Source organism: Streptomyces sp. NPDC050617 (assembly GCF_040654795.1).
Classification (GTDB): domain Bacteria; phylum Actinomycetota; class Actinomycetes; order Streptomycetales; family Streptomycetaceae; genus Streptomyces.
In genome coordinates, this window is the sequence record NZ_JBFAIS010000003.1 from 339328 (window position 1) to 388963 (window position 49636).

Genomic DNA, 49636 nt, shown 5'->3' on the forward strand with positions numbered 1-49636 from the left:
CCGGCCTCACCCAGGCCGCGTACCGCCAGATCGGCATCGACCTGCCGCGCGTCTCCCAGGACCAGTCGACCGCCGGCACCGCCGTCTCCCTCGACAACCTCCAGCCCGGCGACCTCCTCTACTGGGGCGGCGCGGGCAGCGCGTACCACGTGGCCGTCTACGTCGGCGGCGGCAAGTTCATCGGCGCCCAGAACCCCAGCACGGGCATCGTCGAACGCTCCCTCAGCTACGACCCGCCGACGGGCGCCGTCCGCGTCATGTGACGTCAGCCCCTCCCGCACCACGCCAAGACCCCTGGTCCCGCCGCTCGGGACCGGGGGTCCTCGCGTGTGTGGGCCACGTCATCGGGGCGCGGGATTGAGTGCCGGGCCCGCTCCGGGGCAAGATCATCACATGATGGCTTTCGGCAAACGCCAGGAACCGGCGGTGATCGTCCTGCGCGACGCGGACACGATCACCACAGCCCTCCGCCAGGCCCTCGGCGCCGCCGCCCCGGAGGAACGCCCCGGCCTCGAACGGGCCCTGGCCCTCGCCACCGAGGCCGCGAGCGCCCCGGAATCGGAGCTCCGCGCCCGCTGGGTACGGGACCGCCTCGCGGCGACCGGCTTCGACGGCCCCGTCGACGACTCCGTCACGGCCGTCAAAGCCCTGCGCCAGGCCGAACCGGGCCTGAGCCTCCTGCAAGCGGCGACCCTGACAAAGGAGGCCGCCGCCACGCAGCACTGACGCGGCCCGCGCCGACGGCTTCCGCTTCATCGGAGTTCGGATACGGCTGCGGGGGCGCCATCTCCAGTGCGGCTACGTGGCCCCCGGCCGCTCGGACTTTCCCGCGCGCTGAGGCTCGGGGCTCGGCCTCACGTCCCGGGCGCACGGTACGGCCCTGCATGATCCGGCTCTATCCGCGCCGCCGTTCGATGCTCGTCCAACGTGAACCACACCCGTTTACGCGCCCGACCCGGCTCGACGGGCCATGTGACGCCCCACCGGGTGGCCATCTCCTGGACCAGCAGCAGGCCACGCCCACGCTCTTCGCCGGCGCGCGGATCACGCGCGTCGCGTACGTGAAGCCGAGGGCATGGGGCGTCATCCCATACGGCCACGTAGACACGGCCCGGTCCAACGGTCACGTCCACGTGCACGACGGGAGTCGAGGTGTGCACATGGACGTTCGTGACGATCTCGCTCACGAGCAGCTTGGCCACGTCGGCGACGCTCGCGTGACGCGTCAGACTCAGCAGCAGCGCCACCTGCTCGCGGGCGATCTTCGGAGTTATGGCGTCGTTCGGCGCGCTGACGCGGAACGACTGGCGTCGTGGGGGTACGGCGAGTCCTGCGTTGCTCATGCGCATCTCCCGGTGGAGTCGGTGCTCCCGCGCTGCTGCGCCCGTCCGTGGCCTGGCCCCCGGCTCCCCCTCAACGGGCATGCCGGTGGCTGCACTTCGGCTGTTCCTGGCGTGCCGCGTGGTGCTGCACCGCAGAGTAGGGCACAACAGTGGGACGTAACAACAGTGGGACGGGTGTCACGTCCTGGCGGGTGGACCCGTGACACAGTTGCGCGGCAGACTCGAAGCCACCGCAGAGGGGGTGCCATGCCGCCGAGGAGTTATCCGACGGCCCGTCAGAAGCGCTTGGGCGCGGAGCTGCGCAAGATGCGCGAGCGCGCCGGGCTGTCCGGGAGCCAAGTGGGCGCGTTCCTGGGCGGGGAGCGCGCGCAGGTCAGCCACTTGGAATCGGGGCGATACGGCGTAAGCGCCGAACGCGTACGCCGACTCGCCGCCCACTACTCCGCGACGGACAAGCGCCTCGTCGACGCGCTGGCCGACATGGCCGAGGAACGCGGCAAAGGCTGGTGGGAAGAGTACCGGGGCATCCTCTCGCCGGGATTCCTGGACCTGGCCGAACTGGAACACCACGCAACACGTATGCGTGCGATTCAAATGCTGCACATACCCGGCATTCTCCAGACGGAGTCGTACGCGCGCCAGTTGTTCCACAGCAGCGTTTCCCGGCCGCCGACCACAGAGCTCGACACACAGGTGGAATACCGCATAAGGCGCCGCGCGATCTTCGACCGCCCGCAGCCGCCGAAATTCGACGTACTCATTCACGAAGCCGCACTCCGCATGAGGTACTGCACGCCGGACACCATGCGTGCACAGCTGGATTTCCTCCTCGAAGCTTCCCAGTGGCCGACCGTGACGGTCCGCGTCATCCCGTTCGACACCCAGGTCACGGGCTCGGCCCACTCCGTGCTCTACGCCGGCGCATCGGTTCCTGCCCTGGACACCGTCCATATCGACAGCGCCTTCGACGGTGGATTCCTGGACGCGGAAGCCCAACTGGCGAAATACCGCACCCTGCTGGACGCAGTCGAAGGAATCACGCTCGGGTTGGACGCATCCAGAAAGTTCATCCACCGCACCGCACAGGAATTGTGAGCCGACGACATGACCGACACCACCGCATGGCAGAAGTCCTCGTTCTCAGGGGCCGACAACAATCAGAACTGTGTCGAACTGGCCGAATGCAGCGGCGTAATAAAGGTGCGCGAGAGCGACACCCCGGACACCGTCCTCTCGACGACCCCCGAAAAGCTGCGGGGACTCATCCTGAGCGTCAAGGCAGATGCCTTCGGCCGCCTGACCTGACTTCCGCAACCGGCGGCCTCATCACGGCCGTGAGGGAGCGGACTGCCTCGATTTCATCCACCAGATCGCAGTACGACTGCGGGAGGCGTGACATGCCAGGGAACGATTGGCAGAAGTCTTCCTACTGCCAGGCAGGAAACTCGTGCGTGGGCATACGCCGAAACGGCGGAATGGTCCAGATTCGCGAGAGCTCACAACCCGACACGAGCATCACCACAACCCCCGCGAAGCTGCGCGGGCTCATCCTCAGCGTCAAGGCGAATAGGTTCACCCACCTGATCTAGCGATCACGCGAGCCGCGTCGGTCCCGTGCTGCTCGACGACTGGACCGGGACGTTCGTCGCGCAGCTCGCCGCCCCTTCCTGCCGTACGGCTCGGCGGGGGCTCCGCACAGACCCTGCTCGGTGACGCCACCGGCTTCCAGGCCCGTACCGAACCCCGCGCCGACAGCGGCAGGTGGGCCGCCACCCAGCGCGGCCCCCTGTCTCCGGGCTCGGCCCCGGTCAGACCGCCGGCGCGCCGACAGCCAGTTGACCCGCCCAGTGCCGCTGGTGCGGGTTCAGGTTCAGCGGTGTGCAGCCCCACAGGTCGAGGTACAGCTCCTCGGCGGTGGCGGCGATCCGGGTGTCGTTCGGTTCGCTCGGTTCGCCCGGGGCCGCCGCCCTGGTGTGGACGGTCGCCGCGGTGAGCTCCACCAGCCAGCGGTGGCCCGCGTCCGTGCAGTGCACTTCGATCCGGCTGGCGCGGGTGAAGCGCCTGCCGTCGCGGACCCCGGCGGGCAGATGGACCGCGAGGATTTCGTCCACGCCGTCGGCCGCGACGCCCGCGGGGACCGCCAGCGATTCCCCCGCGGCATCCGCGATGTCCCAACTGTGGACGAACACCTCGTGGGTGAGGCACCGCGGCCAGAACGAGACGACGTGCGGCTCAGCGGACCAGTTCCACGCGGGCGCGCGCTGGTCGGCCGCGGTGAGGCGGTCCAGGGTCCGGTCCCACTCATCGGCCGCCCACTGGATCACCCGCTCGTCCGGGGGCATCTCGGCGTCGGTGAACTCGGGTTGGCCGGGCCCGTGTTCGACGCAGGCGTGGACGTAGGAAGCGACGTTGCCCAGATGGTGGACGACGTCGCGGACCCGCCATTCGGGGCAGGCGGGCACGGGGTCGCCGAGTCGGCCCGCGGCCATGCGCCAGGCTTGCGCGCCCATCGCCCGGCTCGCCTCGACATGGCGCGCGGTGTCCAGCGGGTTCATCGGGTCGAGCCTTTCGGGAGCGGGTGTTCGGCGGATGGCCGGGGCGGGTCCTTCGGGAGCCGGCGTTCGGAGGCGGCCGGTTGGGCCGAACCCTCCGGTGACGTGGACTCGGCCGCCGGGGAGGGGGAGCCCTCCCGCAGCGAGGACTCGGCCGCCTGGCGGGGCGGGTTATCCGGCAGCGGCGACCGGCGGCTGATGCGCCGTGCCATGACCCTGCCGCCGACGATGAGCACCACCGCGCTGACGATGACGGCCCCGCCGAGCAGCAGGTTCGGGCTGAGCTCGTCCTGCCCGAGCAGGGCGCCCAGCATGACCGCGACCACCGGGTTCACGTAGGCGTAGGTGGCCATCGTGTCGTTGGGCAGGGTGGTGTTGGCGTAGCCGTACGCCGTGAAGGCGATCATGGAGCCGCCGACGATCAGCCACAGGAGCCCGGCGATCGAGCCGCCGGCGACCGCCGCGGGGTCGAAGCGGCCGAACTCGCCTGTCACGGCGGCGGCGATGATCAGCAGCAGCCCTCCGGCGATCATCTCCAGCGACGTCACGACGAGGGGGTGCGAGGGCAGTGGGGCGCGGCGGGCGTAGACCGAACCGGTCGCCCAGCAGAGCGACCCGATCAGCACGACGGCCGCGCCGCCGACGTCGACGCGGGCGCCGGGTCCGCCCACGAGCACGCCGACTCCGACCGTTCCGAGGGCGAGTGCCGTCATCATCGTTGCCGTGACGCGCGTCCTCGTCACCGCCGCGTTGATCAGGACCATCCAGACCGGCACGGTCGCCACGATGAGGGCGGCCAGTCCGGAGTCGATGCTCGTCTCGCCGACGCTGAGCAGGCCGTTGCCGCCGACCAGCAGCAGGGCGGCGATGATCAGCACGGAGCGCAGGTGCCGCATGGTCGGGCGCCGGGCCCCGCGGGCATGGCGCGGTCCGACGATCGCGAACATCAGCGTGCCGGCCGTGAGGAACCGGACACCGGCCATGAGCAGCGGCGGGATCGTGTCGACCGCCAGTTGGATGCCCAGGTACGTAGATCCCCAGAAGATCCATACGGTGACCAGCGCCAGCCAGGGAAGCGGTAAGCGACGAGTGAGCGACTGTTTAGGTTCGATTGGCATCTTGCCTCATTTAGAGAGGTGAATCAGGTAGGATGCTTCCCAGAGATTAGGATGATCCGCCATGAAGGGCAAGTACTCGCCGTGACGCGACAGCTGGACGACATCGACCGGACGATCCTGCGGTCGGTGACGGCCGACGGCCGGCAGACCGTTCGGGCGCTCGCCCGGGCCGTCGGGCTGTCCGAACCCTCGGTACGGGATCGCCTGCAGCGGCTGGAGCGCGACGGGGTGATCACCGGCTACCACGCGAATCTCGACCCCGCGAGCGTGGACGCGGGGACGGCGGCGTTCATCGCGCTCCGCTTCGACCCCGGCGCGGCCGCCAGGGCGGTGGTCAACGAGCGGCTGAAGCAAGAGACTTGCGTGCTCGAAGTGCACGAAGTGGCGGGAGAGGACTGCTACTGGCTGAAGGTGCGGGTGGCCAGTACGGACGCGCTCGCCGACGCGCTCGACCGCATCCGAGCGATCCCGCCGGTGCACGGCACGAGCACGACCATCGTGCTGCGCACCGTTTTCGAACGACCGCTGAGCGCGGACGCCACACCTTCTCCGTGACGCCCTTGACGCCCGGCCGCGCAGGGCACCCTCGACAGCACAGGACTTTGAAACTAATGTAAAAGTCATGACGACGCAGCAGCTGGAAGTGAACTTCTCCGAGCTGATCAACAAGCCGAAGGCGACCTTGGCCGGGCTGGCCGGGGCGAAGCGGATACTGCTGCGGCGGCGGGACGCGGAAGATCTGGTGATCACCACGGCCGCCCGGGTCGAGCAGGACGCCCAGGTCATGTCCGCCGGAACGCGAATGTTCGTGGCGCTGGTGCGGCACGACACGGCCGCGCGGTCGCTCCTCCTGGAGATCATTCCCGAGGCGTTCCCCTGGGTCCGCTTTCTCTCCGAGGAAAGCGTCCGGGCCTTCGCGGCCGAGCTGGCCGAGGTGCTGCCCGCCGCGGAGAGCCTGGGCAATATGTCGGCCGTGGCCACGACGATCGCCGCGTGGCAGCACACGGCCGAGGTCCACTCGGACCCGGAGCTGCTGGCCGCACTGACCACGGACAGGGGCGAGGACTACGGCCCCGTGCCGGAACCGGGCGTGACCGGTTGACCCCCAAGCGCGGCGACCATGTGGCGCCGCCCGCCGTCGAGGACCAATGGCACATCCGTTTCGCCGACGCGGCGGCCGTCAAGGGCTGGGAGGAGCTGTGCCGTCAGGCCCCCGGCAACACGAACCGGGCTTGGCACATCATGCGCGACCGCCCGTCGCCCGATACGCAGGACCCGCGCCACCACCGGCTGCGCCCGCCCCTGCACTCGGGGACATTTCAGGGCGTACGGCTGGACCGCTGGCAGTTGGAGGTCACAGGCGGCGGGCGCGTTTGGTACCTGCTGGGCCGCGATCGCCACACGGTGTGGATCGACTACGCGGGCACCGGCCACCCTCGCGAGACCGCCTGACCGCCTGACCGTCTGACCGTCTGACCGCATCCGCCCCGCCTCACCCCACCGCCCCACGCGGATCGACCACGCCGACGGTCGCCTATCACCGAAGGCACGGTGATAGGCATTCAGGCGGTCCGGCGGCCCGGGGCCGCTGCCGGGTCGCCGGCCGAGCGGCAATGGGGATATCGACGAAATGGCCTTCCTCGTCCGAACGTTGGCCGCCTGTCAGGGGGCTGACTGTCAGAGTGTCAGCCGTCGTCGGCGAGGTCCTTCCCGGAGACCTTCTGGGCGAGCGCCTCGAACCGCGGCCACGTCGCATTGCCGTCGCGGTGGTCGTGGGTCCACTGCTTCAGCGTCGCGAAGAACGCCTTGTCGCCGACGGTGCGGCGCAGCGCGTGCACCATCAGCGCCCCCTTGTCGTACAGGGCCCTCGCGAATCTCGCCCGCGACCGGTCCAGGACGCAGAAGACCGCCGGCCACCGCAAGGGGGCCGGCGGTCCGTGCCGCGTAAGTCCGTACGCCCGTACGGACATACGCCCGTACGCCCGCTACGACCTCGGCGCGACCTTCGACAACCCGTTGATGATCCGGTCCATGGCGTCGCCGCCCGTCGGGTCCGTCAGGTTCGCCAGCATCTTGAGGGTGAACCGCATCAGCACCGGGTGCGTGAGGCCCCGTTCCGTGGCCAGCTTCATGATCTTGGGGTTGCCGATGAGCTTCACGAAGGCGCGGCCGAGGGTGTAGTAGCCGCCGTAGGTCTCCTTGAGGACCTTCGGGTAGTTCTGCAGGGCCAGTTCGCGCTGCGCGTACGTGGCGCGGGCGTGGGCCTGGACGATGACGTCGGCGGCGATCTGGCCGGACTCCATGGCGTAGGCGATGCCCTCGCCGTTGAAGGGGTTGACCAGGCCGCCCGCGTCGCCGACCAGCAGCAGGCCGCGCGTGTAGTGCGGCTGACGGTTGAAGGCCATCGGGAGGGCGGCGCCGCGGATCGGGCCCGTCATGTTCTCGGGGGTGTAGCCCCAGTCCTCCGGCATCGAGGCGCACCACGCCTTGAGGACCTCGCGCCAGTCCAGTTCCCGGAAGGCCGAGCTGCTGTTGAGGATGCCGAGGCCGACGTTGCTCGTACCGTCGCCCATGCCGAAGACCCAGCCGTAACCCGGCAGCAGCCGGTCCTGCGGACCCCGGCGGTCCCACAGCTCCAGCCAGGACTCCAGGTAGTCGTCGTCGTGGCGGGGCGAGGTGAAGTACGTGCGCACGGCCACGCCCATCGGGCGGTCGTCGCGCCGGTGCAGGCCCATGGCCAGCGACAGCCGCGTGGAGTTGCCGTCCGCCGCGACCACCAGCGGCGCGTGGAAGGTGACCGGCGTCTTCTCCTCGCCGAGCTTGGCGTGCACGCCCGTGACCCGGCCCGTACGGTCGTCGATGACCGGAGCGCCCACGTTGCACCGCTCGTACAGCCGCGCCCCCGCCTTCTCCGCCTGGCGCGCCAGCTGCTCGTCGAAGTCGTCGCGCTTGCGGACCAGACCGTAGTTCGGGTACGCGGCGAGGTCCGGCCAGTCGAGCTGGAGGCGGTGGCCGCCGGCGATGATGCGCAGGCCCTTGTTGCGCAGCCAGCCCGCCTCCTCGGAGATGTCGATCCCCATGGACACGAGCTGCTTGGTGGCGCGCGGGGTCAGGCCGTCGCCGCAGACCTTCTCTCGCGGGAACGCCGTCTTCTCCAGCAGCAGTACGTCCAGGCCCGACCTGGCCAGGTGGTATGCGGTGGCGGAACCGGCCGGGCCGGCCCCGACCACGATCACGTCTGCGCTGTGCTCGGCAGGGGACTCGGTCACGGCGGGGTCTCCCCAAAGGCTCGGAACATGCGTGCCGGACGACGGACGGGTCACGCACTGGACAAGAGCAGTCTATGGGGGCGCAATCCGGCGCAGGATAAGGGTCGGCCTCCCGCGCTCCGTCCCCTGTCGGAGCGGGCGCGGAGCGGAGGCGGGGAGTGGACGAGCAGGGGGACGGGCCGATGGCGGAGCGGAGGCGGGGAGTGGACGAGCAGGGGGCGGGCCGATGGCGGAGCGGAGGCGGACCGATACGGGCCGGAGGCCGCGCCCGCCCGCCACGCCCCTCAGTCCTCGCTCTTCCGCCCCCGGTGCAGCGCCACGATGCCCCCCGTCAGATTCCGCCACGCCACCTTCGACCAGCCCGCCCCCTGCATCCGGGCCGCCAGCGCCGGCTGGTCGGGCCAGTCGCGGATCGACTCGGCGAGGTAGACGTACGCGTCCGGGTTGCTGCTGACCGCCGTCGCGACCGGCGGCAGCGCGCGCATCAGGTACTCCGTGTAGACCGTGCGGAACGGCGCCCACGTGGGGTGGCTGAACTCGCAGATCACGACCCGGCCGCCGGGCTTCGTCACCCGCAGCAGTTCGCGCAGCGCGGCGTCGGTCTCCTGCACGTTGCGCAGCCCGAAGGAGATCGTGACGGCGTCGAACACCGCGTCCGCGAAGGGCAGCCGCGTCGCGTCCCCGGCCGTGAGCGGCAGGTGCGGGTGGCGCTTCTTGCCCTCGCGCAGCATGCCGATCGAGAAGTCGCACGGGACGACGTACGCGCCGGTGGCCGCGAACGGCAGCGACGACGTGCCCGTGCCCGCCGCCAGGTCCAGCACCTTCTCCCCCGGCCGCGCGGCCACCGCCTGCGCCACCGCCTTGCGCCAGAGCCGGGCCTGGCCCAGCGACAGCACGTCGTTGGTCAGGTCGTACTTCGCCGCCACGCCGTCGAACATCGCGGCGACTTCGTGCGGCTGCTTCTCCAGGGATGCTCGGGTCACGCCGCCATTCTTCCCCTCCCGCGCCCTCACCCGGCGCACGGGGGTGCGTTTCGGACCCCGGAATGGGGGCCGACGACGGTCAGCGGCGGCGGTCAGCGGCAGTCAGCGGCGGCGGTGGACCAACCGCCCGCCCAGGACCGTGGCCAGCGCGCTCCCGTCCTCCGCGAAGACCGCGAAGTCGGCCGGGCCGCCCACCGACAGCCCGCCGGACGCGGGCGGCGGCGCGGACAGCACCCGGAGGCCGGAGCGTTCGACCGCCTTACGGACCGGGGCGCGCTCGAACGGGCCGGTCAGCGCGGTCGTGCCCGCCGCCAGCAGCCGCTGGAGCCCACGCCGGGCGCTGCCGCCCCAGCGGACGTCGGTCATGGCGAGCGCCGCGAGGGCCTCGCCGGTGACCGGCTCCGTGCCCAGCTCGCCGGCCTCGCGCGGGTCGGGGTGGTAGGCGGCCTCCAGGAAGGCCGCCGCGTCCGGTTCGTACCGGCCGGGGGCCAGCACGCCGTCCCACTCCCGCACCCGGGCGCGCTCACCGTGCTCGGCGCGCAGCCGCTCGTACGGGCCGATGTCCGCGATGCGGTCCCCGGACACCAGGACGGCGTCCGCCTCGGCGCCCGGTCCGGGGTCGCCGCCCTCGGCGCCCCGCACCCGGCGCGCCCGATGGATCGTCAGCACACCCGTCACCGCCTCTACGTTCCGGCCCGCCGCATCACCGACCGCCTACCGGGCCGCCGCAGCGGACGGCCTCCCTCGACCGGGCCGCCGCAGCGGCCGGGCTCCGCGACGCGCCGCCCGCGCGGACCGACCGTCGCCCACCGGCCCGCAGCGCGCGGACCGCCTCTCGCGCTCAAGTCCTCGCTCGACCGCGCCGCCCGTCCACCGACCGGCCGCGTCCGGGGCGTCCTCACGCCCCAAGCCCCCGCGCAGCGCACGGACCGTGCGCGGCAGCCGGCCCCGCGCTGCGAGCGCACGTCCAACCGGTACGGAGCGCCCCCGCCGCCCCCGGCCGACCGCAGGTCAGCTGGTCAGCTGGTCAACTGCTCAGCTGGACTCCACGAGCTTCAGCTCCGGGTGTGCCGTGCCGCCCTCGATCGCCGTCGACGACAGGTGCGAGACGACCTTGTCGTCGACCGGGTCGTTCGCCGGGTCGTCGTGCACGACCAGGTGCTCGTACGTCGTGGCGCGCTGCGCCGGTACGCGGCCGGCCTTGCGGATGAGGTCGATGATCTCCATCCGGTTCGAACGGTGCTTCGCGCCGGCGGAGGAGACCACGTTCTCCTCCAGCATGATCGAGCCGAGGTCGTCCGCGCCGTAGTGCAGGGAGAGCTGGCCGACCTCCTTGCCCGTGGTCAGCCAGGAGCCCTGGATGTGGGCGACGTTGTCGAGGAAGAGCCGCGCGATGGCGATCATGCGCAGGTACTCGAAGAGGGTGGCCTGCGTCTGGCCCTTCAGGTGGTTGTTCTCGGGCTGGTAGGTGTACGGGATGAAGGCGCGGAAGCCGCCCGTACGGTCCTGCACGTCGCGGATCATCCGCAGGTGCTCGATGCGCTCGGCGTTGGTCTCGCCGGTGCCCATCAGCATCGTGGACGTCGACTCGACGCCCAGCCCGTGCGCGATCTCCATGATCTCCAGCCAGCGCTCGCCGGACTCCTTGAGCGGCGCGATGGCGGTGCGCGGCCGGGCCGGGAGCAGCTCCGCGCCCGCGCCCGCGAAGGAGTCGAGGCCGGCGGCGTGGATGCGGCTGATGGCCTCCTCGGCGGTGACGCCGGAGATACGGGCCATGTGCTCGATCTCGGAGGCGCCGAGGGAGTGGATGACGAGCTCGGGGTACGCCTTCTTGATGGCGGCGAAGTGCTCTTCGTAGTACTCGACGCCGTAGTCCGGGTGGTGGCCGCCCTGGAACATGATCTGCGTGCCGCCGAGCTGCACGGTCTCCTCGCAGCGGCGCAGGATGTCGTCGAGGTCGCGGGTCCAGACCTTGTCGCTCTTCGGCGGCGCGTAGAAGGCGCAGAACTTGCACGCGGTGACGCACGAGTTCGTGTAGTTGATGTTGCGCTCGATGATGTACGTGGCGATGTGCTCGGTGCCCGCGTACCGCTTGCGGCGCGCGGCGTCGGCCGCCGCGCCGAGCGCGTGCAGCGGCGCCGACCGGTACAGGTCGAGCGCCTCCTCCGGGGTGATCCGACCGCCGGTCGCGGCGCGGTCGAGGACGGACGAGAGGTCGGCGTTCTCGGTCACCGGGACGTCCCTTCGGAGGGTGCTGACAAGACTGATCCAGCCTACGCCAGGGGTCCGACAGAACCGGTGGGGGCCGGTGGGCGGGCCCGGATGGCGGGGCCGACGGGACCCGCCCGGCTACCCCCGCGCCCACATTGCCTGCCCATGAGAATCAGCTGATCGGCTTATGACTCAATTCACCGGACGAAAGGGAACCCGCCGCCCGGATTCCCCCATCAAACAGGCCGGAACAACCCGTCATGTCCCTCGGGGCAGCAGGATCATCCGGAGCGCCACGAATGAGTCATTCTTCCAGGGGGACCTACCGTTCCCAGGGTCATCGCCGGGCCTCCAAGGCAAAGGTGTGGTTCCTGGGGATCGTGGCCGTGCTGGTGCTCGGCGGGATCGCGTATCCGGTCATGGACTACCTCGGGGTCTTCTCGGACCAGGGCGATCCGGTCAGCTTCGGACAGCCGGAGCCGGGTGAGGGCGGCGGTCAGGCGGGCGGCGACAGCGGCAAGCAGAAAAAGGACTCCAAGGTCTCGTTCCCGACCGGGCCGAAGGCGGACTTCCGGGTGCAGAGCCACCTGAGCGACGGCACCACCATCGGCGTCGTAAAGCTGCACGGCAAGAAGTCGGGCTTCACCGGCAAGGTGTGGGTCTGGGCGCCGAAGCAGTACGGGGAGGCGAAGTACGCGAAGAGCGGCTTCCCCGTGATGATCGCGCTGCCGGGCGGCAACGGGTACCCGAACAACTACTGGATGGGCACCGACCTCAAGCTCCAGTCGACCATCGCCAAGGAGTCGCTGGAGGGCAAGAGCCTGCCCTTCGTGCTCGCCATGCCGGTGCTGAACCCGGACGCGAAGAATTACTACGACGGCAGCGACATACCCGGCCAGCCCAAAATGGGCACCTGGCTGACCGAGGACGTCCCCGATCTGATGAAGGCGAACTTCCGGACGCTGAAATCGCGTGACGGCTGGGCCTTCATGGGCTCGTCCTCGGGCGGATTCTCGGGGCTGAAGGCCGTGCTGAAGGACCCGGACAAGTTCAAGGCCGTCATCGCCTCCGGCCCGGACATCGTGCCGGACTCCCCCCTGTGGGCCGGCCACGCGGCCGAGAAAGCGGCCAACAACCCGGAGAAGCTGGCCGAGAAGCTGATCGCCGCCAAGCATCCGGACGTCTATCTGGCCTTCCAGGTCGGCACCAAGGAACACACGGTGATGCCGAAGGTGCAGAAATTCATCGCCCAGTACGGCAATAAGGGCCCGGTCAAAACGCATCTTCAGACGATCCAGGGCGGCGAGCACAACGCCAAGACCTATGTGCAGGGCATGACCAACGGAAGCCTCCAGTGGATCAGCGAACACATGGAGGGCCCGACACCGGCCTCTTGACCGACACCGGCCTCTTGACCGACACCGGCCTCTTGACCGGTACCGGCCACCTGACCGACACCGGCCCCCTGACCGGCACCCGCCTCCCGAGAGGTCTCGCTGAAAAGACCGGCGCGGCCCCCGGAACTCCGCCCCCACGGAGTCCCGGGGGCCGCGCTGTCACCCCCCAGGTCAGCCCTCCAGCAGGTTCACCTTCACGTCGGCCGGGAACCCGGTCGTCGGGCCCGTACGCTTCGCGAACTCGGCGACGCCCGCCAGCTGCTCCGCCCCGAAGCGGAAGTCCAGGGTCGTGAAGTAGCGCTCCAGCAGCGGCGCGTCGAACTGCTCCCAGCGCGCCGCCTGCTCGGCGACCTTGCCGACCTCTTCCAGGGACACGTCGCGGGAGGCGAGGAACGCCTCGTGCACCTTGCGCACGATCCGCGGCTCGCGCTCCAGGTAGTCGCGGCGCACGGCCCACACGGCGAAGACGAACGGCAGCCCCGTCCAGTCCTTCCACATCTGCCCGAGGTCGTGGACGTCGAGGCCGAGCTTGGGCCCGTAATGCATCTTGGCCCGCAGCGCGGCGTCCCCGATCAGTACGGCGGCGTCCGCTTCCTGCATCATCTGGCCGAGGTCCGGCGGGCAGGTGTAGTAGTCGGGCGTCACCTCGTACTGCTCCGAGAGCAGCAGTTGGGCCAGGCGTACGGACGTCCGCGAGGTCGAGCCGAGCGCGACGCGGCCGCGGTCCAGCTGCTCCAGCGGCACCTGCGAGGCGATCACGCAGGACATCACCGGACCGTCGCAGCCGACGGCGATGTCGGGCAGCGCGACGAGGTCGTCGGCGTTCTTCAGGAACTCGACGAGCGTGATCGGGCCGATGTCGAGTTCCCCGCTGACCAGCTGCTCGCTGAGCTTCTCCGGGGTGTCCTTGGTGAGCTCCAGGTCGAGCAGCGTGCCCGTGCGGGCGAGGCCCCAGTAAAGGGGGAGGCAGTTGAGGAACTGGATGTGGCCGACCCGCGGCCGGCTCCGACGGTGGTCGGGGAGGGCGGCGGCGGCAGAGGCTGAATTGTCCACATCCGGAGGCTAGACCCGGCTCGTACACGCGAGCGGAGCGGGGTCCGGCGATCCGCGCTCGACCTGCGATCTTTTCCGTCCGGGAACGGCTGAAAACCCCGCCAACAGGTGATCTTCGACTCTTTCCCAGCCCGCACGGAGCGTGCTAGGCTCGCCGCAAGTTGCAGTTTGGTTTCCCTTGCAGTACAGAGCCTGCGGAGCATGTGACCCCGCAGGCTTTTGTAGTTTTCAGACTTCTCGCAGGTTCTGGAGCAGGGCAACCCTTTGGCCCAAGGAGGGCTTATGGCTACCGGAACCGTGAAGTGGTTCAACGCTGAAAAGGGCTTCGGCTTCATCGCCCAGGACGGCGGCGGCCCGGATGTCTTCGTTCACTACTCCGCGATCAACGCCTCTGGCTTCCGTTCCCTGGAAGAGAACCAGCAGGTGAACTTCGACGTCACGCAGGGTCCGAAGGGCCCGCAGGCGGAGAACGTCACCCCCGTCTAGTCCGCACGGACCGGTAGGGGTCGGCCGATCGCGGTCGACGTGCAACACCCAAGGAGCCCCGCTCCTCCGCCTCGGCGGAGAGCGGGGCTCCTGCCTTTGCGCCCGATGCCGCCGCCCCGCACCGGTTGCCCGGCCCCCGCCCGGCGCGCCGTCCGCCGCATCGGCCCCCGCCCTCGGCAGAGTTGATCTTCCCGGTCCGCTCCCAGCACCGCCGGACCGTCGGGAGATGGGAGCCGCATGCACGTGCGTACCGCAGCCCTCACCGCCGTCGCCGCGCTCACCCTGTCGCTCGGGCCGAACGGCCCCGGCCAGGGCGGCGCCGCTCGTACGGCCGGCCGGCCCGGCGATCTCGTCGGGGTTGCGCCGACCGCCTTCCGCCCGCTGCCCCGGGCGCCCACCGCCACCAGGGCCTGGCACATCGAGTACCGCTCCACCACCGCCAAGGGCGCGCCCAACACCGTCTCCGGCACCGTGATCGTCCCCGCCGACGGCCGTACGGGCCCGCGCCCGCTGATCACGTACGCCGTCGGGACGGTCGGCCTCGCCGACGGCTGCGCGCCGTCGGCCGGGTTCCCGCGCGGCACGACCGCGGAGGCCAACCTCATCCACCTGCTCACGCTGCGCGGCTGGGCCGTGGTCGTCACCGACTACGAGGGCCTCGGGACGCCCGGCGTCCACACCTACACGGTCGGCCCCGCCGAGGGCCGGGCCGTGCTCGACGCGGCGCGGGCCGCCGAGCGGCTGCCCGGCGCGGGCCTGACCCGGCGCACGCCCGTCGGCATCATGGGCTACTCGCAGGGCGGCCAGGCCGCCGGCTGGGCGGCCGAACTGCACCGCGACTACGCGCCCGAACTGAACGTCAAGGGCACCGCGGCCGGGGGCGTCCCGGCCGACCTGCTCAAGGTCGCCGCCCACAACCACGGCCGTACGGGCGCGGGCCTCGTCCTGATGTCCGCGATCGGCCAGAACGCGGCCTACCCGGAGCTGCGGCTCGACGCGTACCTCAACGAACGCGGCCGCCGCTACGTGGACTTCATGAAGCACAACTGCGTGGCCATCGACACCGTCGCCGGCCTCTTCCACGAGATGTCCGAGGTGACGGTGCGCGACCCGCTGCGCCGACCGGACTGGCGACGCGCCCTGCACGCCTCCGACCTGGGCACCCGCGCCCCCGACCGGCCCGTGTACCTCTACCACGGGACGGCGGACCGGCTGATTCCGTACGCGGTCGGGGCCCGGCTGCGCGCCGACTGGTGCGCGCGGCGGGCCGCGGTCTCCTGGCGGCCGGTCCCGCTCGGCGAACACGTCATCGGCGCCATCGCGGGCGCGGTCCCGGCCGCGGACTGGCTCGCCGACCGCTTCGACGGCAAGCGGGTGCGCGGCGACTGCTGACGGCGGGGGCGGGAGCCCCGTGCCACCTTCCCCCACAGAAGGCGGCACGGGGCCGTTCATGGCGGCGCCGACGGCATCCCGTACGCGGGGCCCGTGCGAGCGGCGACGCCGGGGAGACCTGCCCGCCCCGGCGGGTCCCGTCGGCGGCGTGGTGGGCGGCGGTTGAGCGACGGACCGGCGCGGTGCGGGCGCGAGCGGGTGCGCGTCGTCGGCCGCCTGCCGGATCGCTGTGAGCAGCTTCTCATCCCCGGCCGGGCGCCGGTGCGGCACCTCCCTGTTCCCTTGCCGCCGGGGCCCGTTCGGGTCCCCGGCCTTTGCGTACGTACCCGCCCATACGCGCGTACGGCCCCCGGCGCCTGGGGCGCGGAGGGCCGTACGGGGAGCGGAGCGGTCTCACCATGCGGTCAGACGGCGGCGGGCTCCGGCTTCTTCGACGGCGACACGGACGGCGCCGGGGCCGGGACCTCGTCGTCCAGCGGGGAGGAGCCGGCGGCGTCGTACATCGCGCGGTCCAGGACCTTCTCCCGTGCCGAGACGACGATCGGGACGACGACCTGGCCGGCGACGTTGGTCGCGGTGCGCATCATGTCGAGGATCGGGTCGATGGCCAGCAGCAGGCCGACGCCCGCCAGCGGCAGGCCCAGCGTGGAGAGGGTCAGCGTCAGCATCACGGTCGCGCCGGTCAGTCCGGCCGTGGCGGCCGAGCCGATGACGGAGACGAAGGCGATCAGCAGGTAGTCGGTGACGCCGAGGTGCATGTGGAAGATCTCGGCGACGAAGATCGCGGCGATGGCCGGGTAGATCGAGGCGCAGCCGTCCATCTTGGTGGTGGAGCCGAAGGGCACCGCGAAGGACGCGTACTCCTTCGGGACGCCGAGCCGCTCGGTGACCTTCTGCGTCAGCGGCATGGTGCCGACCGAGGAGCGGGAGACGAAGGCCAGCTGGATGGCGGGCCAGGCGCCCTTGAAGAACTGGACCGGGTTGGCCTTGGCGACCAGGCCGAGCAGCAGCGGGTAGACGCCGAAGAGGACGAGGGCGCAGCCGACGTAGATGTCGACGGTGAACGTCGCGTACTGGCCGAGCAGGTCCCATCCGTACTGGTAGATGGCCTTGCCGATGAGGCCGACGGTGCCGAGGGGGGCGAGCCGGATGACCCACCACAGGGCCTTCTGGAGGAGCTCCAGGACCGAGCGGCTGAGGGTGAGGATCGGCTCGGCCCGGTCGCCGAGCTTGAGGGCGGCGATGCCCGCGACGGCGGCCATGAAGACGATCTGCATGACCTGGAGTTCGGTGAACGGCGTGACGACGTCCTTCGGGATGATCCCGGTGAGGAAGTCCAGCCAGGAGCCCGAGTGCTGGGGGTTGGCGCCGTCGGCGGCGGTCAGGCCGGTGCCGGAGCCGGGGCTGGTGAGCAGGCCGATGGCGAGGCCGATGACGACCGCGATCAGCGAGGTCACCATGAACCAGAGCAGGGTCCGGGTGGCGAGGCGGGCGGCGTTGTTCACGTTCCGCAGGTTGGTGATGGACACCAGGATCGCGAAGAAGACGAGCGGGGCGACGGCCAGCTTCAGCAGCTGGATGAAGATGCCGCCGATCTTGTCCAGGGTCGTCTGGAGCCAGGCGATGTCGCCGCTCTTCGCGGCCCAGCCGAGGAGGGCGCCGAGGACCAGGCCCAGCAGGATCTGGGCCCAGAACGGCACCTTGGGTATGCGCCGGCTCGACGATGACGTGTTCGTTGACGATGACAACGGAATCTCCGGGGACAGACGGGTGTCAGAGAAAGGGCGTGAACGCGCCAGGAGGTCCGTACGGGATCTCCGGCCGCTGCGGCGATGTCGGGCGGGGCCCGGTCAGCGGCGGCGACAGGCCGCGGACATGCGGCGGCAAAGATCGATGTGCAGGCGCGCCACGAGCACGAGGCTCATGGGGGATCGGTGCGCGGCTGCTGTCTTCATGACAAGTACGTTAACACTCGAACTTTGAGGTTCCCAAAGAATATCTTTGGTATCTCGCGTTACGGACGCCATCAGCCAGGGGCAAGAAGGGGCATCGGGGGTCACAAGGGGGCGAAAACGACAGCGCCCCGCAGGGGAGCGGCTGCTCCCCCGCGGGGCGTGCGTGGGTGTGAGTGCGGCGGCTACACGACGTGATCCTCCTGCGCGGCGTTGGCCGCCAGCGCTTCCTTGGCGCGGTCCACGCGGCCGACGATCTGCTCGGACATGGCGTCACGCTGCTTGCGCAGCAGCACATAGCTCAGCGGCGCGGAGATGATGAGCGCGACCAGCACCATCCAGACCAGGTTGGAGCCGCGCACCGCGAGCGGAATGACGTGCACGGCGCAGAGCACCCAGACGACCGCGAAGCAGACGATGAGGAGGCCGATTCGCATACCGGTGTAGCGGAGCGAGGCGAACTTCTGGCTACTCACGGAGAGACCTTCTTCTCAACGACATCCGAAAGGGGCACCCTCCAGTCAAGCACGCCCCCGATTCGGCCGGAGAAGGGGGAGCCGCATCGAGCCGCATCGAGCCGCGATCGCCGGCCTGAACCGCGAAGACCCCGGCCGTGGCCGGGGTCTCGACGGGTGCGCGCGGTACGCGGCGGAGGGGCGGAGTCAGACGCGCATCGGCTGCGGGGACTCGCGCCGCGCCGGGTCCGGGCCGTCGTACTCGCGGATGATCTCGTAGCGCGTGTTGCGCTCGACGGGGCGGAAGCCCGCGTCCCGGATCAGGTCCAGCAGATCGTCGCGGGTCAGCTTGTTCGGCGTCCCGTAGTTGTCCGCGTCGTGCGTGATCTTGTACTCGACGACCGAGCCGTCCATGTCGTCCGCGCCGTGCTGGAGCGCGAGCTGGGTGGTCTGCACGCCGTGCATCACCCAGAAGCACTTGACGTGCGGCACGTTGTCGAAGAGCAGCCGGGAGACCGCGAAGGTCTTCAGCGCCTCGGCGCCGGTCGCCATCGTCGTACGGGCCTGGAGCCGGTTGCGTACCTTGCCGTCCTTCATGTCCACGAAGTCGTGCTGGTAGCGCAGCGGGATGAAGACCTGGAAGCCGTTCGTCTCGTCCTGGAGCTCGCGCAGCCGCAGCACGTGGTCCACCCGGTGCCGGGGCTCCTCGATGTGCCCGTACAGCATCGTCGCCGGGGTCTTGAGCCCCTTCTCGTGGGCGAGCCGGTGGATGCGCGACCAGTCCTCCCAGTGGGTGGCGTGGTCGACGATGTGCTGCCGGACCTCCCAGTCGAAGATCTCCGCGCCGCCGCCGGTCAGCGACTCCAGGCCGGCGTCGATCAGCTCGTCGAGGATCTCGCTCGCGCTCAGCCCGGAGATCGTCTCGAAGTGGTGGATCTCGGTGGCCGTGAACGCCTTCAGCGCGACGTTCGGCAGCGCCTCCTTGAGGGCCTTCAGCGACCTCGGGTAGTAGCGCCAGGGCAGCGTGGGGTGCAGGCCGTTGACGATGTGCAGCTCAGTGAGGTTCTCGTTCTCCATGGCCTTGGCCAGGCGGACGGCTTCCTCGATGCGCATCGTGTACGCGTCCTTCTCCCCCGGCTTGCGCTGGAAGGAGCAGTACGCGCACGACGCGGTGCACACGTTGGTCATGTTGAGGTGGCGGTTGACGTTGAAGTGCACGACGTCGCCGTTCTTGCGGGTGCGCACCTCGTGGGCCAGGCCGCCGAGCCAGGCCAGGTCGTCGCTCTCGTAGAGCGCGATGCCGTCCTCGCGGGTCAGCCGCTCCCCGGACCGGACCTTGTCCTCCAGCTCGCGCTTGAGTCCCACATCCAGTTTCGATGCAGTCATCCGGTCGCCTCCACTACATGTCCATGTGTCTGCTGTCGCCTTCGGGCCTCTGTCCGTTATCGCCGTACGGGCCTCGTCGAGCCTACGCCTACGGCTCCTCGGGGAGCTCCCCGACCCGGTTCTCCCACTTCGTGGAGAGCACGATGGTGGTGCGCGTCCGCGAGACGCCGCGGGTGCCGGAGAGCCTGCGGATGGTCCGTTCCAGCCCGTCCACGTCGCCGACCCGCGCCTTGAGCATGTACGAGTCGTCGCCCGCGATGAACCAGCAGTCCTCGATCTCCGGCAGGTCGCGCAGCCGCCGCGCCACGTCCTCGTGGTCGGCGGCGTCCGAGAGGGAGATGCCGATCAGGGCCGTCACGCCGAGGCCGAGCGAGGCGGAGTCGACCGTCGCGCGGTACCCGGTGATCACGCCGGCCGCCTCCAGGCGGTTGATCCGGTCGGTGACGCTCGGCCCCGAGAGCCCCACCAGCCGGCCGAGTTCCGCGTACGAGGCTCTGCCGTTCTCCCGCAGAGCCTGGATGAGCTGCCTATCCACCGCGTCCATGCGCCTGACACCTTCCATTAATCAGCGAACTCGCAGTTTTGCATGTAGAATCTAAGGCGTACAGGGCAGATGCCCTGCAAAACCGTCACACGATCACAGCAGATCTAGGAGTGTGTCCCGTGTACACGATCGAGATGGCCTACGCCCGGATGCGTGAGCTTCAGGACGAGGCCAAGCGTTCGCGTGCTCACCAGCCCACCGCTGCCGCCGCCCGCCGCACCGGAACGATGTTCCGCACCGCGCGCGCCAAGAAGCGCTGAGCCTTCTAACCCTCACGAGAGCCGCCACCCAGCTCTCCCTCCCAGCGGCGGTACAGCCGATGCGGCACCCCTGCCGCGTCCAGCACCCGCCCCGCGACGAAGTCCACCAGATCCTGGATGTGCGTCGCCCCCGCATAAAACGCCGGAGAGGCGGGCAGCACCACGGCGCCCGCCTCGTCCAGTGCCACCAAGTGCTTCAGCGTCTGGCCGTTCAGCGGCGTCTCGCGCACCGCCACCACCAGCGGCCGCCGCTCCTTGAGCGTCACGCTCGCCGCCCGCTGCAGCAGATCCTTCGAGAGTCCCAGCGCGACCCCGGCCACGCAGGCCGTCGACGCGGGCACGATCAGCATCCCCTGTACGGGGTACGAGCCCGACGACGGCCCCGCGGCCAGATCCCCGGCCGCCCAGTACCGCACCCCCGACACATCGACGTCGAAGACGCCCGGCTTGCCGTCCGCGCCCCGGGCGAGCCACGCCGCCAGGTCGTCGCGCCAGTGCGCGTCGCGGAAGCTGATGCCCGTCTCGTCCAGCAGGGTCAGCCGCGAGGCGCGGCTGACCACCAGGTCCACGTCCTCGCCCGCGCTCAGCAGCGCGCGCAGCACCGCCGCGGCGTACGGGGTCCCGGACGCGCCGGAGACCCCCACCAGCCAAGGGCGGCGTGCTCTTGTGTGTTCGTACGGCTCCACGATCCGAGCCTATCCGGCCGCCGCGGGCCCGCGGCCCCGGCCGCTAGACCGTGAGCCCCCGCACCAGCAGGTCGAGCAGGACGCACACGAACAGCGTGATCCCGATGAACCCGTTGGTCTGGAAGAACGCCCGGTTCAGCCGGGACAGGTCGTGCGGCTTGACGATCGTGTGCTCGTAGCAGAACGCCACCGCGACGATCGCCAGACCGATCCAGAAGAACACCCCGGCCTGGGTGGCCACCCCGTACCAGGCCAGCAGCGCCGTGGTCAGCACATGGCAGACCCGCGCCCCGTACAGCGCGGCCGGGACGCCGTACCGCGCCGGGGTCGACTTCACCCCGTGCGCCCGGTCCGCCTCCACGTCCTGGGAGCCGAAGATCAGGTCGAAGCCGCCGATCCAGATGCCGACCGCGAGGCCGAGGATCACCGCCTCCCACGACCACTCCCCCGTGACCGCGAGCCACGCGCCGATCGGGCCCATCGCCTGCGCCAGGCCCAGGATCGCGTGCGGGAAGTTGGTGAACCGCTTCCCGTACGGATAGACCACCATCGGCACCACGGCGATCGGCGCGAGCGCCAGGCACAGCGGGTTCAGCGCCGCCGCCGCGCCCAGGAAGACCACGACCGCCACCAGCGCGCCGGTCCACGCGGAGCGCACCGACACCGCGCCCGTCACCAGCTCGCGGCCGGCCGTGCGCGGATTGCGGGCGTCGATCTCGCGGTCGATGATCCGGTTGCAGGCCATCGCGAAGGTGCGCAGCCCCACCATGGCGACGGTCACCAGCAGCAGCCGCCCCCAATGGATCTCCTCGTCGAGCCGGTACATCGCGGTGAGGGTGGCGATGTACGCGAAGGGCAGCGCGAAGACGGAGTGCTCGATCATCACGAGCCGCAGGAACGCCCGCACCTTGCTGCTGGGCTGCGCGGGCCCCGGCCCCAGTACTCCTTCGGCGGCCGACATCACAGCCCGCACTCCGGTCCGCACCCGCGCGGACGGGGATTCCCCGGCTCCGCGCTCTCCTCGGCGGTCATGGACTGAGCTTTCACAGCCCGTACTCCTTCCAACGCTTCGTCACCTTTTCGGCGACCTCCGGGTCCGACTCGACCATCCGCGGCCAGCCGCCGTCGCGCGTGTACCCCTCCTCGGGCCACTTCGCGGTCGCGTCGATACCCGCCTTGCCGCCCCAGAACTGCTGGTACGAGGCGTGGTCGAGGTGGTCGACGGGCCCCTCGACGACGGTCAGGTCGCGCGCGTAGTCCGTGTTGCCCAGCGCCCGCCAGGCGACCTCGTGCAGGTCGTGGACGTCGCAGTCGGCGTCCACCACCACGATCAGCTTGGTGAGCGACATCATGTGCGCGCCCCAGATCGCGTGCATGACCTTCTGCGCGTGCTTGGGGTACCGCTTGTCGATCGCGACGATCGCGCAGTTGTGGAAGCCGCCCGACTCCGGCAGGTGGTAGTCCACGATGTCCGGCACGATGATCTTCAGCAGCGGGAGGAAGAACCGCTCGGTGGCCCGGCCGAGGGGACCGTCCTCCGTCGGCGGCCGGCCCACCACGATCGACTGGAGCAGCGGCCGCCTGCGCATCGTGACGCAGTCGATGGTCAGCGCGGGGAACGGCTCCTGCGGCGTGTAGAAGCCGGTGTGGTCGCCGAACGGCCCCTCCGGCAGCATCTCGCCCGGCTCCAGCCACCCCTCGATGACCACCTCGGCCTGCGCCGGGACCTGGAGCGGCACGGTCTTGCAGTCGACCATCTCGATCCGCTTGCCCTGCACGAACCCCGCGAACAGGTACTCGTCGATGTCGCCGGGCAGCGGCGCGGTCGAGGCGTACGTCACGGCGGGCGGCGCCCCGAAGGCGATCGCGACGGGCAGCCGCTCGCCGCGCCGGGCGGCCACCTGGTAGTGGTTGCGGCTGTCCTTGTGGATCTGCCAGTGCATGCCGATGGTGCGCTTGTCGTGGCGCTGGAGGCGGTAGAGGCCCAGGTTGCGCACGCCGGTCTCGGGGTGCTTGGTGTGGGTGAGCCCCAGGTTGAAGAAGGAGCCGCCGTCCTCGGGCCAGGTGAAGAGCGCCGGCAGCCGCTCCAGGTCGACGTCGTCGCCCGTGAGCACCACTTCCTGTACGGGCGCGGCCTCGCCCTTCACCTTCTTCGGCGGTACGTGCGTCATGTTCGCGAGCTTCCCGAACGCCTCCCGCACCCCGACGAAGCCCTGCGGCAGCTCGGGCTTCAGCAGCCCGCCGATCCGGTCGCTGATGTCGTCGTACGACTTCAGACCGAGCGACTTCAGCAGCCGGCGGTCGGTCCCGAAGACGTTCATGGCCAGCGGCATCGCCGCGCCCTTCACGTTCTCGAAGAGCAGCGCCGGACCGCCCGCCTTGTTCACCCGGTCGACGATCTCCCCGATCTCCAGATAGGGGTCGACTTCCGCCTTGACGCGCTTGAGGTCGCCGTCGCGCTCAAGGGCTCTCAGGAATGAGCGAAGATCGTCATAAGCCATGCCATCAAGTATCAAGCACGCACTACCCTTGTCCCGTCACGGGGGCCGCCGACCGGCCCGTTCCTTATTCTCTGGGGGCTCGCCACCATGCTCAGGTATCTGCCGTTCCTGCTGATCCTGGCCCTGTGGATCTACGCCTTCATCGACTGCCTGAACACCCCGGAGAACGAGGTCAGGGGGCTGCCGAAGATCGCGTGGGTGTTCATCATCCTGCTCTTCGGCGAGGTGCTGATCGGTCCGATCGCCTGGCTCGCCGCCGGCCGCCCGCGCGCCGCGGCGGGCCCCGGCGCGGCGGCGGGGGCCGGGCCGCGCCGGGCCTGGGTGGCGCCGGACGACAACCCCGAGTTCCTGAAGTCCATCCGCGAGGACGGGCCGTCCGACGAGAAGCGGGCGCGGGACGAGGAGCTGCTCAAGAGCTGGGAGGCGGATCTGCGCCGCCGTGAGGAGGAGATCCGTCGCAAGGAGGGCGGCCCGGAGGACGTGCCGCCGAAGAGCTGACGCGTACGTCGGTCCCCTTCGCCCAGCTCGTAAATCGGCTCGTACGGGCGCCGTACGGGCCGCTCCGCTGTCCGGCTGACGCCGACCGGGGCGCAAGACGGCCGCATCGGTCAACTCCCGTCCCTTCACAGCCATTTGTTGCATCGTTCACGTATTCGCTCCTGCCGTTGGTGCGCACGCGCCGCGAGAGTCTGATCCGGCCCACTGGGGCCCGTATGCGACTCGAGCGAGAGGGACACCCATGCCCGACATGACCCGACGCAGACTCCTCGGCTCGGCGGCGGGCGCGGTCGGCGGCGCGGCGGCGCTGTCGCTGCTGCCGCCGAGCGTGCAGAAGGCGGTGGCCGCCGGACCGGAACGGCGCGGCTCGCTGGACGACATCGAGCACGTCGTGCTGCTGATGCAGGAGAACCGGTCCTTCGACCACTACTACGGCACCCTCAAGGGCGTACGCGGCTTCGCCGACCCCGACGCGCTGCGGCTCCCGGGCGGGCGCTCGATCTTCTACCAGCCGGACGAGGTGAACCCCGAGGGGTATCTGCTGCCGTTCCGGCTCGACACCCACAAGAGCAGCGCGCAGGCGATCCCCTCCACCAGCCACGCCTGGGCCGTGCAGCACGAGGCGTGGAACGGCGGGAAGATGGACCGCTGGCTGCCCGCGCACCGCAAGGCGGACGGGAAGAACGGCCCGTACGTGATGGGCTACCACACCCGGCGGGACATACCGTTCCAGTTCGCGCTGGCCGAGACCTTCACCATCTGCGACAACTACTTCTGCTCGGTCTTCGGCCCGACCTGGCCCAACCGGCTCTACTGGATGACCGGGACCATCGACCCGTCCGGCACGCAGGGCGGCCCGATCACCAACAACACGGCGCCCACGCCGTACCGGTGGACCACCTACGCCGAGCGGCTCCAGCAGGCCGGGGTGAGCTGGCGCGTCTACCAGCAGCAGGACAACTACGGCTGCAACATGCTGGAGAACTTCAAGGTGTTCAAGGACGCCAAGCCGGGCGACCCGCTGTACGAGCGCGGCATGCGCAAGCTCGCGGCCGAAGCCTTCGAGGAGGACGCCCGCAACGACCGGCTCCCCGCGGTGTCCTGGATCATCCCCACCAGCACCGAGTCCGAGCACCCGGACTACCTGCCGGCCGCGGGCGCCGACTTCGTCGCCCGGAAGATCGAGGCCATCGCGTCCAACCCGAAGGTGTGGCGCAAGACCGCGTTCATCCTCAACTACGACGAGAACGACGGCCTCTTCGACCACGTGCCGCCGCCCACGCCGCCCGCCGGGACGAAGGACGAGTACGTACGGGGACTGCCGATCGGCGGCGGCTTCCGGGTGCCGTGCACGATCATCTCGCCGTGGACGGTGGGCGGCTGGGCCGCCGGGGACGCCTTCGACCACACCTCGGTGCTCCAGTTCCTGGAGCGCTGGACGGGCGTCGAGGAGCCCAACATCACCGACTGGCGCCGCGACACCTTCGGCGACCTCACCTCCGCCTTCGGCTTCCGCCACGCCGCCCACCGCCCGCCGCGCCTGCCGCACGACACGGCGCGCCAGCTGGAGCGCGCGAAGTGGGAAGTGGCCAACCTCCCCAAGCCCACCCTCCCCACCACCGACCAGCAACCCCCCCACCAGGAACGCGGCCACCGCAAGCGCCGCTGACCCTCCGGGTCGGGCACACCGGCCTCGCGACTGGCGGGTGGGTCAGTCGCGGGGCCAGTTTGATGTGTCGATGACGACGTCCGTACCGGGGAGACCGAAAGCGGTACCGAAGGCGTACGTACTCACGTCGTCGTACTCGTCGCCTTTGGGCGCGTGATGGACGTGCACGAAACCCCGCTTCGGGTCGGCGATGACGTACGTGGGGACCCCGGCTCGGGCGTACGTCACGAGCTTCGCGTCGTAGTCGTCGCGGCGGCTGCCTCGCGAGACGACCTCGGCCACCATTTCGACGTCGCGGTAGCTGTGGTTGCCGTTCTCGTCCTCTTCCGCGCCGTCCTTCACCAGCGTCACATCCGGCACGTAGCCGTTGAGGACACCGGGGAAATCGATGCGCACGTCCCACAGGATGTTCGCATCGACCCCGTAAGCATCCTCCAGAGCACGATTCAACCGCCGGATGATCGTGGCGTGCACCTTGCGCTGCGGGTTCAGGACGATCTCCCCTTCGATGATCTCCGCGCGGTAGTCCCCGGGCACGTTCATGCCCTCTATCACCGCGAACATTTCGTCCAGCGCGGCCGAGTCCTCCACTGCGGCGGTCATCCGAACCTCCCTAGCCGATTGATCCGAGTCTACGGTCGTAAGCGCCCCGATCGCCCGTGCTCCACTCGAACGGGCTACGCCCTCAGCACGACGGCCCGCACCCCTCCCGGAGGGAAGCGGTGCGGGCCGTGGGAGCGAGCGCAGCGTGCGGTCAGACGCCCGCGTACGAGTGTTTGCCGGTGATGAAGATGTTGACGCCGTAGTAGTTGAAGAGGTAGCAGGCGAAGGCGATGAGGCCGAGGTAGGCGGCCTTGCGGCCCTTCCAGCCGGCGGTGGCGCGGGCGTGGAGGTAGGCGGCGTAGGCGACCCAGGTGATGAAGGACCAGGTCTCCTTGGGGTCCCAGCCCCAGTAGCGGCCCCAGGCGGCCTCGGCCCAGATGGAGCCCGCGATGATGGTGAAGGTCCACAGCGGGAAGACCGTGGCGTTGACGCGGTAGGCGAACTTGTCGAGGGTCGCGGAGGCCGGCAGCCGCTCCAGGGCGCTGTCCCAGCCCATCTGCACCCGCACGCCGACCCTCGTCCAGCGGCTGCTCGCCGGGGTGTTCCGCAGCTTCTTCGCCAGGATGTCGCCCCCGGTCCGGCCCGCCGCCTGGCGGACCTCGAAGCCGTCGCGGAAGCGGTAGAAGAGGGAGGAGACCGCGCCGACGTACAGCGACGCGCCGGAGATGATCGCGCAGGAGACGTGGATCCACAGCCAGTACGAGTGCAGCGCGGGCACGAGCTGGTCGCTGGAGGTGTAGAGCACGGAGACGGCGAGGCCGAGGTCGAGGAGGATCGTGGTGACCAGCGGCAGGCCGAGCCAGCGGATGTTCTTCTTGGCCAGCAGCAGGCCGAGGTAGACCGCCACCGCCACCATCCCGAAGGTGGTGGAGAACTCGTACATGTTGCCCCAGGGGGCCCGTTCCACGGAGAGCGCCCGGGTGAGCACCCCGCCGAAGTGGATCACGAACGCCAGCACCGTCAGGGAGATGGCGATACGGCCGTACATGTCCCCCTTCTCGCTGCCGCCCGCCGCGCCCGGCCCGTCGGGCACGTCGCGGGCGCCCGCCGCCGCGCGGGTTACCACCTTCGGGCGCTCCAGCACCGCCGTGCCCGTACCGCCCTTCTGCGCGACCTGCACGGTCACGCTCTTCGGCGCCGTCTCGGCGGTCAGCGCGGCGGCCGTGCGGCCGACCGCGCTGCGGCTGCCGAACACCCACTCCGCGATGTGCGCGAGAAACGCCAGGGTGTAGACGGCCATCGCCGAATAGATCAGCACATTGCTGGTATGGGCCAGGTTCTCGTTGGCTGCGGCAGCGATATTCACGCGCGCGCTCCTTCGGAGGGATCAGCGGGGTCTGCGGGATCGGAGGGATCGGTGCCCGGGTCCGGCTCCGGGACGGGCATGGCGTGGGGCTGGAGCGCCAGCGCGAGGTCGCCGAGCTCCTCGGGCAGCTTCGCGGACTCGCTGCGGCCGAGGCCGCCGAGCTCCACGACCGTACGCCCGTCCTCGCCCTCGACCGCCCGCACCCACACGCGGCGGCGCTGGATGAACAGGGATCCGGCGAGACCGAGCAGCGCGCCGACCGCTCCGGCCAGCGCGGTGCCGTTGCCCGGCTGGTGGGAGACCTGGAAGGTGGCCCAGGTCTTGATGGCGTCGAACTTGAGCGTGCCGGCGCCGTTCGGGAGCGTCATGGTGTCGCCGACGCGCAGCAGGTCCGCGAACGGCTTGCCGCCCTTGTCCTTGAACTGCTTCATCTTCGACGTGTCGAGCTTGTAGACGCTCTGCGGCAGCCCCGAGTCCAGGCCCAGGCTGCCGTGGTACGCGGTCAGCACCAGCGCCGGCGAGTCCAGCGCCGGGAACTGCGACATCATCGTGCCGGTCCTCTTGACGACGTCGAGGTCCAGCGTCGGCACGAAGTTGCCCTGGAAGCCGATCTGGTCCTTCTTGCCGTCCTTGTCGCGGTAGTCCGGCACCTTGAGGATCGTGGACTCGGTGAGGTTCTTGCCGTCCACGGGCAGCGAGGCCACCGGTCCCCGGAACGCGACGTTGCCCTTGCCGTCCCGGACGGTGACGACCGGCGCGTAGCCGTGGCCCTGGAGGTAGACCTTCGAGCCGCCCGTCTCCAGCGGCTTGTTCACCTCGACCACGCGCTTGCTCGGCTTGCCGTCCACGCCGTCGTAGTACGTGACGTGGGCCCGGAAGACGCGCGGGGTGCCCTTCTCCGGGCCGGTGCGCTCGTAGCTGGAGTCGAAGCCGTTCAGGTCGAAGCTGAACGGCTGGAGGTCGTCCTGGTCGAAGAGCGTGCCGGGCTTGAAGTCGTCGTACTGCGACATGGTGTTGGAGAACCCGTCGCCCTCGACGATCAGCTTGGAGCCCTCGGCCTTGAAGAGCTGGCCGGTCGCGAAGGCCACCAGCATCACGATCAGCGAGATGTGGAAGAGGAGGTTGCCCGCCTCCCGCAGATAGCCCTTCTCGGCGGCCACCGAGCCGGTCGCGGTCTCCGTGCGGAACCGCTTGCCCCGCAGCACCTTCCGCGCCGCGGCCAGCACCTCCTCCGGCTCGGCCTCGGTGCGCCACGTGGTGTACGCGGGCAGCCGGGTCAGCCGGCGCGGAGCGCCCGGCGGCCGGCCGCGGAGCTGGCCGACGAACTGCCAGGTGCGCGGCACGATGCAGCCGATGAGCGAGATGAACAGCAGGATGTAGATCGCGGAGAACCACACCGAGCTGTAGACGTGGAAGAGCTGGAGCTTCTCGTAGATCGGCGTGACGGTGGGGTGCGCCTTCTGCCAGTCCTCGACCTTGACCGAGTCGACGCTGGTCTGCGGCACGAGCGAGCCGGGGATGGCGGCCAGCGAGAGCAGGAACAGCAGGATCAGCGCGACCCGCATCGAGGTGAGCTGGCGCCAGAACCAGCGGGCCCACCCGATGACGCCCATCGACGGCAGCTTGCCCGTCGGTCCGGTCTCGGGGGCCTCGACCGGCGCCGTGGACAGCTGGGCGCCGGCCTCGCCGAGATCCTGGTCCTCGTCGGCGGGGGTGGGTGTCTTGGCCATCAGATCAGACCTCGGGAACGAAGGATTGGGTCCACGACTGCATATCGGCGACCATGCTGTCCCACGCGCCGGTGACGAGCAGCACGCCGACCGCGACGAGCATCAGGCCGCCGATCCGCATGACCCAGGTGTAGTGGCGCTTGACCCAGCCGAACGCCCCGAGGGCCCGCCGGAAGGCGATCGCGGCGAGGATGAAGGGGAGGCCGAGGCCCACGCAGTAGGCGACCATGAGCAGCGCGCCGCGCCAGGCGCTCGCCTGGTCGAGGGCGAGGACGTTGACGGCGGCGAGGGTGGGGCCGATGCACGGCGTCCAGCCGACCCCGAAGAGGACGCCCAGCAGCGGCGCCCCGGCCAGCCCCATCGCGGGCTTCTTGTGGAAGCGGAACTCCCGCTGCCCGAAGAGGCTCATGAACCCCATGAAGGCGAGGCCGAGCACGATGGTGAAGGCCCCGAGGACCTTGGAGATGATCTCCTTGTGCGCCTGGAGCTGCCAGCCGAAGTTGCCGAACAGGGCGCCGCCGGAGACGAAGACGGCGGTGAAGCCGAGGACGAAGAGCGAGGCGCCGATCACCATGCGGCCGCGCTTGGCGTTGCCGAGGTCGGTGCCGCTGACGCCGGTGACGTACGAGAGGTAGCCGGGGACCAGCGGCAGCACGCAGGGGGAGAAGAAGGAGACGAGACCGCCGAGCACCGCGATGGGCAGCGCGAGCAGCAGGGCTCCGCTCAGAACGGTCTGGTTCATGTCACTTCTTCTCCGCGACCAGCGGGTCGAGCGTCTTGCGCAGGTCGTCCACGCTCAGCGCCTGGGGGGCGCGGGCCGCGATCTTCCCGTCCCGGTCGATGAAGATCGTGGAGGGGATGAACTGCGGGTTGAGGCTGCCCTTGGGGAAGCGCAGCAGCAGCTTGCCCGAGGAGTCGTGGAAGCTCGGGTACGGGACCTCGAACTCCTTCTCGAAGCTGATCGCCTGGGCGGTGTCGGGGTCGCGGGTGTTGAGCCCGACGAACTGGACTCCCTTGTCCTTGTACTCGTTGGCGACCTTGGTGAGGTTGGGCGCCTCCGCGCGGCAGGGCGGGCACCACGAACCCCACACGTTAAAGACGACGATCTTGCCCTTGTAGTCCTTCTTGAGGTCGAGCTCTTTGCCCTGAAGGGTCTTGCCGGCGATGTCCGGCGCGCTCTCCCGGTCGTCCGCGTTCTTGACGACGCTGATGCCGCCCTTGCCCTGCACGAACTTGGTGTCGCCGCCGCCCTTGGCCGTGTCGCCGGATCCGCAGGCGCTCAGGGTCAGGGCTGCTGCGGCGGCGCCGGCGGCCAGCACTGCGGCACGACGGTGGCGTGTGGTGCGTCGAGGGGCGCGGCTGGCACTCATGTGAAAAGTTTCGCATGGGCACCCCCGCGATCTTCCGCGCCCCCCTCGACGGCGATTCTCAGCCCCGCGACGGGGTCCACTTCTGGCCCACCCCGAGCTTGCGGAGGTCCGCGAGCACCTTCGGGTCCTGCGCGTCCATCCAGTCCACGAGCTGCCTGAAGGAGACCAGCCGGACGTCCTTGTGCTTCTCGTCGGCGATGTGCTTCAGGGCTTCCTCGACGGCGTCCATGTAGATGCCGCCGTTCCACTGCTCGAAGTGGTTGCCGATGAAGAAGGGGGCGCGGTTGGTCTCGTACGCGCGCTGGAAACCGGCGATGTAGGACCGGGTGGCCTGCTGCCGCCAGGCCGGGTAGTTGGACGACGGCGCCTTCGTCGAGTTCTTCGACTGGTTGAAGAGCATGTTGTAGTCCATGGACAGGACCTCGAAGCGGTGGCCGGGGAACGGTATCGCCTGGAGCGGCAGATCCCATACGCCGTGCTTCTTCGTCGGCCATATCTGGAGCCCGCCCGACGAACTCGCGTCATAGCGCCAGCCGAGTTTCGCGGCGGTCGGCAGGAGATTGTCCTGGCCGAGCAGACACGGCGTACGGCCGCCGACGAGTTCCTTCGAGTAGTCGAATGGCAGCGGTTCGAGGTCCGAAAAACCGGTGTTCGTACGCCACTTGGTGACGAAGGACATCGCCTGGTCGATTTCCGACTGCCATTGCGCGGGCGTCCACTTGGCGACGGAACCGGAACCCGCGCAGAAGTGCCCGTTGAAGTGCGTGCCTATCTCATGGCCTTCGAGCCAGGCCGCGCGCACGTTCTGCAGCGTCGCCTTGATGTGGTCGTCGGTGAGATAGCCGATGTCCGAGGCGCCGACCTTGTTGTTCGGCGGCCGGTACATGTTCTTCTTCGCCTCCGGCAGGCAGTACAGCCCGGAGAGGAAGAAGGTCATGCCCGCGTTGTACTCCTTGGCGAGCTTGCGGAAGCGGGGGAAGAGCCCGTTGCCGACCTCGCCCGCGCCGTCCCAGGAGAACACCACGAACTGCGGCGGCTTCTGCCCCGGCGCCAGCCGCTCCGGCTTCGGCGGCTGATGCGGCTGCGGCCCCGCGTCGGCCGTGGAGCCGTCGCCTATCGGCTTCGCCCTCGCCTGTTCACTCGCCTTCGCCCGCGGGTCCTTCGTGCCGCCCTTGCCCCGGTCCGATCCGGACCCGGAATCCGAGGAACAGCCGGCCACACCCAATGCGGCAGCAGCTCCCACTCCCATTCCGAGCAGCCCGCGTCGGCTGATGTCGCGCATTACTTCCCCATCCGTGCTCGCCGTGCTCACCATCCATATAAATGGACGTCCGGTAAGACTGCACGACGAGCGCCGATGGTTCCACTTGGCGACCGCGAAGGGGTCACGGAGGTATTGCCGGAAATTGATGCGCGCTTACGCTACGAATTACTCGCTTTACGCTCCGAAGCCCTTGGAGGCGCCCTTCACGGGTTTGGCGCCGGCCAGCAGATGGGCGGGGACCAAATCCCGGGCGGGCTCGCTGTATCCGACCGACACGATGCGATTTCCGCGGAACGTGAACGACGTCAGGCTCGCCAGCGTGCACTGCCGCTTGCGCGGGTCGTGCCAGAGCCGGCGCCGCTCGGCGAAGCTCCGCACGATCCAGATCGGCAGCTGGTGGCTGACGCACACCGCCTCGTGGCCGCGCGCCGCGTCCCGCGCCGCGCCGATCGCCCCCATCATCCGTACGACCTGGTCGACGTACGGCTCGCCCCACGACGGGCGGAACGGGTTGGTGAGGTACTTCCAGTTGGACGGGTTCTTCAGCGCGCCGTCGCCCACCCCGAACGTCTTGCCCTCGAAGACGTTCGCCGCCTCGATCAGCCGCTCGTCCGTCGCCAGGTCCAGGCTCAGCGCCTTCGCCAGCGGCGTCGCCGTCTCCTGCGCCCGCTCCAGCGGCGAGGCGACCACGTGCGTGATGTCACGCCCGGAGAGGTGCTCGGCGACCCGGTCGGCCATCTGCCGGCCGAGCTCCGAGAGGTGGTAGCCGGGCTGACGCCCGTACAGCACGCCCTTCGGGTTGTGCACCTCGCCGTGGCGCATCACATGCACCACGGTCAGCGCGTCCGGGCCCGCCCCGTCGAGGGCGGCGTCGGGCGCGCTGTTCTTCGCAGCTCCATTCGTCATGCCGGACATCATTCCGTCGCCTCGGCGGCGGCCCGCGCCGCCCCCGGCAGCGCGTCGGCGATCCGCTGCACGGCCGCGTCGTCGTGCGCCGTCGAGAGGAACCACGACTCGAAGGAGGACGGCGGGAGGTAGACGCCCTGCGCGAGCATCGAGTGGAAGAACGCGGTGAAGCGGAACGACTCCTGCGCCTTGGCGCTCTCGTAGTCCCGCACCTCCTGGTCGGTGAAGAACACCGAGAACATGCTGCCCGCCGCCGACACCCGGTGCGCCACGCCCGCCTTGTCCAGCGCGCCCGACACCAGCGACCGCACCTCGGCGGAGACCGCGTCCACCCGCCCGTACGCGGCGTCGTCCAGCAGCCGCAGCTGCGCGATGCCCGCGGCGGTGGCCACCGGGTTACCGGAGAGGGTGCCCGCCTGGTAGACCGGGCCGGTCGGCGCGAGGTGCGCCATGACGTCGGCGCGCCCGCCGAAGGCCGCCGCCGGGAAGCCGCCGCCCATGACCTTGCCGAAGGTCATCAGGTCGGGCCGCACGCCGTCGAGCCCGTACCAGCCCGCCCGGCTCACCCGGAAGCCGGTCATGACCTCGTCGGAGATGTACAGCGCGCCGTTGTCGGAGCACAGGTCGGCCAGCCCCTGGTTGAAGCCGGGCAGCGGCGCCACGACGCCCATGTTGCCCGCCGCCGCCTCCGTGATCACGCACGCGATCTCGCCCGGGTGGGCGGCGAAGGCGGCCCGTACGGCGTCGAGGTCGTTATAGGGGAGGACGATGGTGTCCCCGGCCTGTGCGCCGGTGACGCCGGGCGTGTCCGGCAGCGCGAACGTCGCGAGCCCGGACCCGGCCGCGGCCAGCAGCGCGTCCACGTGGCCGTGGTAGCAGCCCGCGAACTTGATCACCTTCGAGCGGCCGGTGAAGCCGCGCGCCAGCCGGATCGCCGACATCGTCGCCTCGGTGCCGGAGGAAACCAGCCTCACCTGCTCCACGGGGGCGACGCGGGCCACGATCTCCTCGGCGAGCGCGACCTCGCCCTCGCCGGGGGTGCCGAACGACGTGCCGCGCGCGACGGCCTCCTGCACCGCGGCCGTCACCTCGGGGTGCGCGTGGCCCAGGATCATCGGGCCCCACGAGCACACCAGGTCCACATACTCCCGGCCGTCGGCGTCGGTGAGGTACGGACCGGAGCCGGACACCATGAACCGGGGCGTACCGCCCACGGCGCGGAACGCGCGCACCGGGGAGTTCACGCCGCCGGGCGTCACGGCGGCAGCGCGGTCGAAGAGCGTCTGCGAGACTGGGGCAGAGTACGAGTAAGTCACACCAGCCATGGTCTCAGAGCCGTACCGGGACTCGCGGCGAGGGCGTTTCAGCCGCCGGTCGCGGGGGAGGTCTCTGAGACGATGATCGGGTTGCGCGACGGTGTTCGCGAGTGGTCGGGTGGAGATTATGCATCGCGGTGGCGGACTGGGTGAGGGGACCGATGACCTGGGCCCCGAGCGTGCCCAGCGCGGACGCCACCGGCGCGAGGCGGAGAGCGCGGGAAGCAGGAGTGGTGGCCGGGTGGGGGTGACCTACAAGTACTTCGGGGCACCCAACGGAGCGACCGCCGCACGCGTACCGATCTCCATGCGCCCGGAAGAGCTCGGCGGGGACGAGCTGGGTATGGGCGGCATGTTCTCCAAGATCAAACCGGAGACGATGGCCGCCATGGTCCTCACCGGCATAGAGGGCATACCCCTGCACCGGGTCCCCCCGCTGGAGCTCGTCGTCCTGCACCCCGACTACGCGGTGGTCAAGCTCCCCACGACCGTCGTCGACCCGCTGCGCGGCATCGGCGAGGAGTCGGTGGGCGCCGCGGCCTTCATATGGTCGACGGTCCCCGACCGCGGCGGACCGGGCGACGCCTTCCGCGTCTACCAGCTCCTCCACGAATGGCAGGACTTCTCGCACCGACTGCACGAGGCGGGGCATCAGCCTTACTGCTTGGTGTGGCCGTGAGCTGACGGGATCGTGCGCTGCCGGGCCGTGAGCTGACGGGCGTGAGCTGACGGGCCTTGAGCTGACGGGGTCTCGACCGGGTGGGGTGTGACGCTCGTACGGGCGTGGGCGCGCGGCCGGGCCGTACGGGCGTGAGCGCTCGGCGGGTTCGTACGGGCGCGGGCCGGGCGTGCTGCGCCCGTGTCGCTGCCGCCCCTCTCCTCGCTGCCGTCATTTTTCGCTCCCCTCACCCGCCTCACTCGCCGAAGCGCTGGTTGAACTCCTCGACCAGCCGGCCGCCCGCCGCCTCGACCAGTCGCCCCACGACCGGGTGGATCACCAGGCTCGCGACGGCGCCCGCGAGCACCGGGAGCCGGCGGGCGAACCACTGGCGGACGTACTCCATGGTGGACAGGTCCGCCTCGGGCGCGGTGACGGCCTCCTCCAGTTCGTCCAGGAGGCCGACGGCCCGTTCCGCCTCCGGCTCGTCCGTCGGCACGAGGGCCCGTACGCGCGCGAACTCGGCGCGCAGGGAGGCCAGTTCCTCCTCGGTGACCGCGACCGCCGGGCCGCCGGCGGCCTCGACGCGGGAGACGGTGTTGCCGCGGCCGACGACGACCTGGCCGGACACGTCCTGGGTGTGCACTTCGTAGCGGTCGCCGTGGCTCTCGGTCGTCTCGGGCATGGGCGGGTTCCTTCCGTGTCTTGTCGCTCGTGTCGTGCCGCTGAGGTGGGGGGCTGAGGCCGGCGGCTCACCGCGCGTCGGGGTCGGACCGCTCGTCGGGCGGTTCGGGCACCGGGGAGGCCGAGGGGCCTTCGACCTCGGAGGACTTCCCGGGGTCGGGTTCCCTCGGGCCGGGTTCCTCCGGGTCGGGTTTCCTGGTGGTCCTGGTCGGCTCCGGCACCCGCGGGGGAGCGGGCTGTTCGACGGTCGCCGAGATCCGCGTGGTCTCCGTCGGCACGGTCGGCCCCGAAGGGCCGGCCGGTCCGGTCGGTCCCGTCGGCTTCGTGGGTCCGGTCGGGCCCGTCGGCTTGTCGCCCACCGCGACCCCGGTCACCGTCATCGACACGTCCGCCTGCCCCCAGTCGTCGAGCATGGTGACGGTCGCCCGGTACGCGCCCGGCCGCGTCGGCCGGAAGGTCACGTCGAAGAGGCAGAGCCGGGAGCCGGCCGGCGGCGGGCAGGCCTTCAGGGCGGTCCGCCAGGCGCTCGGGCCGCCCCCGTCCACCCCTTGCTCGTCGGCCGCGCTCAGCGAGTCCTCGTCGTCGCACGGCAGCCACTGGTCGAAGCGGACCGTCCTGGTCACCGACTGCCCGACTGCCACCTGCCCGAAGTCCTGGGCGGGCAGCCCGACCGGTGTGCACGTACCGGAGGACGGACTTCCGCTCGGATCGCGGCCGGACGGCGACGAACCGGGCGAGGAGCCCGCCGCGCTCGACGGCCCGTCCGAGGGGCCTGCCGTGGCCCCGCCCGTAGCCCCGCCGCTCCCGCTGCCGCCGCTGGTCCCGCCTCCGGCCAGCGCCGGCGGTGACAGTCCGGCGGCCGTGGCGCTGGAGGCCAGGGGGGCCGGTACGGTCGGCCGGTCGCCGTCGGCGGTGACCGCCGCCGCGAGGATGCCGCCCGCCACGACTGCGGCGACGGCGGCCCCGACCGCCGCCGGATGCGTCACCGCGCCGCGCAGCCCCGACCGGCCCTTGCCCTTGGGCTGACGGCCGGGCCCGCCTCCCGGCGCGTCCCCTTTCAGCTGCGACGGAGAACCGCCGGGCGACGAAGGTCCGGGCGACGAAGGGACGGGCTGCGGGCCGGGGGCGGCTCCGGCGGCGGGCGCGGGGCCGGCGGCGGGCGCGCCGTGGTGCGCCACCAGCGCGAACCCCCCGCCGCCGCCACCGGCCAGCGCCCCGAACCCCGCGGCCAGCGCGCGGCGGCGTACGTCCCGCTCGTGGGCGAAGTACGCGGCGTCGTGGGCCGCGCCGATTTCGAGGGCCGCGCGCTCGCCGAGTTCGAGGGCCTGGCGCCACGCGCCCCAGTGCAGCGACCTGGCCAGCGCGGGGGCCGCGGCCCGTGCGAGATCCCGTACCGCCGTGTGGTGGCCCGCCCAGCTCGCGGACTCCAGGACGCGCCCGATGGTGACGGCCTCGGCGGCCGTCTGCTGCCGGGTGGCCCTGGTACGCACCCAGGCGACCAGCGGCGTGGCGTAGTCGGCGGCCTGCCGGGGCGGGCCCACCCGTTCGGCGACGAGCGCGGCGAAGCGGCCCGCGGCGCGGTAGCCGGCGCCGTCGGCCTCGGCGAGCCGCAGGGCGCCCAGTTCGGCCAGGGCGGCGCGATCCGCGCCCCCGGTGAACACGGTCAGCAACCCCAGGGACACCGGCAGCGGGTCGAAGGCGCACAGCAGCCGCAGCAGCCGCGCCGCGCGCTCGCTCAGCCGGCCGGCGATGCCCACCGCGAACACCGACTCGTCCGTCGCGAGCGCCTCGAACGCCTCGTACGGGCCGTACGCGCCGTAGCCGACGACGCCCGTGACGGCGCGGCCGGCCGCGGCGGCGCTCATCGCGGCGGCGGCCTGGACCAGGGTGAGCGGGTGGCCGTCCACGGCGGCGACGAGGCGGCGCGCCGCGGTGGCCTCGCGGCCGCGCAGCGGGCGGCCCAGTTCCCGTACGAGCAGGTCGAGCGCGGCGTGTTCGGGCAGCCCTTCGAGGCGCATCGGCCGGCCGCCGGCCCCCTCGGCCGCGGCGACGCCGCCCGGCAGGCCGCCTCCGCCGAGCCCGCGCTCGACGGAGGAGAGCAGCAGCTCGCAGCCGGGGGTGGCGTACACGAGGTCGGCCAGTTCCTCGGCCGATCCGCCGAAGTCGTCGATGACGAGCAGCGGCCCGCGCAGCGAGCCCATCAGCCGCCGCATCACGGCCAGTTCGGGCTTGTAGTCCGTCACCTCGAAGCAGGCGTGGAAGATCTCCTGGACGACGTCCTCGGCGGGCAGTCCGGCGGCCGGGAGGTAGACGACGGGGCCGCCGCGCGCGATGCGGTCGGCGGCGAAGGCGCGCAGCAGCGCGGTCTTGCCGAGGCCCGGCGGCCCGTACACCTGCACCGGCTGACCGGCGGCCAGCCAGCGCCCCAGGGCGGCGAGTTCGCCCGTACGCGCCAGCAGGGCGGGGGCGCGGGCGGGCAGGGCCCAGCCCAGTGGGTGGGCGCGCCGCCGGACGGGGGGCGGCCCCTCGGCCCGGTAGGTGACGGACGAACCCACCTCGGCATTGATCACTACGTTGCGGTCGCCGACGACGACCTGTCCAGGGACATCGCCCTGAATACGGACCCTGTCCCTGTCCGAACCGGCCATGGGCTGCCCCTCCCCCGTGCGCAAACCCAAGGATGGATTTATAGCAGCCAATTCATATGATCAGGCGGCAATTTTCCCTATCGTTCTCACTTGTTCTCAATGGAGCTGTTCCCGACGGAAGGTGACATTCCCGACCACGATTCGGCCACCGTACGGTTGCCCCATGCTCACCGCGCGCTCCATCGCCCTCTTCCTCCTCGCGGCCCTCCTGGAGATCGGGGGCGCGTGGCTCGTCTGGCAGGGCGTGCGCGAGCAGCGCGGCTGGGCGTGGATCGGCGGCGGGATCGTGGCCCTCGGCGCGTACGGCTTCGTCGCCACCCTCCAGCCGGACGCGGACTTCGGCCGGATCCTCGCCGCGTACGGCGGGGTGTTCGTCGCCGGTTCGCTGGCCTGGGGCATGGCCGCGGACGGCTACCGCCCGGACCGCTTCGACGTGCTCGGCGCGCTGATCTGCCTCGCCGGGGTCGCCGTGATCATGTATGCGCCGAGGGGCCGCTGAGCAGGGGCGACCGGGCATATCCTGCGCGAAGGCGTAAACGCGAGAAGGTAAACACAAGAGCGTAGAACCGTAAGGATTCGCGACCGCGGCCCCGCGCGCCGCGCCCGATCCGCCCGCACCCCGTAGCCCCAGCGCCCGAGGAGAGCCCATGCCGCCCGCTGACGCAGCCACCACCTCCACCACCACCCGTACCGCGGTCATCACCGGCGCCAGCAGCGGCATCGGCGCCGCCACCGCCCGCCGGCTCGCCGCCGAGGGCTACCGCGTCGTCGTCACCGCCCGCCGCAAGGACCGCGTCGAGGCGCTGGCCGCCGAGCTGACCGCGGCGGGCCACCGGGCCGACGCGCACGCGCTCGACGTCACCGACCGCGCCGCCGTGGACGCCTTCGCGGCCGTGCTCGACCGCTGCGACGTCCTGGTCAACAACGCGGGCGGCGCGCTCGGCCTCGACCCCGTCGCCTCCGCGGACCCCGCCGACTGGCGCGCCATGTACGAGGTCAACGTCCTCGGCGTGCTCAACACCACCCAGGCCCTGCTGCCCGCCCTGGTCGCCTCCGGAGACGGCACGGTCCTGATCCTCTCCTCGACCGCGGGCCTCGGCACGTACGAGGGCGGCGGGGGCTACGTCGCCGCCAAGCACGGCGCGCACGCCATCGCGGAGACGCTGCGCCTGGAGCTGTGCGGGCAGCCCGTACGCGTCATAGAGATCGCGCCGGGCATGGTCAAGACCGACGAGTTCGCCCTCACCCGCTTCCACGGCGACGAGGAGAAGGCCGCCAAGGTCTACGCGGGCGTGGCCGAGCCGCTGACCGCCGACGACGTCGCCGACACCATCGCCTGGACGGTCACCCGCCCCGCCCACGTCAACGTCGACCTGCTGGTCCTGCGCCCCCGCGCCCAGGCGTCCAACTACAAGGTGCACCGCGAGAACTGACCCGCGAACCGTCACCACGGAAGGAAGCCCATGCGCGTAACGGCCATCGACCACCTGGTCCTCAACGTCGCCGACCCCGAACGCTCCCTGTCCTTCTACTGCGGCCCGCTCGGCCTGGAACCGGTCCGCGCCGACGAATGGCGCGCGGGCAAGGCGCCGTTCCCCTCGGTCCGCGTCAGCCCGACCGCCATCCTCGACCTGGTCCAGGCCCCCCGCGGCGAGTCCAACGTCGACCACTTCTGCCTCGTGGTCGACCCCCTCGACTGGCAGGAGGTCCTGGCCTCCGGCATCTTCACCGTCGTCGAAGGCCCCGTCCAACGCTTCGGCGCCCGCGGCGACGCCCACTCCGTCTACATCCTCGACCCGGACGACAACAGAATCGAACTCCGCTGGTACCCGGAGGACGCCGCGTAGCCCAGCACCGGCCGGCCCCGCCGCTCACCTGCCCGGGGCCGGCCGTACGAGGGCCCGCGCCCGGTCGTGGAGATCGCGAACGACGGCGTTCCGCACATGCGGGCGCAGCAGGCCGAACATCGTCCTCACGCGCTCATCGGCGCGGCCCGACTGGACCATGGGGTAGTCGTCGAGGGCCTGGTGCCAGGTGGCGCACGCCGCTTCGAGGTGGCCCAGCTCCAGTTGCCGCTCCGCCATGAGGGCCCGGTGCCGCACCCGGGCGCGGCGGTAGACGCTGTACCGCACCTTGTCCGACTGCCGCATGGCCTCGACGGCGCCGGGTACGTCGCCCAGTTCGTAACGCACCTGGCCGACGTGGTAGTTCAGCGACGCCGGATCGTACGAACCGAACGCCCTGCCCCGCGCCTCCGCACGGTCCATGGCGGCCTCCGCCTCGCGGAGATACCGGAGGGCCGCCGTACGGTCCCCGGTCTTCGCGGCCGCGTGCCCCTGCTGCCCGGCGAGAAAGGCCCGCATCCGGGGCCCGGCCGCGGGAGCGGCGGCGGCCGCCGCGTCCGCGAGCTCCAGAGCCCTGCCGCCGTGCCCCAGATCGACGGCCTGCACGCTCATGCCGCGCAGAACGGTGCAGTACGTCAGATGGTCCTCAGCCGCCCCCGCCAGCTCCAGGGCCTTCACGTAATAGCGCTGCGCGAGCCCGTGCAGCCCTTCGTCCACGGCCATGTAGCCGGTCAGATAGAGCAGGTCGGAAGCGGCGGACAGCATCGCGCGGCGCACCTCGGCCGACGCGTCGGCGCGCAGGTACGCCGCAACCGTGTTGACCATAAACGCAGCCGCCATGGGGCGCGCGTGCCGGCCGCCGAACTGGTCGTCGAGCTCCGAAACCCGCTCGGTCATGGCGACGACCATGTCCACATCGCCCATCCCGACCCGCGCCGCACGCCCGGCCTCCACCGCCTCGGCCCGGCCGATGACGTCGGGCCAGCCGGGGATCGTGAGCGCCACGGAGAACAGCCCCGCCCCCAGGACGCTCCGCCGGGACGGATCCATGTCCTGCCTCCCCAGATCGACCAGCCCTTCCACGCTATCCGCGGCAGCACCGGAGTAGTCCCGCGGAACATGGAGACCGGCCTCGGCATGGGGCGGCCCGACCGCCCACACAGTGGCCCGGTACGCGTCATGAGCCCGAGGGCCCCGGACAGCGTGCCCGTCCGGGGCCCTCAGGCGCGTGCGGCGCGTGCTGTCAGCCCTTCACGCAGATGACCTGCTTGAGCTTGGCGACGACCTCGACCAGGTCGCGCTGCTGGTCGATGACCTGCTCGATGGGCTTGTAGGCGGCGGGGATCTCGTCGACGACGCCGGAGTCCTTGCGGCACTCCACGCCGCGCGTCTGGTCCTCCAGATCGCTGGTGGAGAACCGCTTCTTCGCGGCGTTGCGGCTCATGCGGCGGCCCGCGCCGTGGGAGGCGGAGTTGAAGGAGGCGGCGTTGCCGAGGCCCTTGACGATGTACGAGCCGGTGCCCATGGAGCCGGGGATGATGCCGTACTCGCCGCTGCCCGCGCGGATCGCGCCCTTGCGGGTGACGAGCAGGTCCATGCCGTCGTAGCGCTCCTCGGAGACGTAGTTGTGGTGGCAGGAGATGACGGGGTCGAAGGTGACGCGCGCCTTCTTGAACTCCCGGCGGACCACGTCCTGGAAGAGGGCCATCATGATGGCGCGGTTGTGCTTCGCGTACTCCTGCGCCCAGAAGAGGTCGTGCCGGTAGGCCGCCATCTGCGGGGTGTCGGCGATGAAGACCGCGAGGTCGCGGTCGACGAGGCCCTGGTTGTGCGGGAGGTCCCGCGCCCTGCCGATGTGGTGTTCGGCCAGTTCCTTGCCGATGTTCCGGGAGCCGGAGTGCAGCATCAGCCAGACGGCGCCCGTCTCGTCGTACGTGAGTTCGATGAAGTGGTTGCCCGCGCCGAGCGAACCCATCTGCTTCACCGCCCGCCCCTGCCGGAACTTGACCGCCTCCGCCACCCCGTCGAACCGCGCCCAGAAGTCGTCCCACCCGGCCGTCGGGAAGCCGTGCATCCGCCCCGGATCCACCGGCTCGTCGTGCATCGCCCGCCCCACCGGAATCGCCTGCTCGATCTTGGAGCGCAGCCGCGACAGATCGCCCGGCAGGTCATTGGCGGTGAGCGAGGTCTTCACGGCCGACATGCCGCAGCCGATGTCCACCCCGACCGCCGCCGGGCAGACCGCCCCGCGCATGGCGATCACCGAGCCGACCGTCGCGCCCTTGCCGTAGTGCACATCCGGCATCACGGCCAGCCCCTTGATCCACGGCAGCGTCGAGACATTGCGCAGCTGCTGCATCGCGCCGCCCTCGACCGTCGCCGGATCGGCCCACATGCGGATCGGGACCTGCGCCCCGGGCACCTCGGTGTACGACATGACCTACCTCATTCCCCCACAAAAAACCTGAAGCGCAAAAGCCGGACCTAACGTCGGATTGACGGCGGAGAACCGGCAGGCGCGGCAGTACGTGCGGTAGACATTGTGTCCAGCCGCCACCTCCGGGCGGCAACCAGTTTTCCGGCGAAAGGGGCTCTGAACAGTGCAGCGAAAGGCGTACGCACCAGTCGCCGCACTGGCCGCGGCCATGCTCACCGTCGGGCTGGCGAGCGGCTGCAGCTCGGGGTCCGGGACCGCCGGCTCGGGCGACGACGCCAAGTCCGGGGACGCCAGCCCGTCCGCGACCGCCGCCCAGCCCGGCAAGTACCAGTCGCTCCCCGAGCCCTGCGGAAATATCGACCGCAAGACGCTGCGCACCATGCTGCCCGGCGTCGACGACCAGAGCGAGCAGGACGCCGAGAAGACATACGCCGGCCAGCCCGCCCTCACCTACGACACCGACCGCCGCGTCGGCTGCCGCTGGAGCCTGGAGACGCCCGACGGCACCCGCCACATCGCCGTCGACTACGAGCGCGTGGTCTCCTACGACCCGGCGGTCAGCGACGACGACCGGGCCCGGCAGCTCTACGAGGCGCGGGCCAGCGCCGCCGACATCCCGACCGACTCCTCCTCGGGGAACCCTCCCAGCCACTCCGCCGTCAACGGCTCCGCCGGTTCCTCCACGCCACAGAACCGCGGCGCGTCCGCCCAGCTCCTCGCGGAAGACGACGCCGATACGAGCCCCACCCCCACCACCACCCCCGGCGTCCCCTCCGCCCCCGCCTCCCCCACCAAGAACGCCGCCGACCTCGCCCCCCGGCTCCTCGACGACCTCGGCGACGACGCCTTCCTCAACGACCGGCTCGCCACCGCCGACTCCGGCGTGCACCGCGACATCACCATCGTCTTCCGCTCCTCGAACGTCCTCGTCACCGTCGGATACGACCAGTGGGCCGCCGACAAGCACGAGACCCCCGGCAGCGAAGACCTCCAGAGCAAGGCCCGCGGCCTGGCCCATGAACTCGCCGGGCACTTCAGCGACTGACCCGGCGACCGGGCCCAGCGGCCGGACCGGCGGCCGGCCCCGCGTCCGGCCCGGCGTCCGGCCCGGCGAGTCGCGTCGAGTTACGGCGAGTATCGCCACACTTGGACCGCCCCCGCGCCCCGGCCGCGTACCGTGCCGGTAGAGCCTGTGTCATATCTCCGGCCGGATCCGCCCGGCTGCCGCCGGCCCGCCCGTCGACACCGAATGAGCGAAGGACCCATGCACAGAACAGCCCCGCGACTCGCCCGAATCCTCGCCTGCGGAGCAGTACCGGTGATGCTCGTCGCCACCGGCTGCTCCGACGACTCCGGCTCGAAGAAGAAGGACTCGTCGAGCCCGTCCTCCGCCGCCTCCTCGGCCACCGCCTCGCCCACCGTCAAGGCCGCCGCGTTCTCCAAGCTCCCCGAAGCCTGCAAGGAGATCTCCACGAAGACGGTCGAGAAGCTGGTGCCCAACGTGAAGGAGAAGAACGGCAAGGTCCTGAAGCCCTCCAGGAACGAGAGCTCCACCTCCTGCATGTGGAACGGCACGGACGACGACGACATCAAGAACATGCAGTACCGCTACCTCACCGTCGACCTCAACCTCTTCCCCTCCCACCCCACCCTCGGCTCCGGCGACCAGCGCGCCACCGCGTACGTCACCCAGGAGGCCGACAAGGCCGCCAAGGCGGAGGGCGCGAAGAACGTCAAGACCGGCACGGCCGACGGCGTCGGCGACCAGGCCGCCACGGTCAAGGCCGAGGCCAGACGGGACGGCGACAACTACCGCGACCAGCGGGTCGTCGCCCGTACCGCCAATGCCGTCGTCACCGTGCAGTACAACGGCGCGGGCTTCCAGGGCGCCAAGTCGCCCGACGCCGACGAGCTGCTGAAGCAGGCGGAGACCGCGGCCAAGGAGGCCCTCGCCTCCGTCGCCGCCATCAACAAGTAGCCCATAGCAACAGCCGCCGCGCCCCGCCCCGAACGGGTGTGCCAGTCTTGGCGCGCCGGTATTCGAGGGCGGGGAGGGATCGCGGGTGTCCGCGACGGAAGTGACCAAGCTGACGCGTACGCACCGCATATTGATCGGTCTCGTCGTGGCGGGGGCGGTGGTGATCGCCGGAATCGGCTTCGCCGGTTCGTACTCCGCCGTGCGCGACCTCGCCCTCAAGAAGGGTTTCGGCGGGTTCGCCAACGTCCTGCCCATCGGCATCGACGCCGGCATCGTCGTCCTCCTCGCCCTGGACCTGCTCCTGACCTGGACGCGGATACCCTTCCCCCTGCTGCGCCAGACCGCCTGGCTGCTCACCGCCGCCACCATCGCCTTCAACGGCGCGGCGGCCTGGCCCGACCCGCTCGGCGTCGGCATGCACGCGGTCATCCCGGTGCTCTTCGTCGTCTCCGGAATGGGCGGAGTTGCATCCGGTTCGGCATTCCGCACGATGCGAGAGATGAGCGTAAGCGCAGGTCAGCTCGGCAGGGACAACGAGCGTGGGAGGCTCGCGGTAGCGGTCTGAACTGGGCTTTCATGATATCGCGTAACCGATTCAACGATGTTGCGTTAGAAGCAACATGAATCAGGCGGTGGATCTGACGGGTTCCGCGCACGTCGTGCTGGCCGGCGTGGAAATGCGACTCAACCCGGAGTCGGCGATCTTCGACGCGATGCTGGAGGGCTGGGCCCGGCAGCAGCGGTCACGGTTCCTGAAGTGGGATTCGACGATCAAGCCTCGGCTACAGATGGTGCGCCGGTTCTGGCGGTACACAAACCAGTACCCCTGGCAGTGGGAGCCTGCCGAGGGCGAAGCCTTCATCAGCCAGCTGCAGACCCGGGAGAAGGGGCTGGCGAGCTCAACCGGGCGCGGGTACGAGAACCAGCTGAAGATGTTCCTCGAGTACGTCACCGATCCTCGCTACGGGTGGCTCGCGCTGTGCCACGAGCAGTTCGGGCAGGTCCCGGTGCAGATCTGGCACGAGCTGAACACCGCCACGCACACCGCCGAATACGAAGGTGACCCGCGACGCCGACCGCTGTCGTACGACGAGGTACAGAAGCTGTTCGACGCGCTCGACGGGCGGGTGGAGGAGATCCGGGCACTGAAGCGCAAGGGAGTGCTGTGTGCGCTGCGGGACTCCGCGATGATCAAGACCTACTACGCCTACGGGCTGCGGCGTCGTGAGGGCCTGGGACTCGACCTCGCGGACCTGCGGCGCAACCCGAAGATCGCCCATTACGGGAAGCACGGGGCAGTGTTCGTACGGTGGGGCAAGTCATCGAAGGGGAGCCCGCCCAAGCGGCGCACGGTGTTCACGATCTCGGAGATGGACTGGATCGTGGGGGTGCTGGAGCACTACCTGGTCGAGGTACGGCCCCGATTCAGCCCGGGGGCGCATCCTGCCATCTGGATGACCGAGCGGCGGGGGCGAATCTCGAAGCGGTCGGTGAACGAGGCGTTCACCGCTGCTCGGGACGCGGCGGGTCTAGAGAAGGAGCTGGACCTGCACTGCCTGCGGCACTCGTACATCACGCACGCGATCGAGTTCGGGTATCCGGAGAAGTTCGTGCAGGACCAGGCCGGCCACGCCTACGCCAGTACCACGGCTCTTTATTCGGGGGTCGGGGACGACTTCCGCAACCGTCTGGTGCGCAAGCAGTTGTCCCAGAGGTACCCCGGCCTGTGGGAGGACTCGAAGTGATCAAGAAGATGGGCTATCAGTGGCATCTGCGCCGCCTGATGGCCGAGCAGGAGATGTACCAGACGTCGGATCTGGTTCCGTTGCTCGCGGAGCGCGGGATCGTCCTCTCACGCGAGCAGGTGTTCCGGCTGGTCACCCAGCCACCGCAGCGGATGTCCATGGACACCCTGGCCGCGTTGTGCGACATCCTCGGCTGCACCCCGAACGACCTGGTGGAAGTGCAGGTCGTCAACCAGCAGGTCCGCAAGACCGCGGACGGTGGTGGGGAGCCATCAGCGCCCATCCCAATGGTGCGGCGTACGTCGATCCGGCGTCCGGAGGGGATGTGACGGTGATCGACCGGACCGCACGGAACGCAGCGAAACGGGCGGCATCAGCGCAGAGGCGCGAGGATGCAGAATCATCGGTCGCGGCCCATCTCGCCGCTGCTGTCACAGGGTTGACCCAACCTGCCGCGGTGAACCTGCTGGAGCGGTCCCGACCGTTCACCACGCGCACCCTGGAGGATCTAGCCGCCCACCTGGGTGCTCACGGCGATGCGCTGACGTCAGGCCGCTCGAGTGGGCCGAAGCTGTTGCTGAAGGTGATCTGGGTGCTGTACGCGGCCGGGTACCCAGTGACGCGCCCGGCGTGCGCGGGTTGCGGAACGGTACGCGAGGACCTGCCCCTCGTGCGGGCGGAGGGCCGCCTGTGCAATGGCTGCATCACCAAGGCACGCCACACGGTGGGCACGTGCGCCCGGTGTGGGCGCGAGAACATTCGTCTGCACTCCAAGCAGCCGGGCGGCGAATGGTGCCAAGCCTGCTATTTGGCCCAGAAACGGGAACCGTGCCGGGAGTGCGGCCGGAACCAACGTGTATCCACCCGGCTGCCCGACGGCACCTCGCTGTGCCCGCGCTGTCACACCAAGCCTGAAGAACCCTGCGACAGTTGCGCGAGCTCGCCGCCCACCGAGGCACGCCCGGCGAAGGTATGCCCGAAGTGTTTCAGCGGATTTCGCCGCGCTCGCCTCCTCTGCGGCGGTTGCGGCGAGCCGCGTGTGATCGTCCAGCGTGCCCGGAACGGCGAGCCCGCCCTCTGCCAGGACTGTTACCGCACCCCCGAAGCCGTATGCCATCGCTGCGGACGCACCCGCCCCTGCTACCACGCCCGCACCGACAAACCGGTGTGCGGACCCTGCACGGAGCGTCCCGCCGCCACCTGCAGCCGCTGTCGTCGCCAGCGGCCCATCTCCGCACACTGGCCCCTGGGCGCCGTATGCCAGACCTGCTACCTCAAGATCCTGCACAACCCGGCCGAGTGCGCCCTCTGCCACGGCACCCACCCGCTGACCGGCCGGGCCGCAAGCGGAGCCGGACTGTGCGGACCGTGCGCCGGATACCCCGTCGACTACGCCTGCGCCTCCTGCGGCCGCACCGGTTACCTCCACGCCGCCGGCCGCTGCGCCTACTGCGTCCTCGACGACCGCCTGCGCACACTACTCACCGGCCCCGACGGACAGATCACCGCGCAACTCCTCCCACTTCTAGAGGTGTTCTCCCAGGTCGACAACCCTGCCGATGCCATCGAGCGTTGCGCCGGCAGCCCCTCCCTTCGCCTGCTCGCCCAAATCGCCGCATCCGGGCTACCGTTGACCCACGAGAGCCTGGACGCATTCGGCTCCGGGATGAGCATCAACTACCTCCGCGACCTGCTCGTCCACAGCCGTGTCCTGCCGCCCCAAGCGGATGACGTCGAGCGGATTCCCGCCTGGCTGGAGACCCAGCTCGCCACCCGCCCCGCCCACCACGGCAACCTCATGCGCCCCTTCCTGCACTGGTTCCTCCTCAAGCGCGCCCGCCGTCGCACCACCAACCGCCCCTACAAAGCCAGCGACGAATACGGACTGCGCGCCCGCCTCGGTCAGGCCCTGCACCTGCTGAAGTGGCTAGACGACCAGCACCTCCCCCTCGATGCCTTGAACCAGCATGTCCTCGACATCTGGCTCTCCGAGGGCACCACCGCCCGCCGCGACATCAGCTACTTCCTGACCTGGACCGCGGCACGCCGCCTCACCGGATCCCTCACGGTGCCGCCCCGCCCCGCGGACCAGCCCACCGCCTTCCTCGACGAAGACAACCAGTGGCCCCTCCTGCAGCGCTGTCTCACCGACACCACCCTGCCCCTCGACACCCGCTGCATCGCGGCCCTCAGCCTGCTGTACGGCCTACCCCTGCAACGCCTGCGGCATCTGACGTGCAACCAACTGGAGCGGACAGCGAAGGGCGACACCGTCCTGAAGATCGGCTCCAGCCCGCTGCCCCTGCCGCCCCCGCTTGCTGGGCTCCTGACCCGCCTGGCCACCGCTCCCCCACCCCGCCGCCGCTCGGCCTTCCACTCCCCCGACGGCGAGACGCAGCCCGCCTATCTGTTCCCCGGTGTCTCCCCCGGGCGCCCAGTCAGCCCGCAAACCATCCGCTCCGGCCTCAAGAGCCTGGGCATCACCGCACGCCCCACCCGCAATTCAGCCCTCGTCGCCCTCGCCTCCGACTTCCCCGCCGTGATCGTCGCCGACTACCTCGGCATGCACATCAGCACCACCACCCGCTGGGTCAACTACATCCGCAAGGACTGGGTCACCTACGTCGCCGCGCGCACCGAAGACACTAACCTCGAAGTTTCGTGACGGTCCGCCGATGGAGTCGGTGGACCGTTTTCGTGCGGTGGGCTGAGGTTGTGCAGGTTGAGGGCCCGAGTGTCGTCTCGGGTGGGCGCCGGGTTCCACTGCTCCGGTGTCGGGCTGTTGCCGTAGGGACGGGAAAGTTGCTGGTCAGCCGGGGTTCGGCAGGAGTGCGAGTTGGTCGAGTGCGGCGGTGATGTGACCGGTCCAGGGCCAGTGCCGGGTGAGGCGGAGGATCCTCCGGCGGCCGGTGGTGACGAGCTGTCCGGCCGCGGTGAACAGACGGAGTCGTAGTCGGCGGGGTTCCCAGAGGCGGGCCTTGCCGGTCAGGGCGAGCATCGGCATCCAGGCCAGCAGGTCGAGGGCGATCTGCACGATCTCCAGCCAGATCCGGTTCTGAGCGGTGCGGTGCAGGGGAAGGTTGCGCAGGCCGGTGGCCCGGGCGTTTCGGGTGCGGTCCTCGGCCCGGGCCCGCAGCCGGTGACGGAGCTCGAGCTCGGCGATCGGGAGGCTGGTGGTGTTGGTGGCGAAGCACGTCAGCCGCATGCCGTCCGCATCGGTGAGCCGCAACTGGGCTCCGGGGTGCGGTCGTTCTTTTCTGACGATTAGCCGCATGCCCTTGGGCCAGCCGGTCAGGGCGTCGCCGGTGAGTTCAGCGACCCAGGCGCCGTCGCGGACCTCGCCGAGCGTCTCGACGGCCGGCGTCCAGGCCGGTGCCGGAACCTTCAGCACG

At 70.5% G+C, this 49636-nt stretch carries 52 protein-coding genes and 1 pseudogene (1 of these 53 cut by a window edge); 24 read left to right on the forward strand and 29 right to left on the reverse strand.

From position 1 onward, the window contains the following. Together AB0I49_RS06610 and AB0I49_RS06615 are read left to right on the forward strand one after the other, a co-directional pair. Positions 1 to 263: the 3' end of a C40 family peptidase gene (locus AB0I49_RS06610; protein ID WP_363225702.1), read on the forward strand. The gene continues 586 nt to the left of window position 1, outside the view; only the last 263 of its 849 coding nucleotides appear in the window; its start codon lies off the left edge, out of view; it ends in the stop codon at positions 261 to 263. A 130-nt stretch (positions 264 to 393) separates the two neighbouring features. Beyond that, on the forward strand, positions 394 to 726 hold the full coding sequence (locus tag AB0I49_RS06615; protein WP_363225703.1) for a hypothetical protein: 333 nt from the start codon (positions 394 to 396) through the stop codon (positions 724 to 726). A 128-nt stretch (positions 727 to 854) separates the two neighbouring features. Here AB0I49_RS06615 and AB0I49_RS06620 read toward each other — a convergent pair whose 3' ends face one another. Next, a complete protein-coding gene (locus AB0I49_RS06620; protein WP_363225704.1) occupies positions 855 to 1343 on the reverse strand; it encodes an ATP-binding protein in 489 nt (162 codons plus the stop codon). Between the two features lie 285 nt (positions 1344 to 1628). Between AB0I49_RS06620 and AB0I49_RS06625 the strand changes: the two genes are divergently transcribed. From AB0I49_RS06625 to AB0I49_RS06635, 3 genes are all read left to right on the forward strand, one after another. Beyond that, positions 1629 to 2438, forward strand: a complete 810-nt coding sequence (locus tag AB0I49_RS06625; RefSeq protein WP_363225705.1) for a helix-turn-helix transcriptional regulator — start codon at positions 1629 to 1631, stop codon at positions 2436 to 2438. A 9-nt stretch (positions 2439 to 2447) separates the two neighbouring features. Beyond that, positions 2448 to 2648, forward strand: a complete 201-nt coding sequence (locus AB0I49_RS06630; protein ID WP_363225706.1) for a DUF397 domain-containing protein — start codon at positions 2448 to 2450, stop codon at positions 2646 to 2648. Positions 2649 to 2740: 92 nt separating this feature from the next. Next, positions 2741 to 2932: a DUF397 domain-containing protein gene (locus tag AB0I49_RS06635; protein WP_363225707.1), complete on the forward strand. Its 192-nt coding sequence runs from the start codon at positions 2741 to 2743 to the stop codon at positions 2930 to 2932. 219 nt (positions 2933 to 3151) lie between these two features. On the opposite strand, the gene AB0I49_RS06640 is transcribed toward AB0I49_RS06635, so the two are convergent. Beyond that, a complete protein-coding gene (locus AB0I49_RS06640; RefSeq protein ID WP_363225708.1) occupies positions 3152 to 3898 on the reverse strand; it encodes a maleylpyruvate isomerase family mycothiol-dependent enzyme in 747 nt (248 codons plus the stop codon). Continuing rightward, complete coding sequence (locus tag AB0I49_RS06645; protein WP_363225709.1) at positions 3895 to 5013, reverse strand: EamA family transporter; 1119 nt, start codon at positions 5011 to 5013, stop codon at positions 3895 to 3897. The genes AB0I49_RS06640 and AB0I49_RS06645 overlap by 4 nt, the downstream gene beginning before the upstream one ends. Positions 5014 to 5094: 81 nt before the next feature. On the opposite strand from AB0I49_RS06645, the gene AB0I49_RS06650 reads away from it, so the two are divergent. The 3 genes from AB0I49_RS06650 (at position 5095) to AB0I49_RS06660 (ending at position 6465) form a co-directional block, all read left to right on the forward strand. Continuing rightward, on the forward strand, positions 5095 to 5568 hold the full coding sequence (locus tag AB0I49_RS06650) for an Lrp/AsnC family transcriptional regulator (protein ID WP_363225710.1): 474 nt from the start codon (positions 5095 to 5097) through the stop codon (positions 5566 to 5568). A gap of 67 nt (positions 5569 to 5635) precedes the next feature. Then, entirely contained in the window at positions 5636 to 6115 is a 480-nt protein-coding gene (locus AB0I49_RS06655; RefSeq protein ID WP_363225711.1) for a hypothetical protein, read from the forward strand. After that, complete coding sequence (locus tag AB0I49_RS06660; protein ID WP_363225712.1) at positions 6112 to 6465, forward strand: hypothetical protein; 354 nt, start codon at positions 6112 to 6114, stop codon at positions 6463 to 6465. Before AB0I49_RS06655 ends, AB0I49_RS06660 begins: the two co-directional genes overlap by 4 nt. Positions 6466 to 6698: 233 nt before the next feature. Here the strand turns inward: AB0I49_RS06660 and AB0I49_RS06665 are convergent, their stop codons facing one another. From AB0I49_RS06665 to mqnC, 5 genes are all read right to left on the reverse strand, one after another. After that, entirely contained in the window at positions 6699 to 6854 is a 156-nt protein-coding gene (locus tag AB0I49_RS06665; RefSeq protein WP_363225713.1) for a hypothetical protein, read from the reverse strand. A 144-nt stretch (positions 6855 to 6998) separates the two neighbouring features. After that, positions 6999 to 8282 carry a geranylgeranyl reductase family protein gene (locus AB0I49_RS06670; RefSeq protein WP_363225714.1) on the reverse strand — a complete coding sequence of 428 codons (1284 nt, stop codon included), beginning with the start codon at positions 8280 to 8282 and terminating at the stop codon, positions 6999 to 7001. A gap of 284 nt (positions 8283 to 8566) precedes the next feature. Beyond that, complete coding sequence (locus AB0I49_RS06675) at positions 8567 to 9265, reverse strand: demethylmenaquinone methyltransferase (RefSeq protein WP_363225715.1); 699 nt, start codon at positions 9263 to 9265, stop codon at positions 8567 to 8569. Positions 9266 to 9367: 102 nt separating this feature from the next. Then, positions 9368 to 9934 carry a hypothetical protein gene (locus tag AB0I49_RS06680; RefSeq protein WP_363225757.1) on the reverse strand — a complete coding sequence of 189 codons (567 nt, stop codon included), beginning with the start codon at positions 9932 to 9934 and terminating at the stop codon, positions 9368 to 9370. A 366-nt stretch (positions 9935 to 10300) separates the two neighbouring features. Further along, positions 10301 to 11497: a cyclic dehypoxanthinyl futalosine synthase gene (mqnC, locus tag AB0I49_RS06685; RefSeq protein ID WP_363225716.1), complete on the reverse strand. Its 1197-nt coding sequence runs from the start codon at positions 11495 to 11497 to the stop codon at positions 10301 to 10303. Between the two features lie 278 nt (positions 11498 to 11775). On the opposite strand from mqnC, the gene AB0I49_RS06690 reads away from it, so the two are divergent. Then, on the forward strand, positions 11776 to 12873 hold the full coding sequence (locus AB0I49_RS06690; protein WP_363225717.1) for an alpha/beta fold hydrolase: 1098 nt from the start codon (positions 11776 to 11778) through the stop codon (positions 12871 to 12873). Between the two features lie 171 nt (positions 12874 to 13044). Here the strand turns inward: AB0I49_RS06690 and AB0I49_RS06695 are convergent, their stop codons facing one another. Then, positions 13045 to 13926 (reverse strand): menaquinone biosynthesis protein, encoded by an 882-nt coding sequence (locus AB0I49_RS06695; protein WP_363225718.1) that lies wholly within the window; start codon positions 13924 to 13926, stop codon positions 13045 to 13047. A 282-nt stretch (positions 13927 to 14208) separates the two neighbouring features. On the opposite strand from AB0I49_RS06695, the gene AB0I49_RS06700 reads away from it, so the two are divergent. Further along, positions 14209 to 14412 (forward strand): cold-shock protein, encoded by a 204-nt coding sequence (locus AB0I49_RS06700; protein ID WP_003984261.1) that lies wholly within the window; start codon positions 14209 to 14211, stop codon positions 14410 to 14412. Between the two features lie 237 nt (positions 14413 to 14649). Then, on the forward strand, positions 14650 to 15804 hold the full coding sequence (locus AB0I49_RS06705; RefSeq protein ID WP_363225719.1) for a lipase family protein: 1155 nt from the start codon (positions 14650 to 14652) through the stop codon (positions 15802 to 15804). 404 nt (positions 15805 to 16208) lie between these two features. Here the strand turns inward: AB0I49_RS06705 and AB0I49_RS06710 are convergent, their stop codons facing one another. From AB0I49_RS06710 to AB0I49_RS06725, 4 genes are all read right to left on the reverse strand, one after another. Then, positions 16209 to 17552 (reverse strand): dicarboxylate/amino acid:cation symporter, encoded by a 1344-nt coding sequence (locus AB0I49_RS06710; RefSeq protein ID WP_363225720.1) that lies wholly within the window; start codon positions 17550 to 17552, stop codon positions 16209 to 16211. Between the two features lie 389 nt (positions 17553 to 17941). Next, a complete protein-coding gene (locus tag AB0I49_RS06715; protein WP_363225721.1) occupies positions 17942 to 18232 on the reverse strand; it encodes a DUF4229 domain-containing protein in 291 nt (96 codons plus the stop codon). Between the two features lie 186 nt (positions 18233 to 18418). After that, positions 18419 to 19582 carry an aminofutalosine synthase MqnE gene (gene mqnE, locus AB0I49_RS06720; RefSeq protein WP_363225758.1) on the reverse strand — a complete coding sequence of 388 codons (1164 nt, stop codon included), beginning with the start codon at positions 19580 to 19582 and terminating at the stop codon, positions 18419 to 18421. Positions 19583 to 19685: 103 nt separating this feature from the next. Next, complete coding sequence (locus AB0I49_RS06725; protein ID WP_363132913.1) at positions 19686 to 20141, reverse strand: Lrp/AsnC family transcriptional regulator; 456 nt, start codon at positions 20139 to 20141, stop codon at positions 19686 to 19688. 119 nt (positions 20142 to 20260) lie between these two features. Between AB0I49_RS06725 and AB0I49_RS06730 the strand changes: the two genes are divergently transcribed. Continuing rightward, on the forward strand, positions 20261 to 20401 hold the full coding sequence (locus AB0I49_RS06730; protein WP_363225760.1) for a hypothetical protein: 141 nt from the start codon (positions 20261 to 20263) through the stop codon (positions 20399 to 20401). A 5-nt stretch (positions 20402 to 20406) separates the two neighbouring features. On the opposite strand, the gene AB0I49_RS06735 is transcribed toward AB0I49_RS06730, so the two are convergent. From AB0I49_RS06735 to AB0I49_RS06745, 3 genes are all read right to left on the reverse strand, one after another. Then, the gene (locus AB0I49_RS06735) at positions 20407 to 21087 is read right to left on the reverse strand and encodes a UbiX family flavin prenyltransferase (RefSeq protein WP_363225722.1); all 681 of its coding nucleotides are present in this window, start codon (positions 21085 to 21087) and stop codon (positions 20407 to 20409) included. A 43-nt stretch (positions 21088 to 21130) separates the two neighbouring features. Then, positions 21131 to 22048, reverse strand: coding sequence for a menaquinone biosynthesis prenyltransferase MqnP (mqnP, locus tag AB0I49_RS06740; RefSeq protein WP_363225723.1), 918 nt, complete (start codon positions 22046 to 22048; stop codon positions 21131 to 21133). An 82-nt stretch (positions 22049 to 22130) separates the two neighbouring features. After that, positions 22131 to 23588 (reverse strand): menaquinone biosynthesis decarboxylase, encoded by a 1458-nt coding sequence (locus tag AB0I49_RS06745; RefSeq protein ID WP_363225724.1) that lies wholly within the window; start codon positions 23586 to 23588, stop codon positions 22131 to 22133. Between the two features lie 87 nt (positions 23589 to 23675). On the opposite strand from AB0I49_RS06745, the gene AB0I49_RS06750 reads away from it, so the two are divergent. Further along, positions 23676 to 24086 carry a PLD nuclease N-terminal domain-containing protein gene (locus tag AB0I49_RS06750; RefSeq protein WP_363225725.1) on the forward strand — a complete coding sequence of 137 codons (411 nt, stop codon included), beginning with the start codon at positions 23676 to 23678 and terminating at the stop codon, positions 24084 to 24086. A gap of 241 nt (positions 24087 to 24327) precedes the next feature. Continuing rightward, positions 24328 to 25755: an alkaline phosphatase family protein gene (locus tag AB0I49_RS06755; RefSeq protein ID WP_363225726.1), complete on the forward strand. Its 1428-nt coding sequence runs from the start codon at positions 24328 to 24330 to the stop codon at positions 25753 to 25755. 42 nt (positions 25756 to 25797) lie between these two features. Here the strand turns inward: AB0I49_RS06755 and AB0I49_RS06760 are convergent, their stop codons facing one another. The 8 genes from AB0I49_RS06760 to hemL all read right to left on the reverse strand — a co-directional run bounded on the left by AB0I49_RS06760 (position 25798) and on the right by hemL (position 34259). Further along, positions 25798 to 26358, reverse strand: a complete 561-nt coding sequence (locus AB0I49_RS06760; protein WP_363225727.1) for a Uma2 family endonuclease — start codon at positions 26356 to 26358, stop codon at positions 25798 to 25800. 151 nt (positions 26359 to 26509) lie between these two features. Beyond that, positions 26510 to 27664: a c-type cytochrome biogenesis protein CcsB gene (gene ccsB, locus AB0I49_RS06765; RefSeq protein ID WP_363225728.1), complete on the reverse strand. Its 1155-nt coding sequence runs from the start codon at positions 27662 to 27664 to the stop codon at positions 26510 to 26512. After that, complete coding sequence (locus tag AB0I49_RS06770) at positions 27661 to 29394, reverse strand: cytochrome c biogenesis protein ResB (RefSeq protein WP_363225729.1); 1734 nt, start codon at positions 29392 to 29394, stop codon at positions 27661 to 27663. The genes ccsB and AB0I49_RS06770 overlap by 4 nt, the downstream gene beginning before the upstream one ends. A 4-nt stretch (positions 29395 to 29398) precedes the next feature. Then, positions 29399 to 30136 carry a cytochrome c biogenesis protein CcdA gene (locus tag AB0I49_RS06775; protein WP_363225730.1) on the reverse strand — a complete coding sequence of 246 codons (738 nt, stop codon included), beginning with the start codon at positions 30134 to 30136 and terminating at the stop codon, positions 29399 to 29401. Position 30137: 1 nt separating this feature from the next. Continuing rightward, entirely contained in the window at positions 30138 to 30764 is a 627-nt protein-coding gene (locus AB0I49_RS06780; RefSeq protein WP_363225731.1) for a TlpA disulfide reductase family protein, read from the reverse strand. 58 nt (positions 30765 to 30822) lie between these two features. Continuing rightward, positions 30823 to 32046, reverse strand: a complete 1224-nt coding sequence (locus AB0I49_RS06785) for a hypothetical protein (protein WP_363225732.1) — start codon at positions 32044 to 32046, stop codon at positions 30823 to 30825. Between the two features lie 156 nt (positions 32047 to 32202). After that, entirely contained in the window at positions 32203 to 32850 is a 648-nt protein-coding gene (locus tag AB0I49_RS06790; protein WP_363225759.1) for a histidine phosphatase family protein, read from the reverse strand. A gap of 92 nt (positions 32851 to 32942) precedes the next feature. Then, positions 32943 to 34259 carry a glutamate-1-semialdehyde 2,1-aminomutase gene (gene hemL / locus AB0I49_RS06795; RefSeq protein ID WP_363225733.1) on the reverse strand — a complete coding sequence of 439 codons (1317 nt, stop codon included), beginning with the start codon at positions 34257 to 34259 and terminating at the stop codon, positions 32943 to 32945. 118 nt (positions 34260 to 34377) lie between these two features. Between hemL and AB0I49_RS06800 the strand changes: the two genes are divergently transcribed. Beyond that, positions 34378 to 34929, forward strand: a complete 552-nt coding sequence (locus AB0I49_RS06800) for a hypothetical protein (protein ID WP_078644343.1) — start codon at positions 34378 to 34380, stop codon at positions 34927 to 34929. Positions 34930 to 35164: 235 nt separating this feature from the next. Here AB0I49_RS06800 and AB0I49_RS06805 read toward each other — a convergent pair whose 3' ends face one another. Beyond that, a complete protein-coding gene (locus AB0I49_RS06805) occupies positions 35165 to 35593 on the reverse strand; it encodes a hypothetical protein (protein WP_363225734.1) in 429 nt (142 codons plus the stop codon). A 67-nt stretch (positions 35594 to 35660) separates the two neighbouring features. Continuing rightward, entirely contained in the window at positions 35661 to 38240 is a 2580-nt protein-coding gene (locus AB0I49_RS06810) for a hypothetical protein (RefSeq protein ID WP_363225735.1), read from the reverse strand. A 163-nt stretch (positions 38241 to 38403) separates the two neighbouring features. On the opposite strand from AB0I49_RS06810, the gene AB0I49_RS06815 reads away from it, so the two are divergent. The 3 genes from AB0I49_RS06815 (at position 38404) to AB0I49_RS06825 (ending at position 40087) form a co-directional block, all read left to right on the forward strand. Then, a complete protein-coding gene (locus AB0I49_RS06815; protein ID WP_363225736.1) occupies positions 38404 to 38739 on the forward strand; it encodes a YnfA family protein in 336 nt (111 codons plus the stop codon). A 148-nt stretch (positions 38740 to 38887) separates the two neighbouring features. After that, the gene (locus AB0I49_RS06820) at positions 38888 to 39673 is read left to right on the forward strand and encodes an SDR family oxidoreductase (protein ID WP_363225737.1); all 786 of its coding nucleotides are present in this window, start codon (positions 38888 to 38890) and stop codon (positions 39671 to 39673) included. A 30-nt stretch (positions 39674 to 39703) separates the two neighbouring features. Next, on the forward strand, positions 39704 to 40087 hold the full coding sequence (locus AB0I49_RS06825; protein ID WP_363225738.1) for a VOC family protein: 384 nt from the start codon (positions 39704 to 39706) through the stop codon (positions 40085 to 40087). A gap of 24 nt (positions 40088 to 40111) precedes the next feature. Here AB0I49_RS06825 and AB0I49_RS06830 read toward each other — a convergent pair whose 3' ends face one another. Next, complete coding sequence (locus AB0I49_RS06830) at positions 40112 to 41167, reverse strand: transcriptional regulator (protein WP_363225739.1); 1056 nt, start codon at positions 41165 to 41167, stop codon at positions 40112 to 40114. 160 nt (positions 41168 to 41327) lie between these two features. After that, on the reverse strand, positions 41328 to 42521 hold the full coding sequence (locus AB0I49_RS06835) for an RtcB family protein (RefSeq protein WP_363225740.1): 1194 nt from the start codon (positions 42519 to 42521) through the stop codon (positions 41328 to 41330). A 163-nt stretch (positions 42522 to 42684) separates the two neighbouring features. On the opposite strand from AB0I49_RS06835, the gene AB0I49_RS06840 reads away from it, so the two are divergent. The 6 genes and pseudogenes from AB0I49_RS06840 to AB0I49_RS06865 all read left to right on the forward strand — a co-directional run bounded on the left by AB0I49_RS06840 (position 42685) and on the right by AB0I49_RS06865 (position 48909). Beyond that, entirely contained in the window at positions 42685 to 43566 is an 882-nt protein-coding gene (locus AB0I49_RS06840) for a hypothetical protein (RefSeq protein ID WP_363225741.1), read from the forward strand. 219 nt (positions 43567 to 43785) lie between these two features. Continuing rightward, on the forward strand, positions 43786 to 44499 hold the full coding sequence (locus AB0I49_RS06845) for a DUF3558 domain-containing protein (protein ID WP_363225742.1): 714 nt from the start codon (positions 43786 to 43788) through the stop codon (positions 44497 to 44499). A 100-nt stretch (positions 44500 to 44599) separates the two neighbouring features. After that, a pseudogene (locus tag AB0I49_RS06850) lies at positions 44600 to 44950 on the forward strand (DUF2637 domain-containing protein); the annotation flags it as partial. Between the two features lie 169 nt (positions 44951 to 45119). Then, entirely contained in the window at positions 45120 to 46244 is a 1125-nt protein-coding gene (locus AB0I49_RS06855) for a tyrosine-type recombinase/integrase (RefSeq protein ID WP_363225743.1), read from the forward strand. Further along, positions 46241 to 46573, forward strand: a complete 333-nt coding sequence (locus tag AB0I49_RS06860; protein ID WP_256105515.1) for a helix-turn-helix transcriptional regulator — start codon at positions 46241 to 46243, stop codon at positions 46571 to 46573. The genes AB0I49_RS06855 and AB0I49_RS06860 overlap by 4 nt, the downstream gene beginning before the upstream one ends. A gap of 710 nt (positions 46574 to 47283) precedes the next feature. Next, the gene (locus AB0I49_RS06865; RefSeq protein WP_363225744.1) at positions 47284 to 48909 is read left to right on the forward strand and encodes a hypothetical protein; all 1626 of its coding nucleotides are present in this window, start codon (positions 47284 to 47286) and stop codon (positions 48907 to 48909) included. 144 nt (positions 48910 to 49053) lie between these two features. Here the strand turns inward: AB0I49_RS06865 and AB0I49_RS06870 are convergent. Next, on the reverse strand, positions 49054 to 49636 hold a 583-nt coding region (locus AB0I49_RS06870), incomplete at its 5' end, for a transposase (RefSeq protein ID WP_363225745.1).

Bases quoted from the DNA above. Each gene is read 5' to 3' on its own strand.
- mqnP (WP_363225723.1), bottom strand. From the start codon at position 22,048: ATGTCGGCCGCCGAAGGAGTACTGGGGCCGGGGCCCGCGCAGCCCAGC.
- AB0I49_RS06805 (WP_363225734.1), bottom strand. From the start codon at position 35,593: ATGCCCGAGACGACCGAGAGCCACGGCGACCGCTACGAAGTGCACACC.
- AB0I49_RS06700 (WP_003984261.1), top strand. From the start codon at position 14,209: ATGGCTACCGGAACCGTGAAGTGGTTCAACGCTGAAAAGGGCTTCGGC.
- AB0I49_RS06630 (WP_363225706.1), top strand. From the start codon at position 2,448: ATGACCGACACCACCGCATGGCAGAAGTCCTCGTTCTCAGGGGCCGAC.
- AB0I49_RS06845 (WP_363225742.1), top strand. From the start codon at position 43,786: ATGCACAGAACAGCCCCGCGACTCGCCCGAATCCTCGCCTGCGGAGCA.
- AB0I49_RS06665 (WP_363225713.1), bottom strand. From the start codon at position 6,854: ATGGTGCACGCGCTGCGCCGCACCGTCGGCGACAAGGCGTTCTTCGCG.
- hemL (WP_363225733.1), bottom strand. From the start codon at position 34,259: ATGGCTGGTGTGACTTACTCGTACTCTGCCCCAGTCTCGCAGACGCTC.
- AB0I49_RS06855 (WP_363225743.1), top strand. From the start codon at position 45,120: ATGAATCAGGCGGTGGATCTGACGGGTTCCGCGCACGTCGTGCTGGCC.
- AB0I49_RS06725 (WP_363132913.1), bottom strand. From the start codon at position 20,141: ATGGACGCGGTGGATAGGCAGCTCATCCAGGCTCTGCGGGAGAACGGC.
- AB0I49_RS06775 (WP_363225730.1), bottom strand. From the start codon at position 30,136: ATGAACCAGACCGTTCTGAGCGGAGCCCTGCTGCTCGCGCTGCCCATC.
- AB0I49_RS06780 (WP_363225731.1), bottom strand. From the start codon at position 30,764: ATGAGTGCCAGCCGCGCCCCTCGACGCACCACACGCCACCGTCGTGCC.
- AB0I49_RS06790 (WP_363225759.1), bottom strand. From the start codon at position 32,850: ATGCGCCACGGCGAGGTGCACAACCCGAAGGGCGTGCTGTACGGGCGT.
- AB0I49_RS06800 (WP_078644343.1), top strand. From the start codon at position 34,378: ATGCATCGCGGTGGCGGACTGGGTGAGGGGACCGATGACCTGGGCCCC.
- AB0I49_RS06690 (WP_363225717.1), top strand. From the start codon at position 11,776: ATGAGTCATTCTTCCAGGGGGACCTACCGTTCCCAGGGTCATCGCCGG.
- AB0I49_RS06615 (WP_363225703.1), top strand. From the start codon at position 394: ATGATGGCTTTCGGCAAACGCCAGGAACCGGCGGTGATCGTCCTGCGC.
- AB0I49_RS06770 (WP_363225729.1), bottom strand. From the start codon at position 29,394: ATGGCCAAGACACCCACCCCCGCCGACGAGGACCAGGATCTCGGCGAG.
- AB0I49_RS06705 (WP_363225719.1), top strand. From the start codon at position 14,650: ATGCACGTGCGTACCGCAGCCCTCACCGCCGTCGCCGCGCTCACCCTG.
- AB0I49_RS06755 (WP_363225726.1), top strand. From the start codon at position 24,328: ATGCCCGACATGACCCGACGCAGACTCCTCGGCTCGGCGGCGGGCGCG.
- AB0I49_RS06785 (WP_363225732.1), bottom strand. From the start codon at position 32,046: ATGCGCGACATCAGCCGACGCGGGCTGCTCGGAATGGGAGTGGGAGCT.
- AB0I49_RS06760 (WP_363225727.1), bottom strand. From the start codon at position 26,358: ATGACCGCCGCAGTGGAGGACTCGGCCGCGCTGGACGAAATGTTCGCG.
- AB0I49_RS06815 (WP_363225736.1), top strand. From the start codon at position 38,404: ATGCTCACCGCGCGCTCCATCGCCCTCTTCCTCCTCGCGGCCCTCCTG.
- AB0I49_RS06825 (WP_363225738.1), top strand. From the start codon at position 39,704: ATGCGCGTAACGGCCATCGACCACCTGGTCCTCAACGTCGCCGACCCC.
- AB0I49_RS06745 (WP_363225724.1), bottom strand. From the start codon at position 23,588: ATGGCTTATGACGATCTTCGCTCATTCCTGAGAGCCCTTGAGCGCGAC.
- AB0I49_RS06810 (WP_363225735.1), bottom strand. From the start codon at position 38,240: ATGGCCGGTTCGGACAGGGACAGGGTCCGTATTCAGGGCGATGTCCCT.
- AB0I49_RS06645 (WP_363225709.1), bottom strand. From the start codon at position 5,013: ATGCCAATCGAACCTAAACAGTCGCTCACTCGTCGCTTACCGCTTCCC.
- AB0I49_RS06640 (WP_363225708.1), bottom strand. From the start codon at position 3,898: ATGAACCCGCTGGACACCGCGCGCCATGTCGAGGCGAGCCGGGCGATG.
- AB0I49_RS06835 (WP_363225740.1), bottom strand. From the start codon at position 42,521: ATGTCGTACACCGAGGTGCCCGGGGCGCAGGTCCCGATCCGCATGTGG.
- AB0I49_RS06820 (WP_363225737.1), top strand. From the start codon at position 38,888: ATGCCGCCCGCTGACGCAGCCACCACCTCCACCACCACCCGTACCGCG.
- AB0I49_RS06655 (WP_363225711.1), top strand. From the start codon at position 5,636: ATGACGACGCAGCAGCTGGAAGTGAACTTCTCCGAGCTGATCAACAAG.
- AB0I49_RS06635 (WP_363225707.1), top strand. From the start codon at position 2,741: ATGCCAGGGAACGATTGGCAGAAGTCTTCCTACTGCCAGGCAGGAAAC.
- AB0I49_RS06620 (WP_363225704.1), bottom strand. From the start codon at position 1,343: ATGAGCAACGCAGGACTCGCCGTACCCCCACGACGCCAGTCGTTCCGC.
- AB0I49_RS06750 (WP_363225725.1), top strand. From the start codon at position 23,676: ATGCTCAGGTATCTGCCGTTCCTGCTGATCCTGGCCCTGTGGATCTAC.